Source organism: Sphaerisporangium sp. NPDC049002 (genome assembly GCF_040649355.1).
GTDB lineage: Bacteria > Actinomycetota > Actinomycetes > Streptosporangiales > Streptosporangiaceae > Sphaerisporangium.
In genome coordinates this window covers 1-51134 of the sequence record NZ_JBEZFH010000025.1, presented here as the reverse complement: position 1 = coordinate 51134, position 51134 = coordinate 1, and the positions used below count along the sequence as shown (strand labels likewise).

Sequence of the window (51134 nt, the reverse complement as noted above, 5' to 3'; positions counted from 1 at the left end):
CCTGGCTGTACGCCGTGGTGACGGTGCGGATCAGGTCTTCCTCGGTGACCATCTTGTTGATCACCTTGCGCATGCGCTCGGACCCGCCCTCGGGCCCCCTACCCTGCCGCGGCATTCGTCAGCTGGTCGTAAGCTTCCCGGTCCACAGGTTGGCGGCGTACTTGTAGATGCCGTAGGTGTCGCTGTTGAAGTACGGCGTGGTGATGTGGTCGTAGCGGCCGTTGCCGTCGGTGTCCAGGGTCAGGCTGACGACACCGTTGAGGTAACCGGTACGCGTGCTGCTCTTGTACACGATCAGGAACGGGCCGCCGGTGGCGCCCGGGGTGAAGGCGCACTTGATGGCGAGCTGCTCCTCGGCCTTGTACTTGGCGACGGCGGGAGCGGCGGCTGTCTGGCCGTAGCACCACTTCATCGTCTCGCCGGTGTAGGCCTTGTTGCCGTCGAGGTGCGCGGCGGTCGGGTAGCCGAAGCTGAACTGCTTCGCCTTCGTGCTCCGGTTCCAGGTGAAGCCCTGGCCACCGACGTTGTCGCCGAGACGGCCGGCGTCCACGAACGTCTTGATGTGGAAGACCGTCTTGTAGTACTTGACCGTGGTGGTCTTCTTCACCCAGTACTTCACGTAGTAGTGGGTGATGGTGTAGGCCGAGTCGACGATCTTCTTGTAGCCGGGGCCGGTGTACTTGTTGTACGTGACCTCGTCCACGATCTCCGTGGCGGTCTTGCCCGGCGCCTTGGCGTAGTTCACCTTGGCGTCGGCCGCGGGAGCCTTGTCGTACTCGTCCTTGGTGACCTCCTTGACGACGCGCTGGCCGCCGGCGGTGCCCCACGGGAGGACGGTCTCAGAACCAGTGGACTTCGACCAGGCGTCGGCGGTCTCGCCGCCCTTCTCGTCGACCTTCTTCTGGTACTCGTCCTTGGTGATCTCTTCGTCCTTGGCCCACTTGGGACCCTTGTACGCGTCGTACTCGTTCTTGGCGACGATCTTCTCGCCGGTCTGCTTGACGCCGTTGTACACGTTGACGAAGGCATAGTCGTAGTCGTAGTCCTCGTAGACCGTGAAGTCGTCGTGGAGGTTGACCTTCGCGCCGACGTAGATGCCCCACGGCGCCTTGCCCTGGTAGTAACCGGGGATGAAGACGAAGTTGTCGACGTAGGTGTTCTTGTCGGTGTCGTACACGCAGTGGCCCGCCGTGGCGACGAGGTTGCGGTACTTCGACTGCACCGAGGTGCCGGAGCACCAGTACGGCTTGCCGTCGACCTGGAAGAACACCTTGCCCACATTCGTGGGGAGGTTGACGTTCTTCGACATGCCGGCGGTCTTGCCTCCGGCGCCGGTCGGCGCGATCGAGCCGGCCTTGCCGTCGGCGGAGGCCTTGCTCGTGCTCTTCTTCAACTTGCCGGAGAGCGAGGAGTCCTCGAGGTAGCTCTTCGCCGCCTTGAGCTTGGTGGGCGTCCAGGACCCCGCGATGGCCTTCGCGTCGGTCCCGTTGGCCAGCGAGCCCGACTTGAGGGGAGTCGGTTTGGCCTGCGCGCTGGCGGCGGTGGTGAGGGTCGCGCCGATCATGCTGGTGGCGACGATCGCACCACCGACAGGGAGGATGAGGCGCTTTGCTCGGGTGTTCATTGAGCTCCTTCTTTGTCATGGGATGCCCGGGAAGGTCCCACGCGTACGTAAAGAGACAGCACAGACCGTACTCCGGCGATCTTGGTCACTAGGTCCCAAAGCGGACAAAAATGGAGGTCCGTTACCGGCTTGTTATGAAACCGGTGGAACCGGAGAGATACCTGGTACGTCTAACTCCGCTCTTCGATCAAGGTCGGGCGCTTGATCGGCGACTGCGTACGCGGAAGGTGGGTTACCGTTCCACGCCATGCGAAATCGGGGGATTCACATGCGACGCCTCTTCACCGTCCTGACCTGCACGGCCCTGCCTCCGGGAGCGGTCCTGCCTCCGGGAGTGCGTCTGCCACTGCGGGCGGGCCTGCCCCTGCGGGCGGGCCTGGCCTTGGGGGTGGTCGTGTCGCTGGGGGTGGCCCTGTCCGTGGGAGTGACGGCCCCATCGGCGGGCGCGGGCGTCGCTTCGATCCCGAGGCCGTTCCCCGGCGGGCCGGCCGCGCACTCGGCGGCGTGGCATCCGGTCAGGGGGATAAGCCGGGCGCTCCTGCTCACGATCGCCAAGGGCGAGTCGGCCACGCCCTCGGACCGCGTCGTGCTCCTGCAGTGCGCTGCGCCCGGCGGCACGCATCCCCGCGCGACCGAGGCCTGCCGGCTGCTCGAACCGGTCAAGGGCGACCTCGGCGACCTGAAGATCTCGTCGGACACCGCCTGCGCGAAGCGCTACGAGCCGATGACGGTCTCCGCCTCCGGCATGTGGGACGGCCACCACCTCTACTTCGAACGCACCTTCGGCAACTCCTGTGAACTCCACGCCTACACCGGCGCCGTCTTCAACTTCTGAGACCGGGGCGGTGCCGAAACCGTCCCCCCTCCCCCCCCGGAGAACCGGGACGATCGTCGGCCGGAAGCCGTCACTCTGCCCGAGGCAGGAGACGGTCGGTGGTATCGCCTCTTCCATCGCCATGTGCGGGTCTATGTCATGTACTTGGCTAGGGGGTATTCGATTTGGATGTCGGCGAGTTCGCCAAGCTTGGCGGATATTTTTCCAGCCTCGGTGAAAATTTTTCGACGAGAGAATCGCCAGCGCCTTTCTCCAACGGCTTTCGGCCCCAGGCAGATCCCCGGTAAAGTAATGCACGTCACCGAGACCTCTATGCGCGGAGCCTTCTAGATAAGAGCCCTTAAGGCCGAAGGAAAGATCTAGGGCCTCTCCATAGGATGTCAAAGCAGCCAGATGGCTCATGGGCCTGGATAGACACCACCCTTGTGGAGCATGACGGTGTGCTCAGACCGAAGGTCGCCAAGGGCGGAGTGGAATTCTCGGCTGGTGGCCAGGACCGCCCGTTCGCGTCCCTGGAACGCGAGAAGGGACAGAGCTTCTCGCTGGACTGGCCAGAGTCGCTGCCCAAACCGGTAGTCACCGGAGATGTGGCGACGTACGGTGACGCGGCAGGACCCGGCGCGGATCTCGTGGTCAGAGCCCTGCCCACCGGGTTCCGGCACGACGTGGTGTTGCGCTCAAAGCCGAGCGGCCCGACGGAGTTCCGCCTCCCGGTGCAGACCGACGGACTGAAGTTCAGCGCGAGTACCAACGGCCGCCTGCGCTTGTCAGACAGTTCAGGCAAGACCATTGCCCAGGCACCCGCGCCGCTCATGTTGGACAGCAGCCCCCAAACTGCCAGCAAGGATGGCAAGACCCCCACGCAACACCGGCTGGGGAAGATCAGTACGCGGGTGATCACCGAAGCCGGCAAGCAGATACTGGTCCTCGAGCCGGATGCCAAGTTCCTCGCAGACCCGGCGACCAAGTATCCGGTCACGGTCGACCCGACCACCACACTCACCCTGCTGAGCGACACCTACGTGCACTCCAAGCCGACCTATTCGTGGGGAGGCTACGACGAACCCAACGCGACCCTCCTGAAAGTCGGTGGGGAGTCCACCGTACGGACAAGTGGCGACAAAGCCATCGAGTACTACAGAGCTCTGCTCAAGTTCGACACCGCCCCGATCGCCGGGCGAGCCATCGGAGACGCGCGGCTGGACCTCTGGGCGACAGAGACGCTCGGATGCAACTTCTGGCTGAACGGCCTGAAAGTGTCTCGACTCACCTCAGCCTGGCAGCCGGGAGCAGTCGACTGGACTCACATGCCAGGGGTGGACGAAACCGGATCGCAGCTCCAGCTTTGCCCCTCCAACTGGAGCGACCCGAAGCCCTTCACCTGGTCGGTCACCACCATCGCCTCGTCGTGGGCGGGAGGGGCACCGAACCACGGGCTGCAGATCCGAGGCGTCAACGAGTCGATGACGTGGGGCCAAAACGGCACCGCGCTCTTCCACTCCGCCGAAACCACCGGCACAGGTGCGAAGCCGCCCAAACTCACCGTCACCTACATGTTGCCGCCCGAGATCCCCACAGTCACCGCCGAGTCGATCGACTCCATGGACGGCATGACGCGGTCGCCCGCAGCACGAACGTCAAGGTCGGCTTCAAGTCCAGCGTGGCCGAAGGGACGAAGCTTGACTACACGGTTTCGGTCAACGACTCCACCATGGCAGCCCCGCCGGCGGTGCCGACCGGCGAGGCGGCGTACTGGAAGCTCGATGAGGCGACCGGAACAATCGCGGCCGACTCCTCTGGACATAATCTGCCCGCCACCATCTACGGTCCCGCGACCCACCAAGTCGGGCAACTCGGTAACGGCCTGACCTTAGTGAACGACGCGTACGAAAACGCGAATGACGCTTACGCTGCGACAGCGAAACCCGTGCTCAACACCAACGCCAGCTTCTGGCCTGGGCATTTCACTGCCCAGGTCACCACTGCTCATTGGCAACGGAGAAGACAATGCCCCAAATCGTGCGTGTCGTTGCACTTATCGCGATGTTCGGTACGTTTCTTGCGGGTTGCAGCGAAACTACAGCAGCGCCGCGGCAGGCGAACCAATCGCACCGCAACTATCATTATGCTGATATTGAGCGGTACGGATATGTGGCAGCAAATGCGTTCAGGGTGACTAATCCCGATTACTCCGTATCCCTTGGGGATTACCCGGCCGTACGCTCTGCAGATGAGATGGCGGTCCAGGTAGACCTCGAACCAATTTGGCGATTACACTCTGGGGAGGATCAGCGGGTGAAATTAGCGATCCGGCAGGACGGCAAGTCTGGGCGGATTTACTTCTCAAGCCCTAGCGACCGGAAGTCAATTGACATGTCTAGAGCCCTCTATGGCTCCGAGTCCAAGCCGCAAGGTGCCGCAGTCTTGACTCAAGCTCTCTCCCGCATCGGTATGCCAGGGAACGATGCCCCGTCAAAGAAGAATGTAGAAGACGTGCTGAAGAGTGCTGGGCGAACCAGATCGGTGACTGCGGTCGTGGAATTGAAGAGACCAATGAAAGCCGATGAGATCCGACGGGGAGGTTACCTGCATTTTGCCAACGCGCTTTTCTCTCCTGCTAAGGGAAAGGTGCCCATATATTGGGACTCCAAAAGCCCCATGTTCTGTCATAATTGCGATAGCGACAGTTTCTCCATCACCAGAACATTCCGTTCCTGGGTCGCCTCGCTTCGCCCCGAGGACGACTTCCTGTTGCAGCAGTTCGGGCTAAGCCTGGACAGGGTCTCAAAGGTGGCAAGAGCAGGGAATATCTACGGGTACGTCGAAGTGGATGCAAATCCAATTCTGCTGGGTCGGCTTCTGAGTAAGAGCCATGTCAAAACCATGTACATAGTGAACATCAAAGAGAACTGCGAAGACTACGGCATAGGTCCATGTGAACCGTCCCTGTGGCCACGGAGCACTCAACTCAATGGGATTCCTTACGCAAAGCTGGACTAGCTGGATGGCGGTCCGGTGTATCTCGTGGGGCACCTCGCCGAAGTCCGATGGTTCATTCGCAAGCTTCTGGGTGAGCGTTACGGGCATGCGACTCGAGCCCAGCTGCTGTTCAGCGAACTCGTCGGCAACAGCATCCGCCACACCTCCAGTGGGAAGGACGGCTCGGTCGGTGTCGTCGTACTGGACGTCGGCGGAACCCTGCGGGTCGAGTTGATCGACGGCGGTGGTAGCGCGACGCCGTGCATCTCTTCCAAAGACGAGTTCGGCGAATCACCTTGCCGGTGACCGTGAAGGTCGTCTTGACCTCGATCGCCACGACTCGGAAGCCGGAGAAGACGAGGTAGCTCGCCGATAGCGGCATGATGACTGGAGATGTGAGGGTCATGATCGGGGCAACTCACGCCTAAGGCGCCAGGGCCAGTGGCCTTCCAGTTCTACCTCTAGGGAGAAGCTGAGGAAGGTTCGCACCAGGACGATGGCGGCGAGGACGCCGACGCTCTGGAAGGTGGGGGAGATGGCCACTGTGCGGATGATGTCTCCGGCGACGAGGAATTCCAGGCCCAGCAGGATCGCCCGGCCGAGGGTCTGGCGGTAGCGCCGGTAGGCGTCGTGAGGCGGTCGGCGGTGTAGTAGTTCGTGGCCGAAGACACCGCTCGCCAGCAGTGCCCCGACGACGATGATCCCCACGCCGACGAGGTCGACGGCCTTCCCCGCCGCTTCGACGACAGACACGAACTCCACGAACGTCTCCCCGCATCCGGCCGTCTGATGGCGAGGTGGGGACGCGTCGCAGCGCGGTCTCCTGCTCTCAGTCTGGAGAAGAGACCTTCCAGGGCGAGCGCCTGCGAAACTTCTCGGCTTACAAAGGACAGCGGATTTGCGCGCGGTGATCGACGTCAGAGGGCGAATGGGTGCGAAGGGCGCTGTCCAGTTTGTCCAGGGTCGTGGGGTGGAGAGCCCCGATCCGGGTGCCGAGCCGGTCGACGGCGGCTGCTCGGAGCTGTTCGGCCTGCGCCTTCGAGTCGACGCCGAGCCCGCATTCGCCGGCAGGTAGCAGAACCTGGAAGGAAAATACGCGATCGACATTAGAGGTGATGGGGACGACCGTCACCACGCCCCGGCCGCTGCGTGTTACGGCACGGTTGGCCGCGTCATTGCTCACGGTGACGCCCAGGCGGGTCTTGTTGGCTTCTGAGCCTTTCACCATGACCAAGTTGACCCAGTAGACGTCACCGCGTCGCATCGGGAATGCCGTCACCGGCTATGGAGTCCCATAGCTCGGCATCCTCGCCCGCGTCCCGTCTCTGCCCAACTGTTTGAACGTCCCCCGGGTCCCCAGCAACTCCTTGGCCAAGGTCGTCTCGCCAACCTGGCGAGGGCCACCCACGATGACGACACGGTAAGCGCCGACGGCGCGTTCGATTCGAGCCTTCAACCGCCGCCGAATCTGATCCGACATATCTTCTGACCTCGCCAGCCAGAAATCCGCGGACATCCTGCTCTGCAGTTTGCCAGAGACCTGGTAGTCATTTCGCGGGATCTCCAGTAGTGACTATGCCGAATGGTGTCGTGGTCGGCAGGGCGGAGCCGATCGTCGCTGGGGGCCGTCGTGCTGTACTCCGACGATGTCTTCATGGCCGTCGAGACCGTCAGCCCTGGGAACAAGAAGCGCGATTATGTGGTGAAGCCCGTCATACGCGGAGGCCGGCCGGGGTGCCGGTCTTCATGCGTGTCGAGCTGCACGGGGATGGCGCGATGCCTCTGGTCGAGGTGTTCGGCGAGCGTGACGGGACGTGCGAGCCGGTGGCCGAGGCTCGGCCGGGCCTGTCGCCGGCCGAGCCGTTCAGGGTGGAGTTCGATCCCGGAGAGCTGGTTGGGCTTCGGGTACTCGGTAGTCGGCTCGGGAGGCTGGGGCTCGTTGATCAGGGGTGCAGGGGTAGGCCCTTGAGGGTTTTGTCCATGGCGTTGCGGCGGCCGTAGATGGCCAGGCCGACGAGGTTCAGGGCGTCGGCGGGGACGGCCTGGACGGCGGCGCGGTTGTCCTCGTCGTGGCCGGTCTTGAACATCTCCTCGATGTAGACCGCTGTGGCGAGCCCTCGGCTGAGGGCGCGGGTGTGGACGCTGGTGAGTCCCTCGGCGTCGGCGGAGTAGATGAGCACCGGCTGGCGGAACATCGCGAGGTAGGCGTTGCCGGAGCCGTCCGTGTACGGCTCGCCTATGACGTCATCGGCCCCGCCGGCCACGGCACTCGCCAAAAACGCGGTCACGTTGAGCTTCTGCCAGACGGCCAGATCCTCCCGGACCACGATGCCGATCTTCGTGTCGAAACGCATATCCGCAGCCTCGCGGTGCACGAGGTGACCTGTCTTGTACGGCGGTGCGCCGCATGCTCCCTGGAACGCGGAGCGTCGGTCCTTGATCTGGGTGTACGGGGGCGGCAGGCTGGCCGTCGCTCAAACGTCCTAGGTAATCGGGGGATTCACATGCGACGTCTTCTCACTGGTCTCGGCTGCCTGGCCCTGGCCCTCGGTACGGCTGCCGCCGTCGGATCGTCGACCGCGAACGCAAGTTCGATCAATGAGCCGCCGCCTGCGGGTTCGAGCCTGGAGCCTCAGGAGGGGAACACCACGGGAGCGAGCTCTCAGCAGGAGGCGATCGGCACGGACCCGGCGCAGCCGGCGGCCGTGCCCGCGGCTGAGGCTCAGCCCGCAGCGGTGCCGGGGGCGAAAGCTCAGCCGGCCATTGTGCTGGCACCGGAGCTCAAGCCCGCGGAGGAGGCCAAGCCTGCGGAGGAGGCCAAGCCTGCGGAGGAGGCCAAGCCTGCGGAGGAGGCCAAGCCTGCGGAGGAGGCCAAGCCTGCGGAGGAGGCTAAGCCGGCGATCGTGCCTGCGGTGGAGGCCCAGCCGGCGGCCGTGCCTGCGGCGGAGACCAAGCCTGCGGAGGAGACCAAGCCGGCGAACGTGCCTGCGGTGGAGGCCCAGCCGGCGGCCGTGCCCGCGGCGGAGCCCGCGGAGGAGCCCGCGGCGGAGGGCAAGCCTGCGGCGGAGGTTAAGGCTGCCGCCGTGCCCGCGGAGGAGGCCAAGCCTGCGGCGGATGAGGTCAAGGCTGCGGCGGTACCCGGGGAGCAGGTGACCGCGACGGGGGCGACCCCGGCGAGCTGAACGCCTTGCCGAGGACGGTCTGCCCGCAGGTCTCCGAGCCGGTGTCGCCGGTCGTCGGCGAAATGTGGGACGCAGCCGGGGTAAGTGGGGCACACTTTCGGCAACCTGTGCCTTCTCCGCGTCGGCGCGGGACCTGTCTACTCCTTCTGAGCACGCCGGTCATCGGCCGGAGTGAAGGGGCGGCATCCGGGAAGGGGCCCGATCAGGAGATCGGGCCCCTTCGGCATGTGAGGGCTCCTTGGGTCGTGGGCGTGCTTCGGGTGGAGGGGTCGGGTCGGTCGAGGGGGTGAGAATGGGGGGATGGGAGGGGACTGGTCGCGGTACTGGCGTTCGCCTGACCGGCCGCTGGAGGCGATGCACGCGCACTTCGAGCGGCACGTCTACCACCGGCACAGCCACGAGACGTACTCCTTCGGGTTCACCGAGGAGGGGGCGCAGAGCTTCACCTGCCGGGGTTCGGCCCATACGAGTGCGGCGGGCATGGTCATGGTCTTCAATCCCGACGATCCCCATGACGGGCACGCGACCGACAAGCTGGGCTTCACGTACCGCATGGTGCACATCGGGCCTGACCTGGTGGCGAACGTGTTGAGCGAGGCGGCCGAGCGCGTGGTCGGGTTGCCCCTGTTCACCGAACCCGTGGTGCCCGACGCCGAGCTGGCCAGATCTCTCCGCGGGCTCCACGAGGCACTGCTGGGAGTCGCGACACCCCTGCGCCGCGACGAACTGCTCGACACCGTGGTGGTGGCCATGGCCAGGCGGGCGGGCGCATGGGTGCCGGATCTCGATGGGGCAGGTGGAAGGGCAGGTGTGCGCGGCGCGGGTATGAGCGGCCGGCCGAGCCTGGGCCCGAGTGCTGGTCCGGGCCTTGGGGCGAGTGACGGTCCGAGTGTCGGTTCGAGTGCCGGGGTGAGTGTCGATCCGCGTATGGGGGTGCGTACCGGGGCGGGGGGCGGGACGGCGCGGGTTGTGCGGGAGTTGTTGCATGACGGCGACGACGGGGGGATTTCCGCGAGTGACCTGGCCGCGGCCGCCGGGCGTAGCCGGTTCGCGGTGTACCGGTCGTTCCAGGCGGCGTACGGCATGGCGCCCAGCGACTACCAGCGGCAGCTCAGGTTGCGTACGGCCCGGCGGCTGCTCGTCCAGGGGCACTCGCTCGCGGAGATCGCCGCGATGACCGGGTTCACCGATCAGAGTCACCTCACCCGCTGGTTCGCCCGCTGCTTCGGGGTGACGCCGGGCGCCTACCGCCGGGCCGTCGCGACCCGGTGACCGCCGTGACGGCACGGACTACTGGGTGATGATGATCAAGGTGCCGAGGGGGATGTGGGAGACCGCGTCCAGGCCGTCCTTCGGAAGGCGGACGCAGCCGTGCGAGACGGCCTGGCCGAAGGCGCTCTTGTCGGGCCAGCCGTGCAGGCCGACCGTGCCGGGGCCGCCGTCGTAGGTCTGCAGCTTCTCCGAGTGCATGCCCAACGGAAGGATCACCGGGCTGTAGGTGACCTCGGGCGGGGAGAGCGAGGCGAGCAGGAAGGTACGGCCGAGCGGCGTGGGCGTCTCCTTGGTGCCGATCGCCACGGGCCACGACCCGGTCTCCTGTCCTCCCTTCAGCAGGGTCAGCCGCCGCGCGGTCAGGTTGATGCGCACCTGGTAGGGGCTGTATGTCTGCTTGATCTGGCCGTCGCCGGTGTGGATCCAGCCTGTGGAACCGTTGGGCCTGCTCGGGAGGAGCACGCGCATCCATTCCGGCCGCGACTCGATCACCGGTAGCCAGGTGGGGTTGTCCAGCTGGGACGCCGGAACCACCGCGATCGGCGGGCCACCCGGCTCGGCGTACACGACCTTGGAAGCCTTCGGGTGCACGATCAGCCCGTCGCTGGCGGCGAAGGGCTGCGGGTCGGGTTCCGCCTTGGCGACCTTCGTCCACGTCGTCGAGAGCGGGAGGGCGGCCAGTTGCTTGCGGCTCACCTTGACCGGGACCGCGGGTTTGGCCGGTGGAGCCGGTGGCTTCGCCAGCTCGTGGTCGACCTTCCTGTTGGTGAAGATCACGAGCATGACGAGGCCCGCGAGCGCCGCGGTGACCACCGCGACGATCGTGACGGTGGTGCGCGTGGATCGATGGCGAACGTACATGAGGCCCCCGGAAATACAGGCAATCGCTTATCGCGGTTCGAGGGATGACGGTGAGCTTCGGCCAAGCTGAGCGTCGGCCAAGGGGAGGAAGAGGATGCCGCCCGGCGGTTCGCTGGTGAGGGTCACAAGAGCGGTCCCGGATCCGGCTGCTGGAGCCAGGGACGGAGCGTCCGGCCCCGGCGGGCTGTGGCCAGAGGGATGAGCCCTTGATCCGGCGGTCGGAGCCGGGGCGCAGGGGGGCCTGGTCCTGGCGGCTGGAGCCGGGGCAAGGGTGTCCCGGACCCGAGGGCTCGCGGCACTCTCGGTGGTTGTCGCGGCTGAAGATGAGCCTGAGGGCCCGCCCAAGCGGATCGGGCGGGCCCTCTTTGACGCCGGGCCGGTGGATCAACCGGTGACGGCGAAATGCTGCACGACCGGCCTGTGCACCTTGTGGTGCTTGTGCGGCTTCCGGTAGTGCTCCTTGTGCTCCGGGATCCAGCGGTGGCGCCTGGAGTCCCAGAACTCGCGGTGGCCGCCGCCCCTGTCGTAGTGGCCCTCGACGTGACGGCGGATGCCCCTGTCGATCAGGGTCGTGAAATCGTTGTCCTGCCTGTGCCAGAACCTGTGGCAGCGACGGCGGAGGTCTTCCCGCGCCTTGCTGTGCTGGTCGGTGGTGATGCCGCCTTCGTCAGCCCCCTCTTCGTCGTCGTTCCTGAAGTGGCGGCAGCGGCGCTCCAGGTTGTCGTCGCGGTGGGTGACGATCGCAGGATCGTCATCGTCGTCGTCGTCGTTCTTGGCTTCCTTCTTCTCGATTTCCTCGACCTTCTGGATCAGCACCTGCGAGGTGCTGGGGTCGAAGGAGGCGTTGCCCTGGTAGAAGGCGGTGACGTTGTGCGAGGCCACGTCGAGGCTCGACGTGGAGAAGGTCGCCTGGGCGACTCCTTCGAGCTGGGCCGTGCCGACATCCTTCGAGCCGTCACGGAACACGACGGTGCCTGTGGGAAGGATGTTGGTGCCGGTCGCCGTCACCGTTGCGGTGAAGGTGACCGAGTTTCCCTTCTTGGCCGGGTTCTGCGACGAGGTCAGTGTCACGGTGGTCGCGATGGCCCGTCGTACGGTGACGACGAACCCTGTCTTCACGGGCGCGGCGGGAAGCAGGGATGCTGCCTTGCCGAGGTTCTGCGGCGCCTGGTTCGCGCTCGCGCTACCTGGTATCGCGACGAGTGCGCCCATCGCGAGGGCGCCCGTGAGAGCTGCGGTCAGCCATGAACGACCGACATTACGTTGTAGAGACCGAGGGTGACCGACGTCTATCATAAAGCGGTCCTTTTCTTTTTGCAGTTCAAAGTAAAGGAGCACCTCGATGCTGGCGCGCCTGCATGTCCGACCCTACGCATGGTCGACCTCAATACCGTTGTCCGACATGCGGGAGATTCGCGCTAGCAGCGAGTTAATTGCAAAAAATATAAGGTAACTACTCGGCCTTTTATCGTGATAAGTCGGGCAGGCGTCCCGGGGTTGTGCAGGCCGGAAGCCCTGTGAGGGCGGGGAAAGCGCGTCGGGGCAAAAGTCCGTCTGAGAGCTTCAGTGATTCAGCTCGGGCGCTCGCATTTATTTAGGTATCGGCGTGTCGTCGGACCGCTGTGCGGTGGTTTGACCAAAATTGCGGCTTGCTCCGGTAACCGCCGTGGGCGTGGTTCATCACGCGCTACGAATTCCAATGCGACCAAGGGGCGCTATTCGTGAATTTGCACTGATACGTGCGGTTTATCCGGCGTCCGGGATGGATGTCGCGCCCTGGAGAGGGTGGGCACACCAGGGCGGTCCGGGGCACGGGGATAGGGTTCCGCCATGTTCGCCGTAACGTGCACACGTACCGACCCTGACACCCCTCTCGCCGGGCTCACGCTCGGTGAGCACGCTGAGCCCAAGGTCCCCGAGGGCTGGACCACGGTCACCGTCAGGGCCGCGGCCCTCAACCACCACGACCTCTGGACGCTCAAGGGGGTCGGCATCCGCCAGGACCGGCTGCCCATCGTCCTCGGCTGCGACGCCGCCGGGGTCGACGAGGACGGCAACGAGGTCGTCGTCCACTCGGTGATCGGCACCCCCGTCAACGGGGACGAGACCCTGGACCCCAAGCGCTCGCTGCTGTCGGAGACCTACGACGGCACGTTCGCCGAGAGGGTCGCGGTGCCGCGCCGGAACCTCGTGCCCAAGCCCGCCGCGCTCTCTTTCGAGGAGGCGGCGTGCCTGCCGACCGCATGGCTGACCGCCTACCGGATGCTGTTCGACAAGGCGGGGCTGGAGCCGGGGTCGACCGTGCTCGTCCAGGGGGCCGGCGGCGGGGTGGCCACCGCGCTCATCGCCCTCGGCCGGGCGGGCGGCTACCGCGTATGGGCGACGAGCCGATCTGAGGAGAAGCGCGCCAGGGCCCTTGAGCTCGGCGCCGACCAGGTGTTCGCACCGGGTTCCCGGCTTCCCGAGCGGGTGGACGCCGTGATGGAGACGGTCGGGCAGGCCACCTGGGACCACTCGCTCAAGTCGCTGCGTCCCGGCGGCCGGATCGTCGTCTCGGGCGCCACGAGCGGCGCGGTGCCGCCGGCCGACCTCAACCGGGTCTTCTTCCTCCAGCTCTCGGTGGTCGGCTCGACCATGGGGACGCGCGACCAGCTCGGACGGCTCGCCACGTTCCTGGAGCAGACCGGCGTACGTCCCGTCGTGGACCGGGTCGTGCCGCTGACCCGCGCCGACGAGGGTTTCGCGGCGCTCCACCAGGGCGACGTCTTCGGGAAGATCGTCTTCACGACGACCGAAAACTGACCGAGCCGGGAAACCGGCCGAACCAGGGGACTGACCGGACGGATCAGCGGACGGACGGATCAGCGGACGGTCAGGGAAGCGACCCGCCGGTGGTGAGCGGCTGCGCGGCGGGTGGGCTTCCCAGTGCGATCATCATCGGAGCGCGGAGCGGATTCGGACGGCCGCTTCGTAGAGCGCGTCGTGAGCGGTCGCCAGAGCCTCCTCGGTCACCGAGGACGCCGCCGCCGCGCCACGGACCTCCTCGACGAACTCGGCCAGCATCCGCCCCAGCTCGGCGTCATGGTCGCGCGAGCCCCGGCCCTGCCAGGTGTCGCCCCACACGCCTCGCAGCCAGTCGTGCTTCCAGCGCTGGCCCTCGTCCTTCCAGGCTTGCTTCTGGCGCTGGAACTCCTGCTTCTGCTCCTGCCATGCCTGCTTCTGGTCGCGCCAGGCCTGACGGTAGTCGTCCTTGACGGCGCGGAGGTCGTCCTTGGCCTGGCGCTGCTCCTCCTTGGAGCCCTGGCGCACGTCACGGGCCGCCTGGGTGAGCTCGTCGCGCAGGGACCGCACGGTGTCGCGTACGTCCTCCTTGACCTCGCGGGCGATGTCGCGGATCGACTGGGAGATCTCCTGTTCCAGATCGGCCAGCTCGTCCATGCGGGCCGCCAGCTCGGCCCTGCCCTTGTCGGTGATCGTGAAGACCTTCTTGCCCTCCACGACCTCGTGGGTGACCAGGCCCTCTTCCTCCAGGCGGGCCAGCCGGGGGTAGATCGTTCCGGGCGAGGGGGAGTACACGCCGAGGAAGCGGTCCTGAAGGAGCCTGATCACCTCGTAGCCGTGTCGCGGGCTCTCCTCCAGCAGCTTCAGCAAGTACAGCCGGAGCCTTCCATGGGCGAAAACCGGGCTCACTGGTCTCTCCTCAGAAGCGTGACGTCGGCCGACACGGTGGTGGCCGACAGGGAGGCCATCCCCCCGCCGATGCGGCCGGACACGGACTTGGCCCCCGGGCGGTTGGAGTTGTCGAGGCCGGAGAACGCGCTGTGCAGCCGGCCCGACGTCGAGCGCAGGTGCACGTCGGTGTCGACCGAGTGCGGCAGCCGTACGAGGATGGCGCCGGACACGCTGTGCAGGGTGACGTGGCCGGTCGGCGGGAGCTCCAGGTCGGCGGTGATGCGGCCGGAGACCGTGTTGGCGCGCAGGCGGCGCGGGGTCCCGCCCGCGACGGTCAGCTCGCCCGCCACGCTCGTGAACGCGAGATCTCCGGCGAGCCCCCTGCTCTCGACCGCGCCGGACACCGTCTCGGCCTCGATCTCGCCGCTGACGCCGTCGAGCACGATCTCACCGGAGACGCTCTTGACGTTGGTGTGCCTCTCGAACCCGGCGACCACCGCCGAGGCGGAGATCACCCCCGCCTGGACCGGGCAGTCCTTCGGGACCGTGAGCGTCAGCGTGGTCTCGCGCCGCCCCGGCCGCAGCCAGCCGAGGATGCCGTCCCAGGTCAGGTCCTTGTACGCCACGGTGAGGCGGCCGTTCTCATCGTGCTCGACCATGAGCGGGGGTGTCCCGATGTCGCTGACTTCCAGGCTGGGTGGCCCGTCGCTCGCCAGCACGGCCAGGCGGCCCGCCACGATGCGCACGCTCAACGCGCTCACTGCGCCGAACGTGAGTTGCTCGGGCTTCTCGATGGTCCATTTGGGCATGGTCTCGCCCTTCGACGGCTCTTATCGGCTAGCTTCCAGATAACACGATATATCTCGTCTTCGGAAAGTCAAGATGTATCGCGTTTTGTGGCCGACGATACCCTGGATCAGTCGTCGTCCTGGTCGTCGAGCCGGGCGAGCCAGGTGGCGAGGCGCTCCACGGGCGTCTCGAACTCGGGGTTCAGGTCGACGAACTCGCGAAGGCGCTCGGCCAGCCACGTCATGGCGACCTCCTCCTCGCCCCGCCGCTCTACGAGCTCTTCGATTCCCTTATCAGTGAAATACATCACATCTCCATGACATAGCAGGACATATGAGGAAGTCCCCCACAGAACCACCCTGTGGGGGACTTCCTTCTTACGTGAAACCGGCTGTCAGCCGAGGCTGGCGGTGGTGATCTGCTCCAACTCGGCGTCGTGGGCGGCGTGCGAGCCGACCGCGGGCGACGAGTTGGCCGGACGTGACACCCGGCGCAGGCCACGGCCTCCCAGGACCTCGGGGTCCTCGGTGAGCTTCAGGGCGAGATAGGGCCACGGGCCCATGTTGATCGGCTCGTCCTGCGCCCAGACCAGCTCGGTGTCCAGGCTGTAGCGGGAGAGCTCGGCCCGCAGCTCCTCGGCCGGGAACGGGTAGAGCCGCTCCAGCCGCACGATCGCCACGTCCGTGCGCTCCTGCTTGTCGCGGGCCGCCGCCAGGTCGTAGTAGACCCTGCCGGAGCAGAGCACCACGCGCCTGACGTTCGACGGGTCGACGGTCGAGTCGCCGATCACCGGGCGGAACGCGCCGGAGGTGAACTCGGCGGTCGCCGAGGCCGCAGCCCTGAGCCGCAGCAGCGACTTCGGCGTGAAGACGATCAGCGGCTTGTGACGGCCCGACAGCACCTGCCAGCGGAGCAGGTGGAAGTAGTTCGCCGGGGTGGTCGGCTGCGCCACCGTCATGTTGTCCAGCGCGCACATCTGGAGGAACCGCTCGATGCGGGCGGAGGAGTGGTCGGGACCCTGGCCCTCGTAGCCGTGCGGCAGCAGCAGGACCACTGAAGAGCGCTGGCCCCACTTCTGCTCGCCCGCCGAGATGAACTCGTCGATGATCGACTGGGCGCCGTTGGCGAAGTCGCCGAACTGCGCCTCCCAGGCGACCAGGGCGTCCGGCCGTACGACGCTGTAGCCGTACTCGAAGCCCATCGCCGCGAACTCCGACAGCAGGGAGTCGTAGACGTAGAACTTCGTGGTGCCCTCGTTGAACGACTTCAGCGGCGTGTGGTCCTCACCGGTGACCCGGTCGACCAGCACGGCGTGCCGCTGGCCGAAGGTGCCACGGCGGGAGTCCTGCCCGACGAGGCGGACCGGATGGCCGTCGATCAGCAGCGAGCCGAAGGCCAGGGTCTCGCCCATGGCCCAGTCGATGGCGTCCTCGGTGACCATCTGACCGCGGCGCTGCAGCAGCGGGGACAGGCGCGGGTGGACCGTGAAGCCCTCGGGGAGGTTCAGCTGGGTCTCGACGACCCGCTTCACCGTCTCCTCGGTGATGGCCGACGCCGTGTCGTCGTGCGACCACGGCACTACCTCGTCAGGGGCCGGCTTGACGACCGCACCGGGCTCCAGAGGCCTCTTGCCGGCCTCTCGGGTCTCGGTGAAGGCCCGCTCAAGCTGCTCCTGGTAGTCGCGGAGCGCCTGCTCGGCCTCGTCGACCGTGATGTCGCCACGGCCGATCAGCGCCTCGGTGTAGAGCTTCCGGATGGACCGCTTGGCGTCGATCAGGTCGTACATCAGCGGCTGGGTGAAGCTCGGGTTGTCGGTCTCGTTGTGGCCGCGGCGGCGGTAGCAGACCAGGTCGATCACCACGTCCTTGCGGAACGTCTGGCGGTACTCGTAGGCCAGCCGGCCCACCCGCACGACGGCCTCGGGGTCGTCGCCGTTGACGTGGAAGATCGGCGCCTGGATCATGCGGGCCACGTCGGTGGCGTACACGCTGGACCGCGACGAGGCCGGCGAGGTGGTGAAGCCGACCTGGTTGTTGACCACGACGTGCACCGTGCCACCGGTGCGGTAGCCGCGAAGCTGCGAGAGGTGCAGCGTCTCGGCCACCACGCCCTGGCCCGCGAAGGCCGCGTCGCCGTGCACGAGCACGGGAAGGACGGTGAAGCCCTCCTCGCCGCGCTCCAAGAGGTCCTGCTTGGCCCGGACGACGCCTTCGGTGACCGGGTCGACGGCCTCCAGGTGCGAGGGGTTGGCCACGACCGACGTCGCGATCTTGTTGCCGCCGGGGGCGGTGAAGTCGCCTGAGGCGCCGAGGTGGTACTTCACGTCACCGGAGCCGTGGGCGCTGCGCGGGTCGAGGTTGCCCTCGAACTCGCCGAACACCTGGGCGTACGACTTGCCGACGATGTTGGCGAGGACGTTGAGGCGGCCGCGGTGGGCCATGCCGATCACGACCTCGTCGAGCTGCTCGTCGGCCGCGGAGCTGATCACCGAGTCGAGCAGCGGGATCAGCGACTCGCCGCCCTCCAGCGAGAAGCGCTTCTGCCCGACGTACTTGGTCTGCAGGAACGTCTCGAACGCCTCGGAGGTGTTGAGGCGGCGCAGGATGTGGAGCTGCTCCTCCCGGCTCGGCCGGGCGTGCGGCTTCTCGACCCGCGACTGGATCCAGGCCCGCTCCTCGGGGTTCTGGATGTGCATGTACTCGATGCCGACCGTGCGGCAGTAGGAGTCGCGCAGCACGCCCAGGATGTCGCGGAGCTTCATCAGCGGCTTGCCGCCGAAGCCGCCCGTGGCGAACTCGCGCTCAAGGTCCCACAAGGTGAGGCCGTGGGACTTGATGTCGAGGTCGGGGTGCTTGCGCTGGTTGTACTCAAGCGGGTCGGTGTCGGCCATGAGGTGGCCGCGCACGCGGTAGGCGTGGACCAGCTCGATGACGCGGGCCGACTTGGCCACGTCGTCGTCGTGGGTGGCCGAGATGTCCTTGACCCAGCGGACCGGCTCGTAGGGGATCCGCAGCGCCTGGAAGATCTCGTCGTAGAAACCCTCCTCGCCCAGCAGGAGCTGGTGGATGCGGCGGAGGAAGTCACCCGACTGGGCGCCCTGGATGATGCGGTGGTCATAGGTGCTCGTGAGCGTCATGACCTTGCTCACCGCGAGCCGGTTGAGCGTCTCGGTGGAGGCGCCCTGGTACTCGGCGGGGTACTCCATCGCGCCGACGCCGATGATCGTGCCCTGCCCCTGCATGAGGCGCGGGACCGAGTGCACGGTGCCGATCGTGCCGGGGTTGGTGAGGCTGATGGTGGTGCCGGCGAAGTCGTCGACACCGAGCTTGCCGCCGCGGGCCTTGCGGACGATGTCCTCGTAGGCCGTCCAGAACTGGCGGAAGTCCATCGACTCGGCGCCCTTGATCGACGGCACGAGGAGCTGGCGGGTGCCGTCGCTCTTCTGCACGTCGATCGCGAGGCCCAGGCCGACGTGCTCGGGCTTGACCAGCGTCGGCTTGCCGTCGACCTCGGCGTAGGAGTAGTTCATGTCCGGCATCGACGCGAGCGCCTTGACGATCGCGTAGCCGATGAGGTGGGTGAACGACACCTTGCCGCCGCGACCGCGCGACAGGTGGTTGTTGATCACGATTCGGTTGTCGATGAGCAGCTTCGCCGGTACCACCCGCACGCTGGTGGCCGTGGGGACCGCCAGGCTGAGATCCATGTTGGCCGCCGTGCGCGCGGCCGCGCCACGCAGGCGGACCTCCTCGGCGCCCGAGGGGGCCGCCGCGGGCTTGGCCTTCTCGGCCTGCGGGCTCGGTGCCGGAGTCGTCGCCTTGGCGGCCTTGGGTGCGGCCTCCACCGGGGGAGCCTGCTTGGGCGTCGGTGCCGTGGTGGTCCCAGGAGCGGCGTCTGCCGTCGCGCCGTTGGACCCCCCCGGTGCCGACGTGCGGCTCGTACCGGATTCGGGGTTGTAGTCAGCGAAGAAGTTCCACCAGGCACGGTCGACAGACTCCGGGTCCTGGAGATACTTCTGGTACAGCTCGTCGACAAGCCACTCGTTCTGACCAAAGTTGGTGAGTGGGTTTGTCCGCGACGACTCAGACGACACGGCGGAAATCGCCCTCTTCCGCAGATCGGCGTTGTTGATTAGAGAACCTGTCCAAGGCTACTCGCCCAAATAAGTGGCGTGTGCGGTCTCGGCCCGGCTCACCGCCCGATCATCCCAGGACCGTTCAAACTGGTCACGCCCGGGTAGCCCGTCCGGGGGGTGAGGCCATGCTTACCTGCGCTCTCCCGCACGGCCGGCCCACCAGTCGAGCCCCTCCCTACGCGGCCGGGCCCACCAGGCGCGCCTCGACGCGGACCTCGGGGCTGATCTCCCTGAGCAGCCCGGCCAGCTCCTCCCCGGCCGCCGAGAGCTCCTCCAGCGACATCGGCGCGAGCCGTTCGAGCAGGAAGAGCGCGTCCACGGTGCTCTCGGTGATGCGGGTGCGTACGCACTGGCGCCAGTTCCACCGGCGGCAGGTGATCCCCCGGTCGTCCCTCCAGACCACCTCGCCGATCTCCGGGTGGTCGATGACCGCCTCGCCCTTCTCGATCGCGTCGAACGGCTCGTCGCCGGCCGCGCGTACGAGCCTCGCCGTGCCCTCGTAGTGAGCGAGGTCCTCGCCGCCGATGGGCAGCGCGTGGCGGATGCTGACCGCGTTGTACGCGTCCACGACGAGGTTGATCTCGGGGGGCGGCACCCGGCGCACCAGGGCGTCCACCGACGGGCGGGTGCGCTGCGGCTTGGCGCCGAAGGCGCGGTAGGCGTCCTGCCAGGCGACGATCTTGTCGTCGTCTGGCCGTACGGCCTCCGCCGCCGCCTCGGCCAGCCAGCCCCGGGAGTGGTCGTCGGATGGCCCGTTGCGCAGGCCGTACGCGCCGATGACCAGCACCCTGAAGTCCGGCCGCAGGTCGGTGACCGCCTCGTCGATCCAGATGCCTTCGATCATGCGGCATACCCTAACCGGGGCCGGGGGCCTCAGGGCACCACAAAGGGCCGGCCCCCCGGGGCGGCCGGCCCTTGTGCCCTTCAGCGGATCAGGCGCAGGCGGCGCCGTTGAGGGTGAAAAGCTCCGGAGCCGGGTTGGCGCCGGGGGCGCTCTTGCCGTTGAAGCCGAACGTCACCGACTGCCCCGGCTTGATCTTGGCGTTCCAGTCGAGGTTCTTCGCGGTCACCGTCGCGCCGCTCTGGGTGAAGTCGGCGCTCCAGAAGCCGTCGGTCTTCTGGCCGCCGAGGAAGGCCCACTTCAGCGTCCAGCCGTCGATCGTGGCCGTGCCGGTGTTCTTGACCGTGACCTGGGTGGTGAACCCGGAGGGCCACTCCCCGTGCGTCGTGTAGGTCACCTGGCACTTCCCGGGGGCCTTCACCGTTCCGTCGCCCTGGCCGGCGACGAACGCCGAGATCCACGACAGCGGCGAGTTCCAGTTGATCGTCAGCTCGTTGGTCGCCCAGGAGTTGATGTCGTCGATGTAGCAGAACTGCGGCTTGCAGTCCTTGAGCTTCTCGGCGGCGAGCGGGTCCTGGATGCCGGAGTTGGGGCCGCCCGCGAGGGTGCCCTTGGGCGGGTTCGGCAGGGTGGCGTCGAGCTGGTGGGAGTACCACCGGCTGTGCTGGTTGTGCGAGGCCACCTCGCCGTAGCCGGTGACGTACGACTGGTTCAGGGCGTTGCGGCCGAAGATGTAGTCGATGCCCTGGAGCACCCCGTCCCGGTACTTCTGGGTGCCGGTGATGTCGTACGCCGAGGCCATCACGATCATGGTGTTCAGGATCTGGCTGTTGGAGCCCCAGTCGTAGCTCGTCGCGTCGTACGGCAGGCCGTACGGGTGCGCGGCGAGCGCGGCGACGTACTTGTCGGCCCCCTGGACCACGGACTGGCGCACCTGGTCGCGGCCGGGCAGGCCGTTGGGCACGGTGGCGAGGTCGAGACGGCCGAGCGGGGCGACGTTGCCCCAGTCGAAGCCCTTCGGGCCCCAGACGTCGGCGGTGTGCTTCGGCGAGGCCAGCACGTAGTCCTTGAACTCCTTCTCGCCCGTGGTGATGTAGAGCTCGGCGGCGGCCCAGTAGAACTCGTCGCTGACGTCGGCGTCGTCGTAGGTCCCGCCGCCGGTGCCGTCCGAGGGGGAGGCGAGCTTGGCGGGGTTCGCCTTGGCGGCCGTCCAGGCCTTGCGGGCGGCGGTCAGGTTCCTGGCCGCGAACGCCGCGTCGTACGGGGCGTACAGGCGGGCGGCCTGGGCGGCGGTGGCGGCGAGGTTGAGCGTCGCGGCCGTGGACACCGGGTGCAGCTCGCGCTTCTGGGCGTCCAGGTGGGGGAGCAGCGGCAGGCCGGTCCAGTTCTGGTCGTGGATCTTGTGGTGTGCCATGCCCGCGAACGGCTTGCCGTCGGGGACCTGCATCTTGAGCAGGAACTCCTGCTCCCAGCGGGCCTCGTCGAGGATGTCGGGGACGCCGTTGCCGCTCTCGGGGACGGCCAGCGTGCCGTCCGTCTGCGGCCTGGCCGTCGCGGCGTTCTTGGTGCGCTCGAACTCGCCCATGAGCTGGGCGACCGAGATGCCGCCGTTCACGACGTACTTCCCGTGGTCGCCCGCGTCGTACCAGCCGCCGGAGACGTCCAGGGAGTAGTCACAGACCCCCGGCTGACAGGGCACGTTGGTGTCACCCTGGTTCGGGGCGACTCCGGCGTGCCCGGCGGGCCTGGCGTATCCGGGCCGCGGGCCGTCGAGGATCTCGATGCCGCTGCGCTGCGGGTAGTAGAACTTCAGCGCGTCCGTGCCGAGCTGCTCGTAGGCGGCCCCGCCGATGTCGAACGGCCGGCTGGTCTCGCCGTCCGCCGAGAGCGTGTAGCCGGTGCCCGCCTTGGTGTACGACCCGAAGTCGATCGAGTGGACGTTCTGCCCCGAGCTGGCGTCCACGCCGCGCGGCGCGGTGCTCCCGGAGGCGACGACGTGGCCGCCGCCGTCGTTGAGGCGCCAGGGAAGGGCCGTCGTGGCGTCGGTCACCACGGTCGCGTTCTTCGGGCCCTTGCGAAGGTAGGCCACCTGGTTCACGCGGACCCTCGGGCCGGTGTCGGGCTTGTAGACCTCGCGCTCGGCCCCGCCCTTGAGGGAGACATCGTCCACGCAGAACCGCCACGGCGTGGCGCTGCCGCCGATCTGGAACGCCACCTGGGCGTTCGGGAGGTCGACCGGCGAGGTGAACGTGTAGGTGTAGGTGGCGCCGCCGGGGCCGAGCTCGGGGTTGGCGGTCAGGTACGCCGTGTACGGGTCGACGGGGAGCTGCACCAGCGCCCGGCCGACCTTCGAGGGGTCGGCGGACCCGTAGAGGCTGAACGCGTAGGTCTCGTCCTTGACCAGGGGGATGTCGTCCTGGCCGATGATGACGTCCCATGGGTTGACGGTGCCACCGGGGACGTCGGCGCACAGCCGCCCGCCGCTGGTGTCGAAGGTCAGGTTGGCGGTGTGCCACCAGGGGTCGCTGCCGCTGTCGAAGGTCCCGTTGACGATCTGCTCGGGGCCCTCCGCGAGCGCGCTCACGGCCGGGGTGGATGCGGTCGTTGTACCGGACGCGCTGGCGGCCGGGGCGGACAGAGCGGACGTAGCGGACACAGCCAGGGTGGCCGCCGCGGTGACGGCGAGCGAGGCCGCCCACCGCCGGGATGGTCTGATCACGCGATTTCCCCAGGAAGTCATGGATTGGAGCGCTGCATGGGAGCGCTCCCAGACAACGGTCCCCGCATGGTTCCAACGGGTCCGGCGGGCGTCAATGGATGATCGCGGCCCGTGCGCCCGGCCGCGCCGCCCCGGTGAGGCTTGTGCCCGTCGCCGTGCTGCGCGGGGTTTCGGGGGGCGCTCGCGCCATGAAAGTTTCACTCGCTGGTATCACAAACAACTCTTTGCAAATATGGTTTTGCAAAGTTATCTTTGACATATGAGCAAATCTCCGGACACCTACCGTGTGAGCGATCCCCAGGCGCTCAAGGCGGTGGCGCACCCGCTGCGGGTGCGGTTGCTCGGCGCCCTCCGTGTCGAAGGGCCGGCGACGGCCACCGAGCTGGCCGCGAGGTTCGGGGAGAGCTCCGGCTCCACGAGCTACCACCTGCGGCAGCTCGCCAGGTACGGCTTCGTCGAGCAGGACCCCGAGCAGCGGGACGCGCGGGAGCGCCGCTGGCGGTCCGTCCACAGCCACACGTCGTGGAGCGAGCTGGAGCTGGGCGGCAGCCCGGAGGGCCGGGAGGCGGCCGGGTTCATGCGCGACCGGCAGATCGAGGTCCTGGTCCACGACCGCGAGCGGTTCGAGAGCGAGCGGGAGTCCTGGGGGCCGGCCTGGGTCGAAGCGGCGGGCATGTCCGACGACATCGCCCGGCTCACCCCCGCGTCGGTGAAGCTCCTGTACGAGAGCTTCGCGGTCATGATCCGCGAGCTGGAGGCGCACGATTCAGGCAGTCCCGAAGTTCAACGGGTCTCGCTGCACATGGCGGCCTTCCCCACACGGGGGTACAGCGGATGAGCGCCCCCCACCACGCGGAGGGGCCGTCCGAGGGCGCCGGCACCGCTTCCCGTACGGCGGCCATCGCGGGAGCCTCCCACGTCCTCCCGCCGCGCACGGCGATGCGGAGCTATGCCCTCATCAGCTTCCTGACGTGGTTCCCCGCGGGCCTGACGATGGCATCGATGATCTTGCTCATGACCTCCCGGGGGCTGGACCTCGCGCAGGTGGGGATGGTGCTGTCCGTCCAGGCGGTCGTCATCGTGGCCCTTGAGCTCCCCACCGGCGGCCTCGCCGACGTCCTCGGGCGGCGGGTGCTGCTCGCCGTCTCCGCCCTCTTCAGCGTCGCCGGGCTGGCGTTGCTGGCCGTGGCCACCTCGGTCTGGCTGTTCGCGGTCGCCTCCGTGCTCAAGGGGATCGCCCGCGCGCTGTCCAGCGGGCCCGCCCAGGCCTGGTACGTCGACATGCTGCACGCCGCGCGGGGGCCGGAGGCCGATCTCAAGCCCGGCCTGGCCAGGGGAGAGGCCATGGGGTCGGTGTCGCTCTGCGTGGCCACGCTCACCGGCGGCTTCATGCCGCTCGTGCTGCCCGGGGGCCTCGTCACGCCGATGATCGCCGCGGCGGTCGCGGCGGCCGTGCTCTTCGTCGTCGTCCTCGTCGCCATGCCCGAGCCGCCCCATCCGCGGCCCACGATCGGGTTCGTCCTGCGTGACGTGGCCGTCACCATCGGGTCCGGGCTCCGGCTGGGGCTTCGCGACCGGGCGCTCGGCCGGCTGCTGCTGGTGTCCTTCGCGATCGGGGCGGGGCTCTACTCGATCGAGGTGCTGACCCCGGGCAGGCTCGCCTCGCTGACCGGAGGGGCGGAGTCCGCAAGCTCGGTGTACGCCCTCGTCGCCTCCGCCGGGTTCGCCGCCAGCGGCTTCGGGTCCTGGGCGGCCCCGTGGGCGGCGCGGGTGCTCAAGGGATCGGTCCCGGCGGCCGTGGCGGGCACGGTGGCCGGAGCCGGAGCGCTCGGGACCCTGGCGGCCACGACCGTGCTGACCGGAGTCTGGGGTGTCGCCGCGGCGGGCGCCGCCTACGTGGTGATGTTCGCGGCCATGGGGGTCGCCGGGCTGCTGCGCGTGGAGATGATGCACCGCAGGGTCGGCTCCTCGCAGCGGGCCACGCTGATGTCCGTCGACTCGCTGCAGTTGCAGTTCGGAGGGATGGTCTCCGCGCTGGGCCTCGGGCTGCTGGCCTCCCGGGCGGGTACGGCCGCCGCCTGGTGGGCCGCCGCCGCCGTCGTGCTCGTGTCCGCCCTGCTTTACGTACGGCTGCCGTCCGCTGGGACACCCCCCGAGTAGAACAACATTCGGTGACCGGTGCACAATCGAGGCGTCGAAGGCCGAAGGGAGCGCGGGGATGAGCGATCGAGGGGCGGGACCGGCCATGGGCGACGCGACGAAGGCGGCCGAGCCCGGCAGAAGGGTCACGCCGGCGAGCGAGGAGCAGCGGGACGCCTGGCTGAGCGGGGCCATGCCGAAGGTGGAACAGGTGCGTCCCGGGCTGTGGTCGATCCCGGTGCCCATCCCGATCAACCCGCTCAGGTACGTCCTCGTGTACGCGCTGGAGCTGCCCGACGGCGTGGCGATCATCGACGCGGGCTGGAACACCGAGGAGGCCTACTCCGCCCTGGTGGACGGGCTCGCCGTGGCCGGGTACGCGATGACCGACGTGCGCGCGGTGCTGGTCACCCACATCCACCCCGACCACTACGGCCTCGCGGGCCGGGTCCGCGAGGCGTCGGGCGCGTGGATCGGCCTGCATCCGGCGGACGCGGCGCTGGTGCGCGACCGCTACGACGAGTCGGCGATCGACTCCCTGGTCGCGCGTGAGCGGGCGCTGCTGGCCCGCTCGGGCGTGCCCCCGCTCACGCTCGACGAGCTGAGCGGGGCGTCCAAGATGATCCGCCAGTACGTGACCATGGCCGCGCCCGACCGGCTCATCGAGGACGGCGCCACGCTCGACCTGCCCGGCTGGGACCTGCGGGCCGTATGGACCCCCGGCCACTCGCCCGGGCACCTGTGCTTCGTCTCGCCCTCGCGCCGGGTGCTGTTCTCCGGGGACCACGTGCTCGCGAGGATCACCCCGATCGTGGCCGTCCACCCGCAGTCGGCGCCCGACCCGCTCGCCGACTACCTCGACGCCCTGGCGGCCGTCAGGGACTTCGAGGTGGACGAGGTGCTGCCCGCCCACGAGTACCGCTTCCTGGAGCTGGCCGACCGGGTGGACTACGTCATGGCCCACCACGCGAAGCGGCTGGCGGAGATCGAGTCGGCGGTCTCGGGCGCCGACGGGGCCGACTGCTGGGACGTCACGACCCGGCTGACCTGGTCGCGGCCCTGGGACACCATCCCGGCCTTCATGCGCAGGGCCGCCACCAACGAGACCCTCGCCCACCTGGTCTACCTGGAGGCCCGTGGCCGTCTCCGCCGCGTGGCGGGCGAGCCGGACCTCTGGTATCCGGACATTTAGTATTTCAGGGAAAACCAGTAGGGAATATTGACATTACGGTTTGGTCTACGTAGGTTTCGAGCATGAGCCAGATCCCCCTGACCAGGCGCGCGCACGTGGACTTCGGCCACGTCACCAGCGCCCAGTGTCTCCGCACGAGCTGACAGCGGCAATCTCTGAGCACTCCTCGCATCGGCGCGACGCGGCCGGTGCCGTCGCGGGAACCGGGAGAAGAGTGGTGAGCGACAGATGAGTTTCGTCACGTTGGTAGGCAATCCGCGGGAAGGGTCACGTACGCGGACGGCGGCGGAGCACGCGGCCGGGCTGGTGGCAGAGCGGCTCGAATACCCAGGAAAGCGGGATGTGGTCGACCTGGCCGCCCTGGCCCCGGTCCTGCTGGACCCGAAGCCCCCGGCCGAGGTCCAGCAGGCGCTCCAGCAGGTCGCGGGAGCGAAGGTCCTTCTGGTGGCCAGTCCGACGTACAAGGGCACCTACACCGGCCTGCTCAAGGTCTTCCTCGACCGGCTGCCGTCCCAGGCGCTGGCCGGTACGGTCGCGCTGCCCGTGCTGGTGATGGGCGACGCGCGGCACGCGCTCGCGGTCGAGACCCACCTGCGGCCGCTGCTGGTGGAGCTGGGCGCGAACGTGCCGACGCCCGGCCTGGCGTTGCTCGAATCCGAGATCGCCGCTCCTGAGGAGGTGCTGGGCCGGTGGGCGGACCGGGTGGTGCCCCAGATCGCGCTGAAAGAAGGCGCGACGGTATGACCGAGACACTTTCGGAACGGGCCGTGGACAGCGAGGGCTTCCGCCGGGCGCTGGCCGTGCACGCGGCCGGGGTGGTCGTGGTGACGGCGCAGGCCGGGGGGGTCCCGGTCGGCCTGACCGCGACCTCCTTCTCCTCCGTCAGCCTCAACCCGCCGCTGGTCTCGTTCTACGTCGACCAGTCGTCCACGACCTGGCCCTGGCTGCGGCAGGCGGAGAGCTTCGCCGTCAACGTCCTCGCCAGCGACCAGGCCGAGCTCGCGTCGAGGTTCGCGCGCAAGGGGGTCGACCGGTTCGCCGAGCCGACCCGGTGGGGCCCGGGGCCCGGCGGCGTGCCCCTGCTGAGCGGCGTGTCCGCCCATCTGGTCTGCGCGCCGCACACGACCGTCGAGATCGGCGACCACATCCTGGTGGTCGGCCTGGTGACCGGCACGGGGATAGACACGACGGGCCGTCCCCTGCTGTACCACCAGGGCCGGTTCGGCCGCTTCACCCCGCACTCCTGAACCTTTCCCAGCGGCGGGTCTGAACGCTTCAGGCGAAATCCGCGTATCCCGGAACGACGGAGCGCGGGTCTCCTCCGCGCTCCGGCCGATCCGGCGCCGGACGCCGTCGCGGGGAAGGGGAAGCCGATGCGCGGGAACCTCGGCGTCGCGGCCATGGGCCTCGTCGCGGCGCTGGCCATGCCGGGGGTCACCGGCTGCGCCTCGGCCCCCGGGCGGGCCGTCCCGGTGGCCGCCGCCTACGACATCCCGTACAACCTGACGGACGTGCTCTTCTCGCGGGAGATGATCCTGCACTACGGCCAGTCGATCACGCTGGCACGGCTCGTCCCGGAGCGCAGCCAGGACGTGTACGTCAGGGGCCTGGCGAAAAGGATCATCGACGACGAGACCGCCCAGATCGACGTGATGGCGCGCTCGCTCCGGGCGTGGGAGTTCACGGTGCCGGACACCGACGATCCTCCCCAGCACCAGATGCCGGGGATGCTGTCCCCGGCCCAGCTCCTGCTCCTCAAGGGCAAGTCGGGGCCGGCTTTCGACCGGCTCTGGCTGACGACGCTCGCCCGGCACACCGACTACGGAGTCAGGCTCGCCGAGAAGGCGCGCGACGAGGGCAAGGACCGCGGGACCGTCGCCCTCGCGCGGCAGGTCGCCGTCACCCAGAAGGCCCAGGTCGCCGACATCGTCAAGCACCTCTCCCCGCCCTGACCGCCGCCCGTACCGACGCGCCCCGCACCGGGCCGCCCGTACGGACGCGCCGCACCACGCCGCCCGTACGGACGCGCCGCACCACGCCGCCCGTACGGACGCGCCGCACCACGCCGCCCGTACGGACGCGTGCCTCACCGGCCGTACGGGCGCGCGGGCGCTCAGGCCAGGCGGGTGGCGCCTCGGCCCGTGGCGAGCGGGAGGTCGAGCAGGGTGCGGATGCCGGGCGGGGCCGCGCAGACCGAGGCGATGGAGTTGACCGCGTGCGCGGCGGCGCCCGCCAGCCCGTGGGAGACCTCGTCGATCGTGATCATCATCTGCGGCCGGCCCTCGATGTGGATGGCGAAGCCCGGCGCGGGCCATCGCCCGACCTTCGCGGCGTCGGCCTTGTAGACGCACTCCACCGTCATGAACGGCCGCCCCCCGACGAGCCCGGAGAAGATCCACCGTGAGGCGCAGACCGTGCCCGGCCGCACGACGCCGGCGGTGATCTCGAACTCCTCGGTCGCCAGCTCGTACTCGTCGGTCTCCTCGACCTCGTCGAGCCGCACGTCGAGCGCGCTCGCGACGAGCTGGACGCTCTCGGAGAACAGCGCCCGCTGGACGTTCCTGAACGGACGCACGGCGTCGGCGTAGTCCTTCGGCGCGCGGCCGAACCCGATCAGGTCCATGACGATCTGCCGCGACGGATGCCCGAGGAAGTCGGACGACTCGCGCACGTAGATGTGGTCGAGCCGCGTCGACAGCCCGGTGAGGGCCAGCGGGAGCAGGTCGCTCATGAACCCCGGGTTGATCCCGGTGCCGTACACCGAGGTGCCGCCCTCACGGCAGGCGGCCTCCAGGCGATCGACCACCGCAGGGCCGTACACCTGGGGATAGATGAAGCCGGTGGTCGTGATGACGTTCTTGCCCGAGGCCAGGAGCGCGCAGACCGTCTCAAGGTCGGCGGCGTAGTCGCCGCCGAAGTAGGCGGCCGGGAGCGGCATGTGCAGGACGCAGTCGGCCTCGGCGGCGATGACGCCGTCGAAGTCGTCGACGCAGTAGACGCCCGTGTCGGGCAGCCCCACCAGCGGCCCGGCGTCCAGCCCGACCTTGTCGGGGTCGTAGACGAGCACGCCGGCGAGCTCGAACTCGGGACGGGCGATGACGCTGCGAAGCGCATAGCTTCCGACGGCGCCCGTGGCCCACTGGATGACGCGGAGGGGCGGCTGTGCGGGCATGCGTGGCCTCCAGCCCGGGTTCCGGGCGGGGCCGTAGAGATAGGGGTCGACGCTGACCCACGCCCATGCGAGGCGGAAACTCTAGCAGGATTTGACTCTTCCGATCACTATCCGCGACGTCACACGGCGTGTCCTGAACCGGCCCTGGGTGCCGCGGGCGCCGCAGGCTATTCTGTGATCACTAGAATCTTATTCTCCTCGAAGGGTGGGCGGCATGTCTGAACTCAGGTTCGACGGGAAGGTCGCGGTCGTCACCGGTGCGGGTCAGGGGCTCGGCCGGTCGCACGCGCTCCTGCTCGCCGAGCGCGGCGCGAAGGTCGTCGTCAACGACGTCGGCGGGTCGCTCGACGGCACCGGGGCCTCCACGGGCCCCGCGGCCGAGGTCGTCGAACTGATCGTCAAGAACGGCGGCGAGGCGGTGGCCAACGCCGGCGACGTGGCGACGCCCGAGGGCGCCGAGTCGATCATCCAGGCCGCCCGCGACGCGTTCGGCCGCGTGGACATCCTCGTCAACAACGCCGGCATCCTGCGCGACAAGTCCCTGGGCAAGATGACGGTCGAGGAGTTCGACGCCGTGCTCGCCGTGCACGTGCGGGGGTCGTTCCTGGTCAGCCGGGCGGCGTTCCCGCACATGAAGGAGCAGCGCTACGGACGCATCGTCAACACCTCCTCGCCCGCCGGGCTTTTCGGCAACTTCGGCCAGGCGAACTACTCCACCGCCAAGATGGGGCTGGTGGGGCTGACCAAGACCCTCGGCATCGAGGGCGCCCGCGCGGGCATCAAGGCCAACGCCATCGCGCCGATCGCCTGGACCCGGATGACCGAGGCCCTGCTCCCCGCCGAGTTCGAGGAGAGGTTCACCCCGGGCAGGGTGAGCCCGCTGGTCGCCTTCCTCGCGCACGAGAGCTGCGAGACCTCCGGCGAGGTCTTCAGCGTCGGCGCCGGGCGCGTCGCCCGTGTGTTCGTGGCCGAGGGGCCGGGCTGGCGCTCCGACGACCTGACCATCGAGGCGATCCGCGACAACTGGGACGCGATCCTCACCGAGGAGCCGTACGTGCGGCCGACCACCCTCGGCGAGCAGGCCACCGCCTCCATGAAGGCCATGCTCTGAGCGACGCCCTCTGAATGCCGCCGCGGGCGGCACAGGAAACCATCAGGCGAAACACCCTCGTAACCGCATGATCATCGCAGCCCGGCGTGGCTCACGCGATGATCATGCGGTTCTTTTCGTTGGGGTGAGGTGCGTCACCGGCTTTCGTTTATAACGGCGAAAGTTATGAATTGTCATCGAAAAGGGCTTCCCGCAGCAGCGGAAGTGAACTAGCTTCAGCCTCACATCACTCCGATTCCGGAGGCTCTGTGAAGCGAATGCCCGTACGGCCTGACAACGTCCACCAGGCGACCCTGCTGCGCCTGCTGCGCGACGGCGGCCGGTCGCGAGCCGAGCTCGGGGACGTCGTCGAGCTCTCCCGCTCGAAGCTCAACCTGGAGCTCGACCGCCTCATCGAGATGGGCCTGGTCGAACAGGCCGGGCTCGCCGCCTCACGCGGGGGCAGGCGGTCCGGCATGGTCCGGCTGTCGCCCCACATGAGGTTCGTCGGCATCGACATCGGCGCCACCTCGGTGGACGTCGCGGTCACCAACGGCGAGCTGGAGGTCCTCGGCCACGTCAGCGAGACCTGCGACGTCCGTATCGGACCGGCCGCGGTGCTCGACCGGGCGATGGAGCTCCTCGGCAAGCTGCGCGAGCAGGGACTGTTCGCCCAGCTCCACGGCGTCGGAATCGGCGTGCCCGGCCCTGTGAGCTTCCGGGAGGGCGTCCCCGTGGCGCCGCCGATAATGCCCGGCTGGGATCGCTACCCGGTCAAGGAGGCGATCAGCCAGGAGCTCGGCTGCCCCGCCATGGTCGACAACGACGTCAACCTCATGGCGCTGGGCGAGCTCCACGCCGGCCTGGCGAAGCAGGTCGACGACTTCCTGCTCATCAAGATCGGCACCGGCATCGGCTGCGGCATCGTCGTCGACGGCAAGATCTACCGGGGGGTCTCCGGAAGCGCCGGCGACATCGGCCACATGCGGGTCGACGACCAGGGTCCGACCTGTACGTGCGGCAACACCGGGTGCCTGGAGGCCTACTTCGGCGGCGCGGCGCTCGCGAGGGAGGCGGTCAGGATCGCTCCGCGGTCGGCCTACCTCGCAGAACGCCTCGCCTCTGTGGGAAGGCTCACCGCCGAGGACGTGGCCGCCGCCGCGACCCTGGGGGACCCGGCCGCGATCCAGCTCATCCGTGACGGGGGCCGCCAGGCCGGACAGGTGCTCGCGAGCCTCGTCAGCTTCTTCAATCCGGGCCTAGTGATCATCGCGGGAGGAGTGGCCCGTCTGGGCCATGTACTACTCGCGGAGATCAGGAGTGTCGTCTACCGGAGGTCGCTGCCCCTGGCCACCGGAAACCTCCCCATCGTGCTCTCCGAGTTGGGGGACACCGCGGGGGTCATCGGGGGCGCCCGGCTCATCAGCGACCACGTCTTCTCCGCTCCCTAGACCCCTCAAACATCCGATCTTTTTCCGCGTTTCGACACGTGTTTGCATCGTTCCGTCGCCTATCTGCCTCACACCTCCGATCTATGAAACACTCATGATGGCTCCAGCCCCTCAGACTCCCCTCTCGATCCACCTTCCGGAGGCCCTGTGAGCGACCTGCTGGTCATGCGCGGGATCGTCAAGCAGTTTCCCGGCGTCCGCGCCCTGGACGGGGTGGACCTCGACGTCCGCGCCGGCGAGGTCCACTGCCTGCTCGGGCAGAACGGCGCGGGCAAGTCCACCCTCATCAAGATCCTCGCCGGAGCCCACCAGCCGGACGAGGGCACGGTGACCTTCGGCGGGGAGCCGGTCCGGTTCGCCGGGCCCATCGCCGCCATCAAGTCGGGCATCTCGACCATCTACCAGGAGCTCGACCTGGTCGACGGCCTGTCGGTCGCGGAGAACATCTTCCTCGGCCACGAGCAGGCCGCGTTCGGCTTCACCCGGCGCGGTGAGATGAACAAGGCCGCCGCCGAGCTGCTCGGCAGCCTCGGCCACGGCGAGATGCGCTCCACGATGGAGGTGGGGCGGCTCTCCGCGGCCGGCAAGCAGATCGTCAGCATGGCGCGGGCGCTGTCCCACAAGACGCGGCTGATCGTCATGGACGAGCCGTCCGCCGCCCTCGCGCACGACGAGGTGGCCAACCTGTTCCGGGTCATCAGGGACCTGACGGCGCAGGGGGTCGCGGTCGTCTACATCTCCCACCGGCTGGAGGAGATCCGCGAGATCGGCGACCGCGTCACCGTGCTCAAGGACGGCAGGACCGCCGCCGTCGGGCTTCCCGCCCGCGAGACGCCGACGTCCACGGTGGTGTCGCTGATGACCGGCAGGGACGTGGAGTACGTCTTCCCGCCGCGTCCCGCGCCCGGATCGCACGACAACCGTCCTGAGGTGCTGAAGGTCGAGGGCCTCACGCTGCCCGGCCGCTTCACCGACGTGTCGCTGACGGTCAGGGAAGGCGAGATCGTCGGACTGGCCGGGCTGGTCGGCTCGGGCCGGTCGGAGATCGTCGAGACCGTCTACGGCGCGCGCCGGGCCTCCTCCGGGCAGGTCGTGCTCGCGGGCGAGCCCGTGCCTCCCGGCAGCACCTCCAAGGCCGTACGGCTCGGCATGGGCCTCGCGCCCGAGGAGCGCAAGTCGCAGGCCCTGCTGATGAACGAGTCGGTCGCGCGCAACATCACGATCGCCGGACTCAGCAAGTACGCGCGGTTCGGCTGGGTCGACCGCAAGGAGGAGAGCTCCGAGGCCGTGCGCCTGGCCGAGACGGTCGACATCCGGCCGGCCGATCCCCGTCGCCCGGTGCGCACCCTCTCGGGCGGCAACCAGCAGAAGGCCGTGTTCGCCCGATGGCTGGTGGAGGACCGCAAGCTCCTGCTCCTCGACGAGCCCACCCGCGGCGTCGACGTCGGCGCGCGGGCCGAGCTGTACGCCGTGATCCGGCGGCTCGCCGACGAGGGCGTGGGCGTGCTGCTGGTGTCCAGCGAGGTCCCCGAGGTCCTGGGCCTCGCCGACCGGGTGCTCGTGCTCCGCGAAGGCAAGGTCATCCACGAGTCGGACGCACGAGAACTCGACGAACCACGGGTTATTGACATGATCATGGAAGGGAGCGCGCTGTGACGGACGCACGCGCCTCGGGTGGCAGCACTCCGCAGAGCACCCAGCCGCCCGCCGACGAGCATCGCCGCGTGGAGGAGCAGGCGCGGGCCGCTGAGCCCGCGGGGCCCGGCGTGCTGAGCAGGGTCGGGCAGGCGCGCCACCTCGGCCTCGTCGTGGCGCTGATCCTTTTGGCCATCGTGGGCCTGGTGACCAGCCCAGAGAACTTCGCCACCTCGTCGAACATGGTGAGCATCCTCGCGCTGGCCTCGACGATCGGCGTCATCACCGTCGGCATGACCTTCGTCATCATCGGCGGGGGCATCGACCTGTCGGTCGGCGCGGTCATGGCGCTCGCCTCGGTGTGGGCGACGACCCTCGCCACCCAGGCGTACGGGCCGGTCGTGATGGCGATCTGCGCGATCGTGGTCGGCACGGGCGCGGGGCTGGTCAGCGGTTTCCTGATCTCCTACGGGAGGATGGTGCCGTTCATCGCCACGCTCGCCATGCTGGTGGCGGCCCGCGGGCTCGCGCAGCGCATGTCCGACCGCAGGACCCAGCTCGTCGGCCCGGACAACAGCGCCATCGTCGATTTGTCGACCACGCGCGTGTTCGGCCTGCCCCTGCTGGTCTACATCTTCGCGCTCGTGGTCGCCGTCGGATGGCTCGTGCTCAACCGCACGACCTTCGGCCGGCGCACCTACGCGGTCGGCGGCAACCCGGAGGCCGCGCGGCTCGCCGGGATCAACGTACGGCGTCACACGATGATGCTGTACGCGCTGTCCGGCCTCTGCTGCGGCATCGCCGCAGTGATCATCATGGCCCGTACCACCACGGGCTCCAGTACCCACGGCGATCTTTACGAACTGGACGCGATCGCCGCGGTCATCATCGGGGGAACCCTTCTCACCGGTGGCCGGGGAACCATCATCGGCTCGATCCTCGGGCTGCTGATCTTCACGGTCATCACCAACCTGTTCATCCTCAACGGACTCAACACCAGTGACCAGCTCATAGCCAAGGGCCTGATCATCGTCATCGCCGTACTCCTGCAGCGGCGAAGCCTCGAATCCCGAACGTAGGGCTCGACGGCGCGGGACACACAAGCAGGGCTCGAAGGCACGTCCGTACGGCCGCGGGGGTTCCGCGGTCGCGTTCGCCGCGCCCGAAAGCCCCCAGATTCACGAAATTTCGGGATCTGGCCCAGCGCCGAGGCCCCGGTAATCCCCCGTACCAGAAGGAGATAGTCACCATGAACAAGAGCGTCGGCCGGCGAGGATTCCTCGTCAGCGGAGCCGTTGTCGGCGCAGGGGCCCTCGTGAGCGCCTGCACCAGCAACGAACCCGCCGCCGCCCCGAGCTCCGCCGCGCCGCAGGCCACCACGGCCGGCACGGACAACGACCAGCCGGGCACCAAGGTCGTCATCGGCTTCTCCGCCCCGGCGGCCGACCACGGCTGGATCGCGGCCATCGCCAAGAACGCCGAGTCGCAGGCCAAGCAGTACTCCGACGTGGAGTTCAAGCCGGTCGAGCCGACCAACGACATCAACCAGCAGATCTCGGCGGTCGAGTCGCTGATCGCGGCCAAGGTCAGCGCCCTGGTGATCCTCCCGAACGACGGCGAGCAGCTCAACCAGGTCGCGCGCAAGGCGATGGACGCCGGCATCCCGGTGATCAACCTCGACCGGGTCTTCCCCGACAAGCTGTCGTACCGGCTGTGGATCGGCGGCGACAACTACGGCATGGGCGTGGCCGCGGGCAGCTACGTCGGCAAGACCCTGAAGGACAAGGGTGTCGCCAACCCGGTGATCCTGGAGATCCAGGGCATCGCGACGCTGCCCCTCACCCAGGACCGCAGCAAGGGCTTCGCCGACGCCCTGAAGACCTACGGCTTCACGGTGACCGCCCAGCAGGACGCCAAGTTCACCGTCGAGTCGGGCACGCAGGTCGCCAGCAACCTGCTCCAGGCCCACAAGAAGATCGACGCCATCTGGAACCACGACGACGACCAGGGCATCGGCGTGCTCGCCGCAATCAAGGAGGCCAACCGCAACGAGTTCTTCATGGTGGGAGGCGCCGGATCGGCCAACGCCATGCGCGACATCCAGGCCGACAGCGGCGTGCTCAAGGCCACGGTGACCTACAGCCCGACCATGGCGTCCTCGGCGATCAAGCTCGCGCGGCTCATCGCCCAGGGCAAGGGCCTGAGCGACCTGGTCGAGCAGCAGGTGCCGCAGTCCATCACGCTGGCATCGGAGACCATCACCAAGGAGAACGCGCAGAAGTATCTGCCGCTCGGGTTCGAATCCTAATTCGGGGGTTATTCGTGAGTGACAACAGGCCGGCGCTCGGGGTCGGCATGGTCGGGTACGCGTTCATGGGACGTGTGCACTCCCAGGCGTGGCGCAGCGTCGGAGCGTTCTTCGACCTGCCGGTCGCGCCGGTCATGGCGGTGCTGTCCGGCAGGTCGCAGGACCGTACGGCCGCCGCCGCCGCCGACCTGGGCTGGGCGGCAGTCGAGAACGACTGGAAGGAACTCATCAAGCGGGACGACGTCGACATCGTCGACATCTGCACGCCCGGCGACTCCCACGCGGAGATCGCGATCGCCGCGCTCGACGCGGGCAAGCACGTTCTGTGCGAGAAGCCGCTGGCCAACACCGTCGCCGAGGCCGAGGCCATGGTCGCGGCGGCGGAGCGGGCCGCCGAGCGCGGCGTGCGCAGCATGGTGGCCTTCAACTACCGGAGGGTCCCGGCCGTCGCGCTCGCCCGGCAGTTCGTGGCCGAGGGGCGGCTGGGGGACCTGCGCCACGTCCGCGCGCAGTACCTCCAGGACTGGATCGTCGACCCGGAGTTCCCGCTGGTGTGGCGGCTCCAGAAGGACAAGGCGGGGTCGGGGGCGCTCGGTGACATCGGTTCCCACATCGTCGACACCGCCCAGTTCATCACCGGTCAGAGGCTGACGGGGGTCTCGGCCCTCACCGAGACCTTCATCAACGACCGCCCGCTCGCCGAGGAGTCCGCGGGGCTCGCGGCGGGCGCGGCCGAGGACGCCGACTCGACGGGCACCGTCACCGTGGACGACGCGGCGGTGTTCATCGGCAGGCTCTCCGGAGGGGCGCTCGCGTCGTTCGAGGCGACCCGCTTCGCCACCGGGCGCAAGAACGCCATGCGGATCGAGGTCAACGGCTCCCTCGGCAGCCTGTCCTTCGACTTCGAGTCGATGAACGAGCTGTGGTTCCACGACCACACCCTCCCCGCCGAGGAGGCCGGCTTCCGGCGCATCCTCGTCACCGAGGGGGGACACCCGTACGCCGGGGCCTGGTGGCCGCCGGGGCACGGGCTCGGGTACGAGCACACGTTCAGCCACGAGGTGAAGGACTTCCTGGAGGCGATCGGCTCGGGTACCAACCCGGCCCCGTCGTTCGCCGACGGGCTTCGGGTGCAGCAGGCGCTCGCGGCCGTCGAGCGCAGCGCGGCGGACGAGAGCCGTTGGACGCCGATCCCGTAGAGCCCTGGAACCGGTGCCCTGGGAAGGGTTGCCTTCCCCGGGCCCGGGTCTCCAGGATCCCTTGATAAGCGAACCCCGCAACCGCTTGTAAGCACCGAAGGAGAGCGCGGACATGACGCGACCGATCACCTTGTTCACGGGCCAGTGGGCCGACCTTCCCTTCGAGGAGGTGTGCCGCCTGGCCGGCGAGTGGGGATACGACGGCCTGGAGATCGCCTGCTGGGGTGATCACTTCGAGGTCGACAAGGCGCTGTCGGACGAGTCCTACATCCCCCGCAAGCTGGAGATCCTGGACAAGCACGGGTTGAAGGTCTGGACGATCTCCAACCACCTCGTCGGGCAGGCCGTCTGCGACAGCCCGATCGACGAGCGCCACAAGGGCATCCTCCCGGCGCGCATCTGGGGCTCGGGCGACCCCGAGCAGGTCCGCCAGGCCGCGGCGGAGGAGATGAAGGACACCGCCCGTGCGGCGGCGAAGCTCGGGGTGAGCACGGTGGTCGGTTTCACCGGCTCGTCCATCTGGCACACCGTGGCGATGTTCCCCCCGGTCCCGCCGTCGATGATCGACGCGGGCTACCAGGACTTCGCCGACCGGTGGAACCCGATCCTGGACGTGTTCGACGAGGTCGGCGTGCGGTTCGCCCACGAGGTGCACCCGAGCGAGATCGCCTACGACTACCACACCACCGTACGGACGCTTGAGGCCATCGGGCACCGGCCGGCCTTCGGCCTGAACTGGGACCCCTCGCACATGGTCTGGCAGGAGATCGACCCGGTCGGGTTCATCCTGGAGTTCGCCGACCGCGTCTACCACGTCGACTGCAAGGACGCCAAGGTCCGCTCGGGCGACGGGCGCCGGGGCCGGCTCTCCTCCCACCTGCCCTGGGCCGACCTGCGCCGGGGCTGGGACTTCGTCTCCACCGGCAGGGGAGACGTGGCCTGGGAGGACTGCTTCCGCGCGCTCAACTCCATCGGGTACGACGGCCCCATCTCGGTCGAGTGGGAGGACGCCGGCATGGACCGCCTCGCCGGCGCTCCCGAGGCCCTGACCTTCGTCAGGGGCCTCAACGCGATCACGCCCCCCACCGCGTCCTTCGACGCCGCCTTCTCCTCCGACTGACCCCGCCACGGTTCGCGCCGCCGACGGTCACGCCGGACGGCGGCGCTCATCTCGGACGCGCGGCCGACGAACCCCTGATCCGGCAATGCCCCTCCCATGTAGAACGGATCTACGTAGATGCGGTCTACATAGGAGGGCGCTTCCGGATCGGTGTCCTCCTGGTCAGTCGAAGACGACGATCTGGCGCAGGACCTCGCCGCCCTTGAGGGCCGCGACGGCGTCGTTGAGGTCACCGAGCCGGATGCGAGAGCTGATCATGCTTTCGAGGTCGAGCTTGCCGGCCTTCCACAGGTTGGCGAAGAACGGGAAGTCACGGCGCACGTCGCTGCCCCCGTACAGCGAGCTGAGGAGGTTCTTGCCCTCGAACAGCAGGCTGAAGGCCGACAGGGGCACGATGTCGTCCATGGCGCCCGCGCCGACCACGATGACGTCGCCGCCCCGGCGGGTGGCCTGCCAGGCCGACATGATCGACGCCGACTTGCCGACCACCTCGAAGCCGTAGTCGAACCCCTGGCCGCCGGTGAGGGACCCGATGACCTCCATGAGCTGGTCCGGGGTGCAGGCGTCCGTGGCGCCCACCTTCTTGGCGAGCGCGTGCTTGGACTCCAGCGGGTCCACCGCCAGGATCGTCGTGGCCCCGGAGACCCGGGCCCCCTGGATCACCGACAGCCCCACGCCGCCACAGCCGATCACGGCCACGGTCGAGCCCGGCCTGACCTTGGCCGTGTTGATCGCGGCGCCCACGCCCGTGGTGATGCCGCAGCCGATCAGGGCCGCGACCTCGTACGGGACCTCGGGGTCCACCTTGATCGCGCCCTGCCAGGGGACCACGATCTCCTCTGCCCAGGTGCCGCAGCCGGCCATGCCGAACGCGGGCGTCTCGCCGCCGAAGCGGAACCTCGCCAGGGAGAAGCTCTCCATGACGTAGGTCATGCAGAGGAACGGCTGACCGACGATGCAGTTCGGGCACGAGCCGCACGCCGGGGTCCAGTTGATGATGACGTGGTCGCCCGGCTGGACGGAGGTGACATGGTCGCCCACCTCCACGACCTCGCCCGCGCCCTCGTGGCCGGGGATCACCGGCAGGGGCATGGGCAGCACCCCCGACAGCACCGACAGGTCCGAGTGGCAGACGCCGGTCGCCTTGATCTTCACACGGACGTCCGTCGGGCCCACCGGGGCGAGGGTGAAGTCGTCGCGGATGTCGAGCTTGTCGTCGCCGACGGCGTGCAGTAGCGCGGCTCGCATAAGGGGGACCTCCTTGGGGGGCGCCTACTCTTCCTCAAGGGAAAGGGCGGCTTTGGGGCAGGATCGGACCGCGTGGCGCACGCGGTCGAGCATCTCCGGCGGGGGCTCGGGAAGCAGGACGTTCAGGTTGTCGTCGTCGTCCACTTCGAAGACCTCGGGTGCCAGGCCCATGCAGACGGCGTTGGCCTCGCAGACGTCGTAGTCGACTTTGATTTTCATCGGAGCCCTTCTCGCGTTCGTAAATGACTTAAAGGCGAGACTAGGCCGAAGCGGGGGTGGCGAGCTTACGGTGGTCCCAGGAAACCACGCGTGTCGGCTCGACGAGGTAGGCGACTCGCTTGCGGCCGGTGTGCTCGACGTACCCGCGAAGCTCGTCGGTGGCGTCACCGGCTCCCGGCATCCGCAGGGTGATGTTCATGCCGATGTCCAGGACGGCGTCCCGCGCGTCGATCAGCCGCGCGGTGCCGTACAGCAGGACGCCTCTCAGGTCGAAGTAGTCGTCCCCGGCCTCGATGAGGCAGGTCACCCGAGGATCGCGCTCGATGTTCCGGGTCTTCTGGGCCTTGCCGTACGTCCAGAACCCGATCTGGCCCTCGACGAGGCCGTAGAACATCGTCACCATGTGCGGTGTACCGTCCGGGTTGATCGTGCCCAGCTGGAGCTTGCGAGACTCCCGCAGGAACGCCGTCACCTCGTCGTCGGACATCACTATGCGAGCACGCTGGTTCACGCAGCAAAGTAGAACACGTTCCACCGGACGGGGCAAGGGCGGTACGGAATATTGTTCGGCTCCCTATGATCATGATAGGGGGGCACGGTTCCCGCGCCGCAAGCGTTGACAGATAGGGTGCACCAGCATTGCCGCATACAGGGGAAGAATCATGACTCACGTCCTATTGCCGCCCGACCTGCGCCACGCGGCCGAGCGTGCGAAGGGGTTCATGCCCCCGAACGAAGGGGCGGCCCTGTTCGACACCGCTTGCGCGTACGGCGCGCTCGGTCCCATCTGCGAGATCGGCACCTACTGCGGCAAGTCGGCGATCTACCTCGGGGCCGCGGCCCGCGAGACGGGGTCGGTCGTCTTCACTGTGGACCACCACCGGGGCTCTGAGGAGATCCAGCCCGGCTGGGCCCACCACGACCCCACGCTGATGGACCCGCGCTTCGGCAAGATGGACTCGCTCCCGTTCTTCCGCGCGGCCATCGCCTCGGCCGGGCTGGAGGACAACGTGATCGCGATCGTGGGCCGTTCCGAGACGGTGGCCCGCTACTGGAGGACGCCCCTCGCGATGCTCTTCATCGACGGGGGCCACTCCGAGGATCCCGTCACCAAGGACTACGAGGGATGGGCGCCGCATCTCATGCCGGGCGGCGCGCTGGTCTTCCACGACATCTACCCCGACCCCTCCACAGGCGGCCAGGCCCCGTACCGGGTATTCCAGCGCGCCGTCGCCTCAGGCGACTACAAGGAGGTCAGCACCGAGGGATCCCTCCGCGTGCTGGAACGGGTCGCCGCCGACGCCTAGATCCGCTGGATCCGCGATCTGACGACGGAGAGGCCCCCGGTGGCGGCCGGGGGCCTCCCGTGAAAGAGTTCAGCCGACCTCGTCAGGTGATCAAGTACGGCTGGCGGCGGGGGAGCAGCCGCAGGTGTCGGGGTCGGTCACGGGGATGGCGTACCGCCCGGCCTCGCGGAACAGGCCCGCCGCCGGGGTGGCGCCCGACAGGGCGTCGGCCGCGAGGATGACGGCGGCGGCGGTGTAGGCCGACTGCTCGTTGGGGAACGGCCGCTCGTTGACGAACTGCCAGCCCGTCCAGTACGACCCGTTCTCGTGGCGGAGATGCTGCATGTCCCGGTAGAGGGCGAGAGCGCGTTCGGTCTCGCCCATCGCGTCAAGGGCGAGGGCCAGCTCGCAGGTCTCCGCGCCCGTCACCCACGGCTGGTCGGACACGCAGCGGATGCCGAGCCCGGGTACGACGAACGTGTCCCACTCCTCGTCCAGCCGCTCGCGGGCCTGGTCGCCGCGCACCGCGCCCCCGAGGATCGGGTAGTACCAGTCCATCGAGAAGCGGCTCTTGTCGGCGAAGGCCTCCGGATGGGCGGCGAGCACGTGCCCGAGCCGATCGGCGGCAAGCTCCCAGTCGGGCTGCGGCTCGCCGAGGTGCTCGCCGAGCAGCACGCCGCAGCGAAGCCCCTGGTAGATGGAGGAGCAGCAGGTCAGCAGGGCGTACTCGGCCGGACTGCCCGACGCGGACCGCTCCCAGACGATCTCACCGCGGGCCGTCTGAAGGTCGACCACGAAGTCGAGCGCCTTCCTCACGACCGGCCACATCGCGCGCGCGAAGTCCTCGTCGCGGGTGACCAGCAGCTCGTGCCACACTCCGACCGCGATGTACGCGGCGTGGTTGCTCTCGCCGTTCTTCTCGACGGCCTCGCCGCGCACCGTCTTCATCGGCCATGAGCCGTCGTCCCGCTGGTGCCGTACGAGCCAGTCGTAGCCCCTCCTGGCCTCGGCGGTGAGCCCGGCGACCGTCATGGCCATCAGGCACTCGACGTGGTTCCAGGCGTCGACGTGCCCCTCGGGCCACGGCACCCCGCCGTCCGGCTCCTGTACGGCCGCGATGCTCCGCGCCGTCTCGACGATCTGCTCCGCTGTGACGACCCCGGGTACGGCCGGGACGGCGGCCCGGCCCGCGTCGGTGGTCAAGCGGGCTTCCGGACGTAGACGACCACGCTCTTTCCGATGAGAGGGTTGAGCACGGCCTCCGCGATGCGGGTGGCCGCCGGGCGCTTCATGATGTCCCAGACGAGCAGCTCGTGGTAGGCCTTGGCCAGCGGGTGGTCGTCGTCGTTCACGCCGACCGCGCACTTGATCCACCAGTACGGCGAGTGCAGGCCGTGGGCGTGGTGGTGCGGGCCGACCGAAAAGCCGGTCGCCTTGAGCTTGGCGCTCAGCTCGGCGAGCGTGTAGATCCGCACATGCCCGCCGGGGGCCGTGTGGTACGCCTCGGACAGCGCCCAGCAGATGCGCTCGGGCAGGAAGCTCGGCACGGTGATCGCGGCCCGGCCGCCCGGCTTGAGCACCCGGTAGAGCTCGCGCATCGCCGCCATGTCGTCGGGGATGTGCTCCAGCACCTCGGCCGCGATCACGCGGTCGAACGAGGCGTCGGGGAAGGGCATGGCCAGCGCGTCGCCGGTCACGGTCTCGGCGGTCGCCTCCGGCGGCACTTCGCCCGCCTTGTCCATGGCGGCGAACATGCTCGCGACACCTTCGAGCTCGGCCGCGTCCTGGTCGAACGCGACCACGTCGGCGCCGCGCCGCAGCACCTCGAAGGCGTGGCGGCCACCGCCGCAGCCCAGGTCGAGCACGCGGACACCGGGCCCGACCGGGAGCTTCCCGAAGTCGACGGTCAGCACTTACCGCTCCCCTTTCGCCTTCGCGCGGGCCTCGATGGCCTCGCGGTATGCCTCGACGGTCCGTTTGGCGACGACGTGCCAGGTGTACCGCTCCATGACCCGGTCGTATCCGGCCCTGCCGACGCGCTCCCGCTCGTCAGGGGAGTCGTGCAGCCGGCGCAGCACCGAGGCGAGCTCCTCGGGGTCGCCGGGCGAGACCTGGACGGCCGCGTCGCCGACGACCTCGGGCAGCGCGCCCGTACGGCTGGCGACCAGCGGGGTCCCGCAGGCCATGTGCTCGACGGCGGGAAGCGAGAAGCCCTCGTACAGCGAGGGCACGACGGAGATCTCGGAGGTCGCGATGAGCTCGCCCAGCTCGTCGTCGGAGATGCCGTGGACGAACTTCACGCGGTCACCGAGGGCGAGCTCCTGTACGAGCCTCTCGGTGGGGCCGCCCGGGGTGGGCTTGCTGACCACGGTGAGGTTCACGTCGCGCTCGGTGGCGAGCTTGGCGACGGCGCGCAGCAGCGTGGCGACCCCCTTCATGGGGGAGTCGGCGCTCGCCACGGCGACGATCGAGCCCTTGCGCTTCGGAAGGTGCGGGCGGGGATGGAAGAAGCGGGTGTCGACGCCCAGCGGGATGAGCCGCATGTTGTTCTGCGGCACGTTGAAGTCGCGGTGGATGTCGGCGAGGCTCGACTCGCTCACCGTGAGGATCGGCTTCAGCCGGGGCGCGACGTGGCTCTGCATGCGCACGAAGCCGTACCAGCGGCGCATCGAGAGCTGCTTGCGCAGCGGCGCGGCCCGCAGCTCGATGCGCCGGTCCACGCTGATGGGGTGGTGGATGGTGCCGACCACGGGGAAGAGCTTCTGGATGCCGAGGAGGCCGTACCCCAGCGTCTGGTTGTCCTGGACGACGTCGAAGTCGCCCTGGCGCTTCTTCAGCTCGCGCAGCGCCCGCAGGCTGAAGGTCAGCGGCTCGGGGAAGCCGGCCGTCCACATCGTGGCGACTTCGAGCACGTCGATCCAGTCGCGGTACTCGCCGAGCGCCGGGGTGCGGAAGGGGTCCTCGTCGCGGTAGAGGTCGAGGCTCGGGATCTTGGTGAGCACGACGCCCTCGTCCAGCTCGGGGTACGGCGGTCCCGAGAAGACCTCGACGTAGTGCCCGAGGGCGACGAGTTCGCGGCTGACGTGGCGCAGGTAGACGCCCTGGCCGCCACAGGTGGGCTTGCTCCGGTACGACAGGAGGGCGACCCGCAGCCTGCCCTCGCCGCGCGCCCCGTGCTCTCGCGCGTCGTCTGGAACCTCCACGGACACCCCTTTCGAGAGCGGTGCTCGGTAGCCGCCCACAAGGGGCATGTACCGCGAAAGCTGATCTTAGGAGCGAACCTTACCATCTGGTAGTGGACGCATCTCTAATATGGAATTGTGCCTCATATCACCCTCACGCGCCGCGAACTGCGAAGTTAGACCGACCGAGCGTGACTCGGTAGAACGTGTTCTAGGGTTGGCGGACGTAAGATCCTGGGCGTCCCATGGCGCCGTCCGGGGGGCATGACGGTACATTCGCGTCTTACAGCTCAGAGTTCGGGCGAAGCAGTACAAGCCGCTGATCCCGAAGAACAAGGAGGACCCGTTGGCCAGGCGTGCGCTGATCACTGGCATCACCGGGCAGGACGGCTCCTACCTCGCCGAGCACCTGCTCGACCAGGGATACGACGTCTGGGGTCTGGTGCGCGGGCAGGCCAACCCCCGGGTCTCGCGCGTTCGCAAGCTGCTCCAGGACGTGCAGCTCGTCCGAGGCGACCTGCTCGACCAGGGATCGCTGATCTCGGCCGTGGAACGCGTTCAGCCCGACGAGGTCTACAACCTGGGCGCCATCTCGTTCGTGCCCATGTCGTGGGAGCAGGCCGAGCTGACGGCCGAGGTGACCGGCATGGGCGTGCTGCGCATGCTGGAGGCGATCAGGGTCTGCTCCGGGATCACCTCCTCCCGGGCCTCCGCTTCCGGCCAGATCCGCTTTTATCAGGCTTCGTCCTCGGAGATGTTCGGCCAGGTGCGCGAGACGCCCCAGAACGAGCGCACGCCGTTCCACCCGCGCTCGCCGTACGGCGTCGCCAAGGCGTACGGGCACTTCCTCACCCAGAACTACCGCGAGTCCTACGGGATGTTCGCGGTCTCCGGCATCCTGTTCAACCACGAGTCGCCCCGGCGCGGCGCCGAGTTCGTCACCCGCAAGGTGACGCTGGGCGTCGCGAGGATCAAGCTGGGCCTCGCCTCCGAGCTGCGGCTGGGCAACCTCGAAGCCCGCCGCGACTGGGGCTACGCCGGCGACTACGTCCAGGCCATGCGCCTGATGCTCCAGGCCGCGACACCGGAGGACTACGTCATCGGCACCGGTCACACGCAGTCCGTGCGCGAGCTGGTCGTCGCCGCGTTCCAGGCGGCCGGGCTCGACTGGGAGCAGTACGTGGTCGGCGACCAGGCCCTGCACCGCCCCGCCGAGGTCGACCTCCTGTGCGCCGACCCCAAGAAGGCCCGCGTCCAGCTCGGCTGGGAACCGGCCGTGACCTTCGAGCAACTCGTCGCCATGATGGTCGAGTCCGACCTCCGCCTCCTGTCCGAAGGCAACGACCCCGAACAGGACACCTCCTGGTCCTGACGTCCTCAGGACGCGTGGTCAGCCGATCCAGGCGCCTGTGGTGAAGTTGCCGACGTTGATGGCCATGACGGGGATCATGATGGCCATGCTCGTGTACCAGACCCATGGTCGCCTGACGCCGGCGACGCCGATGGCCACCCACAGCGGGAACCAGGTCAGCGATCCGCGGCCGATCGACAGGTAGAACGACGACAGGGTGAGGAACGACAGCACCTGGGGGGCGATGTAGGCCAGTTCGGGCCAATTGCGGCGTATCGCCAGGCAGACGGCCAGGGCGAGCAGCACCGCGGCCGAGATGATCTCCTCGTAGTAGGAAGTGGTCAGCGTGGGGACGTCGTCCGACATGTTCCAGGTGTTGAGGAACGCCTCCCACGGCCAGACGGTGTGCCGTCCCCAGAACTGGTCCTGGACGGTGTTGTAGGCCAGCCAGTCGCCCGTGCGGGTCCATTGGTAGGTGACGTACAGCACCATCGGAACGCCGGGCAGAGCCAGCCAGGGCAGCACGCGCCAGCCTCCGGGCGCCTTACGGCCGTTCTCGGCCACCAGGAACATGACGAGGATGCCGAGCACCAGGAACAGGCCCGAGACGCGCACCGTGACGGCGCCCGTGGCGCACAAGGCGGCGTCATCCCAGCGGCCCCTGCGGGCGAGCAGCCACGCCGAGAGCGCCAGGGCCAGGAACAGCGCCTCGGAGTACCCGGAGAAGAGGAAGACCCCGAAGGGGCTGAGGAACAGGGCGGCCACGGCGAACTTGCCGCTGCCCGGCGCGTACGACTCGGCGAGCCGCGACAGCGCCACCGCGACGACCGCGCTGGCCACCAGGGAGATGAGCAGCGTCGCGATACGGCCGTCGTGCACGATCGGCCGCAGGAGCCTGATCAGCAGCGCCATGCCGGGGAAGAACGCGGGCAGCTTGGCGCTGTCCTGCATGCCCGGGGGGCCGTCGTAGCCGTAGTCGGCGATGGCGATGAAGTTCTCGGCGTCCCAGCGGGTGAGCCGGTTGACGAAGGGGTCCGTCGTACGGCCGGGGCCGGCCAGGTACGTGTAGATGAGGACCCCGATGTGCGACAGGAACCAGATGAGCAGCGCCCGCCGGTCGGCGGCGTCGGTGAGGAACCGCGGCGTCCACCACCGCCCTGTGTCGTCCCCATCCGGGGACGACACCGGTTCCGCCTGCGCCGTGCTTCCTCGGGCCTGTTCCGGCTCCTCTGGGGATAACGCCGGTTCCTCCTGGAGCGGGTCCGGTTCGGTGTCGTGGGCGAGGGCCGTGGTGGTGGCCGTGGCGGCGCCGGTCTCGCCGGTCGGGTGCCGGCCGGGCCCTTGGCCGAGGGCATCGGCCTGGGCGGGCTCGTGAGGTGGCATACGTTCCATCACGGGCAAATCCTGATATAGCCCTATATCGGTGGCAAGCGGTCGCCCACCGAGTGATGGCGCCGGCTCGGACGCGTCGCGAAACTTTCACGCCGCATGGGCCCGCCGGGGAACTTCACAGGCCACCTCGGGTCGCTCTCGCCGTCCGCGCTGGGACGGACACGGCGACTGATCGCCGGCCGGTTGAGGCGCCAGGCGCTTCGAAGGGCAGACTCGCACACCGCGTGGCAGTCCGGGACTCCTGCCGTTTCTGAGCGCACACACCAGGCACACCGCGATCCCCCCGCGCGGCTTTACTCGTCCAGGCGCCAGGTCCGGACGAAGCCGGCGTGGTCGACCGACAGGAGGGTGCGCTCGTCGGGCGAGACGAAGAAGGTGTATACGTCCGCGCCGTGGCCGGCGAAGTGGCCGAGGAGTTCGCCGCTCGTGCGGGCGACGACGACGCGCCGCGCGCCGGGGTCCCACCCGATGACGCGGTCATTCCCGATCTCCCGGTGCCAGCGGACGGAGCCGATCGGGTCGGGGAAGCGATGGATCCTCGGCGGGGCGGCCGGGTTCTCCAGGTCGATCACCGCGTAGCCGCCGTCGATCCGGTGCAGCACGCGGCGGCCGTCCCAGGGGTCCCGTTCGATACCCCAGGGCAGTTCATGAAGCAGCAGGCAGCGCTCGGGATCGATCAGGAACGCCCGTTCTGGCCGGGAGTAGGTCGTCAGTACGACGTGCGGCCCGATCGCGTAGATATTCGGCCAGTTGACCGGGGCGACGCTCAGGTCGATGGACGCACCGTCGACCGCGAATTGCCAGGGGCCCGTCGCCTGGCGGGTATTCAGGTCGATTCGCGACAGGGGGAAATCACACCGCTGGTGGTAGTGTCCGTGGATCATGTAGGCGGTGTCGCCCGCGATCTGTGGCGATCCGGGGGTCTGGATGTGCCACACGAGTCGTCCCGTTGCGACCTCCCAGGCTCGCAGCGTGCCCCCCATGTGCCAGACGAGGTCGCCGCGAAAGAACAGCGTTTCCCTCCAGTAGATGGGCCCGTGGAGGTCGGGGAAGTCTTCCAGGGCCACCCCCCGTATCCGGTCCGGCCGCTCGAAGTCGAGCTTGGCGAGTGTGCCCTCGCGGACGATCCAGTGCTCGCCGTCGCGGACGCCGTGTACGACGCCTTCGGCCCAGCGGGTGAACGTCACGCCTCGCGGAGGCGCCAGGAGGCGGGGCTCGCCCAGGCGCTCGATCGCTCCGGTCGCGGTGTCGCAGCGGTGCACGACGCCGTCGCGTCCGCCGAGGGCCACCATGGCGCCCCGTTCGGCGACCGCGAGGGCGGTCACCGCCGCGTCGCGGTCGGGCTGGCGGCGGCTGCCCGTCCGCCTGAGGACCCCGGGGCCCGCGGAGGCGAAGGCCGGGACGCGACTGAGCGAGGCCAGCACCTTGTCCTGGGAACGGTCGGCCACCGGTTCCACGTAGAAGACGGGGGCATCGGCCTCCAGGTCCCAGAGCTGAACGTCGCAGCCGGTCTGCAGCACCGCCAGATGCCCGCGGTCCGGGCTGAGCGCCAGCGGGCCCGCCCATGAGCTGGCCAGTTTCCGGCGATCTGGGCCTTTGGTCTGCCGCCCGCTCTTCGCCGAGACGCGCCGCAGCCGCCAGGCCGCGTTGTCGGCCTCCCACAGGTGATCGGGCTTGTCGGCGAAGCGCACCGACACCTGCCGGACACCGTCTTTGACGCTGCGCCCCCAGGCGTGGAGTTCAGTGCCGGTGCGGGCGTCGTGGACACGGACGCGGACGCGGTCCTTGACCACAACGAGACGCCGCCCCGAGGGGTGGACGTCGAAGTCGGTGCTCTGCCCCTCGGCGATCGGCATCCATATCGCCTCTTTCAGCTCGCGGTCGAGACGGGCGACGTGCGAGTCGCCCGCCAGCCACACCTCGCGCGCCGTCACCGTGACGAAGTGCGCGGGATGGTCGAGCACATGGTCGGCCTCGACCTCCATGGCCGCGTTCCAGGCGATGACACGCCGCGCCGACACCCCCAGGATCTGCGGGCCGTCGGCCACCAGGTCCAGCACCGGGTCATCGGAGCCGTCGCGCACCACGCGCACCGCGCTGGGGGATCCGATGTCCCAGGACTCGATCCGCCCGTCCTCGCGCGCCACGACCAGGAACCCGGCCTGCCCGAACGCCATCGCGGTAACTTCCGCAGCCATCCGCTCTTCCTCCCTCTGACGCACATGGATCTGGATCCGCTCCCGCGATGCCGCCGCGAACGCGCGGGACCACAGAGAAGCTAGAGGCCACTACTGGTTGGCGGCTTGTTGATCACTAGGACGGCACCCTGGGCTCAGCCGCCGTGGGCGCCGTGGAACGGGGTGGTGACGCCCTCGTAGGCCAGATGCAGGGCCATGCCCTGGTCGGCGTGGCTGAGGTTGTGGCAGTGGTTCATCCACATGCCGGGGTTGCTCGCGCGGAACGCCACCTCCCAGACCTCGCCGGGCCGTACGTCGAAGGTGTCCAGCAGCAGCGGGCCGCCCGTCGGCGCGTGGCCGTCACGGGAGAGCACCAGCACCGTGTGGCCGTGCAGGTGCCAGGGATGGGTCTCGCGCCCCCTGTTGACGACGGTGACACGGACCAGGTCGCCTTCCCGCACGAGCTGGGTGGGGATGGACGGGAACGCGCGCCCGTTCACCGTGTGCGCGTACGCCGGCCGCCCGCTCATGATGGCCAGCCCCTGGTCGAGCACGAGCGTGAAGCGGCGGTCGAAGCGGCTGCTCGCGCCGAAGGGAGTGGCGGCGGGTGTGCCGTACGACAGCGGGTCGAACTCGGGCCAACCGGAGGTGTCCTCGGTGGCGGACGGACCTGGCTGCGCGGAACCGCCGTCCGGAGTGAGGCGCAGGTTGTTCGCGCGGTCGTCGGCCCGCAGCACCGCTCCGCCGGCCGGCATGAGGAAGACGAGGTCGTAGCGACCCCCGGCGGGAAGGCGCAGCGTCGTCCGGCTCAGCTCGCCCGGCCCGTTCAGGTTCCTGCCGTCGATCGCCGCCAGCTTGTACGGCGTACCGCTCAGGGTGAACTGGTGCGGGGTGTTGTCGGTGTTGACCAGGCGCAGCCGTACGGGCGTGCCGGGCGCCACCCGCCGCTCGAACGGCTGGTCGTGGTCCCCGAGCGTGAGCTTTCCCGCGAACGTGTGCACGGGGAGGGTGAGGTCGGCCCCCTCCTGGGAAGGCTCGCGGGGTGTGACGACCAGCATCCCGTAGAGGCCCATCTTGACCCCACGGTCCGAGACCTCGTGCGTGTGGTACCAGTACGTCCCCACCTGGGTCGCGCGGAACCGGTACAGGAACTCCTGGCCGGGCAGGACGGCGTCCTGCGTCAGGCCGGGGACCCCGTCCTCGCCCGAGGGCACGTCGTAGCCGTGCCAGTGCAGGGTGACGCCCGAGGTGATGTCGGCGTTGCGCAGCCGTACCTCGATGAGGTCGCCCTCGGACGCGGTGACCGGCGGCCCGGGCACACGGCCGTCGAAGGTCCAGGCAGCGACCTCGCGCCCGGAGGACAGGGTGACGGTCGCGGTGCGGGCGGTCAGCGTGAACCGGCGCACCTCCCCGCCCGCCGCCGGGGTGGACGGCCCGCGCAGCGCGGTCACCGGCTGACCGCCGCCCGCGTGGCCGCTGCCGGAAGCGCTGGAAGCACCGGTTCCCATGGCGCTGTGGGCCTCGGTGGAATGAGCCTTGGCGGCGTGGGCTCGCGTGGCGTGGAGTTCCATGGCCGCCTGGGGGCCGCCGCCGGTGTCGGTGGCCTCGGCGGGTACGAACGCCAGGCCCGCGCCGGCCAGGCCCGTCGCGAGCGCCACGGCGGCGGTGACCCGGAGCCCGGGGACGGACGCCGAGACGGCCCGCCACGTCACCAGCACGGCCCCCACGACCAGCGCCACGGTCACCAGACCGGTGCTCCACGTCGCCGGGTACCCCACCAGCAGCGTGACCGCCGGCCCCGCCACCGCCGCGTACCCCGCCCCCAGCAACGGCACCACGACCGCCGCGTCCGCCGGCGACCCTCCCCGCCCGCGTACGGCCGTGACCAGGCGCGGCGCGGCGAGGACGCTCGCGGCGAGCAGGGTGGCGACCAGCAGCGGCAGCGTGAGCGTGAACTTCTCCTGGACGAACCACCATCCGGCCGCCGCGCGCCGTCAAGGAGCTGATCGCCATGGGCGACGACATCGACCCCCCCGGCTGGATCAGGAACAAGGGGCTCCGGGC

General features: G+C 68.9%; 44 protein-coding genes. 22 read left to right on the top strand and 22 right to left on the bottom strand.

The genetic code is table 11. The features are described from left to right. Positions 1-118: 118 nt before the first annotated feature. On the bottom strand, positions 119-1624 hold the full coding sequence (locus AB0B89_RS08425) for a hypothetical protein (protein ID WP_358549980.1): 1506 nt from the start codon (positions 1622-1624) through the stop codon (positions 119-121). Positions 1625-1892: 268 nt separating this feature from the next. Here AB0B89_RS08425 and AB0B89_RS08420 point away from each other — a divergent pair, with 268 nt between their 5' ends. From AB0B89_RS08420 to AB0B89_RS08405, 4 genes are all read left to right on the top strand, one after another. After that, positions 1893-2459, top strand: coding sequence for an SSI family serine proteinase inhibitor (locus AB0B89_RS08420; RefSeq protein ID WP_358549978.1), 567 nt, complete (start codon positions 1893-1895; stop codon positions 2457-2459). Positions 2460-2899: 440 nt separating this feature from the next. After that, positions 2900-4327 carry a DNRLRE domain-containing protein gene (locus AB0B89_RS08415; protein ID WP_358549976.1) on the top strand — a complete coding sequence of 476 codons (1428 nt, stop codon included), beginning with the start codon at positions 2900-2902 and terminating at the stop codon, positions 4325-4327. A gap of 139 nt (positions 4328-4466) precedes the next feature. Then, complete coding sequence (locus tag AB0B89_RS08410; RefSeq protein WP_358549974.1) at positions 4467-5459, top strand: hypothetical protein; 993 nt, start codon at positions 4467-4469, stop codon at positions 5457-5459. 24 nt (positions 5460-5483) lie between these two features. After that, on the top strand, positions 5484-5744 hold the full coding sequence (locus AB0B89_RS08405) for a hypothetical protein (RefSeq protein ID WP_358549972.1): 261 nt from the start codon (positions 5484-5486) through the stop codon (positions 5742-5744). Between the two features lie 96 nt (positions 5745-5840). Here the strand turns inward: AB0B89_RS08405 and AB0B89_RS08400 are convergent, their stop codons facing one another. The 3 genes from AB0B89_RS08400 to AB0B89_RS08390 all read right to left on the bottom strand — a co-directional run bounded on the left by AB0B89_RS08400 (position 5841) and on the right by AB0B89_RS08390 (position 7792). Continuing rightward, positions 5841-6200 carry a DUF1622 domain-containing protein gene (locus AB0B89_RS08400; protein WP_358549970.1) on the bottom strand — a complete coding sequence of 120 codons (360 nt, stop codon included), beginning with the start codon at positions 6198-6200 and terminating at the stop codon, positions 5841-5843. A 118-nt stretch (positions 6201-6318) separates the two neighbouring features. Continuing rightward, positions 6319-6717: a type II toxin-antitoxin system PemK/MazF family toxin gene (locus AB0B89_RS08395; protein ID WP_358549968.1), complete on the bottom strand. Its 399-nt coding sequence runs from the start codon at positions 6715-6717 to the stop codon at positions 6319-6321. Between the two features lie 664 nt (positions 6718-7381). After that, positions 7382-7792, bottom strand: a complete 411-nt coding sequence (locus AB0B89_RS08390; RefSeq protein WP_358549966.1) for a DUF2000 domain-containing protein — start codon at positions 7790-7792, stop codon at positions 7382-7384. Positions 7793-7942: 150 nt separating this feature from the next. Between AB0B89_RS08390 and AB0B89_RS08385 the strand changes: the two genes are divergently transcribed. Both AB0B89_RS08385 and AB0B89_RS08380 read left to right on the top strand, forming a co-directional pair. Then, complete coding sequence (locus AB0B89_RS08385) at positions 7943-8620, top strand: hypothetical protein (protein WP_358549964.1); 678 nt, start codon at positions 7943-7945, stop codon at positions 8618-8620. 300 nt (positions 8621-8920) lie between these two features. After that, entirely contained in the window at positions 8921-9892 is a 972-nt protein-coding gene (locus AB0B89_RS08380) for an AraC family transcriptional regulator (protein WP_358549962.1), read from the top strand. An 18-nt stretch (positions 9893-9910) separates the two neighbouring features. On the opposite strand, the gene AB0B89_RS08375 is transcribed toward AB0B89_RS08380, so the two are convergent. Together AB0B89_RS08375 and AB0B89_RS08370 are read right to left on the bottom strand one after the other, a co-directional pair. After that, positions 9911-10753 (bottom strand): L,D-transpeptidase, encoded by an 843-nt coding sequence (locus AB0B89_RS08375; RefSeq protein ID WP_358549960.1) that lies wholly within the window; start codon positions 10751-10753, stop codon positions 9911-9913. 384 nt (positions 10754-11137) lie between these two features. Then, positions 11138-11965: an Ig-like domain-containing protein gene (locus AB0B89_RS08370; protein ID WP_358549958.1), complete on the bottom strand. Its 828-nt coding sequence runs from the start codon at positions 11963-11965 to the stop codon at positions 11138-11140. A gap of 618 nt (positions 11966-12583) precedes the next feature. On the opposite strand from AB0B89_RS08370, the gene AB0B89_RS08365 reads away from it, so the two are divergent. Continuing rightward, positions 12584-13555, top strand: coding sequence for a zinc-binding dehydrogenase (locus tag AB0B89_RS08365; protein ID WP_358549956.1), 972 nt, complete (start codon positions 12584-12586; stop codon positions 13553-13555). Between the two features lie 132 nt (positions 13556-13687). On the opposite strand, the gene AB0B89_RS08360 is transcribed toward AB0B89_RS08365, so the two are convergent. The 6 genes from AB0B89_RS08360 to AB0B89_RS08335 form a co-directional block, all read right to left on the bottom strand. Beyond that, positions 13688-14443, bottom strand: coding sequence for a helix-turn-helix transcriptional regulator (locus tag AB0B89_RS08360; RefSeq protein WP_358549954.1), 756 nt, complete (start codon positions 14441-14443; stop codon positions 13688-13690). Next, on the bottom strand, positions 14440-15234 hold the full coding sequence (locus AB0B89_RS08355; protein WP_358549951.1) for a DUF4097 family beta strand repeat-containing protein: 795 nt from the start codon (positions 15232-15234) through the stop codon (positions 14440-14442). The genes AB0B89_RS08360 and AB0B89_RS08355 overlap by 4 nt, the downstream gene beginning before the upstream one ends. A 107-nt stretch (positions 15235-15341) precedes the next feature. After that, entirely contained in the window at positions 15342-15521 is a 180-nt protein-coding gene (locus tag AB0B89_RS08350; RefSeq protein WP_358549949.1) for a DUF6104 family protein, read from the bottom strand. Between the two features lie 87 nt (positions 15522-15608). Continuing rightward, the gene (locus AB0B89_RS08345) at positions 15609-19307 is read right to left on the bottom strand and encodes a multifunctional oxoglutarate decarboxylase/oxoglutarate dehydrogenase thiamine pyrophosphate-binding subunit/dihydrolipoyllysine-residue succinyltransferase subunit (protein ID WP_358549947.1); all 3699 of its coding nucleotides are present in this window, start codon (positions 19305-19307) and stop codon (positions 15609-15611) included. 217 nt (positions 19308-19524) lie between these two features. Then, positions 19525-20193 (bottom strand): phenylalanine--tRNA ligase beta subunit-related protein, encoded by a 669-nt coding sequence (locus AB0B89_RS08340; RefSeq protein ID WP_358549945.1) that lies wholly within the window; start codon positions 20191-20193, stop codon positions 19525-19527. A gap of 88 nt (positions 20194-20281) precedes the next feature. Continuing rightward, positions 20282-22909 carry a glycoside hydrolase family 9 protein gene (locus AB0B89_RS08335; protein WP_358549943.1) on the bottom strand — a complete coding sequence of 876 codons (2628 nt, stop codon included), beginning with the start codon at positions 22907-22909 and terminating at the stop codon, positions 20282-20284. Positions 22910-23168: 259 nt separating this feature from the next. Here AB0B89_RS08335 and AB0B89_RS08330 point away from each other — a divergent pair, with 259 nt between their 5' ends. The 6 genes from AB0B89_RS08330 to AB0B89_RS08305 all read left to right on the top strand — a co-directional run bounded on the left by AB0B89_RS08330 (position 23169) and on the right by AB0B89_RS08305 (position 28192). Then, positions 23169-23747 carry a helix-turn-helix domain-containing protein gene (locus tag AB0B89_RS08330; RefSeq protein WP_358549941.1) on the top strand — a complete coding sequence of 193 codons (579 nt, stop codon included), beginning with the start codon at positions 23169-23171 and terminating at the stop codon, positions 23745-23747. Next, a complete protein-coding gene (locus tag AB0B89_RS08325) occupies positions 23744-25069 on the top strand; it encodes an MFS transporter (RefSeq protein ID WP_358549939.1) in 1326 nt (441 codons plus the stop codon). The genes AB0B89_RS08330 and AB0B89_RS08325 overlap by 4 nt, the downstream gene beginning before the upstream one ends. A 58-nt stretch (positions 25070-25127) precedes the next feature. Further along, the gene (locus tag AB0B89_RS08320) at positions 25128-26240 is read left to right on the top strand and encodes an MBL fold metallo-hydrolase (RefSeq protein ID WP_358549937.1); all 1113 of its coding nucleotides are present in this window, start codon (positions 25128-25130) and stop codon (positions 26238-26240) included. A 228-nt stretch (positions 26241-26468) separates the two neighbouring features. Continuing rightward, entirely contained in the window at positions 26469-26984 is a 516-nt protein-coding gene (locus AB0B89_RS08315; RefSeq protein ID WP_358549935.1) for an NAD(P)H-dependent oxidoreductase, read from the top strand. Beyond that, complete coding sequence (locus AB0B89_RS08310) at positions 26981-27487, top strand: flavin reductase family protein (protein ID WP_358549933.1); 507 nt, start codon at positions 26981-26983, stop codon at positions 27485-27487. Before AB0B89_RS08315 ends, AB0B89_RS08310 begins: the two co-directional genes overlap by 4 nt. 126 nt (positions 27488-27613) lie before the next feature. Continuing rightward, positions 27614-28192, top strand: a complete 579-nt coding sequence (locus tag AB0B89_RS08305; RefSeq protein WP_358549931.1) for a DUF305 domain-containing protein — start codon at positions 27614-27616, stop codon at positions 28190-28192. Between the two features lie 161 nt (positions 28193-28353). On the opposite strand, the gene AB0B89_RS08300 is transcribed toward AB0B89_RS08305, so the two are convergent. Then, a complete protein-coding gene (locus AB0B89_RS08300) occupies positions 28354-29412 on the bottom strand; it encodes a dihydrodipicolinate reductase (RefSeq protein ID WP_358549929.1) in 1059 nt (352 codons plus the stop codon). Between the two features lie 214 nt (positions 29413-29626). Here AB0B89_RS08300 and AB0B89_RS08295 point away from each other — a divergent pair, with 214 nt between their 5' ends. From AB0B89_RS08295 to AB0B89_RS08265, 7 genes are all read left to right on the top strand, one after another. Further along, positions 29627-30523, top strand: coding sequence for an SDR family NAD(P)-dependent oxidoreductase (locus AB0B89_RS08295; protein WP_358549927.1), 897 nt, complete (start codon positions 29627-29629; stop codon positions 30521-30523). Positions 30524-30780: 257 nt separating this feature from the next. Further along, positions 30781-31953 carry an ROK family transcriptional regulator gene (locus AB0B89_RS08290; RefSeq protein WP_358549982.1) on the top strand — a complete coding sequence of 391 codons (1173 nt, stop codon included), beginning with the start codon at positions 30781-30783 and terminating at the stop codon, positions 31951-31953. 147 nt (positions 31954-32100) lie between these two features. After that, positions 32101-33609, top strand: coding sequence for a sugar ABC transporter ATP-binding protein (locus AB0B89_RS08285; RefSeq protein WP_358549925.1), 1509 nt, complete (start codon positions 32101-32103; stop codon positions 33607-33609). Next, positions 33606-34667 (top strand): ABC transporter permease, encoded by a 1062-nt coding sequence (locus AB0B89_RS08280; RefSeq protein WP_358549923.1) that lies wholly within the window; start codon positions 33606-33608, stop codon positions 34665-34667. Before AB0B89_RS08285 ends, AB0B89_RS08280 begins: the two co-directional genes overlap by 4 nt. A gap of 170 nt (positions 34668-34837) precedes the next feature. Continuing rightward, positions 34838-35896, top strand: coding sequence for an ABC transporter substrate-binding protein (locus AB0B89_RS08275; RefSeq protein ID WP_358549921.1), 1059 nt, complete (start codon positions 34838-34840; stop codon positions 35894-35896). A 14-nt stretch (positions 35897-35910) separates the two neighbouring features. Further along, the gene (locus AB0B89_RS08270; RefSeq protein ID WP_358549919.1) at positions 35911-37095 is read left to right on the top strand and encodes a Gfo/Idh/MocA family oxidoreductase; all 1185 of its coding nucleotides are present in this window, start codon (positions 35911-35913) and stop codon (positions 37093-37095) included. 112 nt (positions 37096-37207) lie between these two features. Beyond that, entirely contained in the window at positions 37208-38215 is a 1008-nt protein-coding gene (locus AB0B89_RS08265; RefSeq protein WP_358549917.1) for a sugar phosphate isomerase/epimerase family protein, read from the top strand. Between the two features lie 162 nt (positions 38216-38377). Here the strand turns inward: AB0B89_RS08265 and AB0B89_RS08260 are convergent, their stop codons facing one another. The 3 genes from AB0B89_RS08260 to AB0B89_RS08250 are packed head-to-tail and all read right to left on the bottom strand — an operon-like array spanning position 38378 to position 40193. Further along, entirely contained in the window at positions 38378-39463 is a 1086-nt protein-coding gene (locus tag AB0B89_RS08260) for a Zn-dependent alcohol dehydrogenase (protein WP_358549915.1), read from the bottom strand. A 24-nt stretch (positions 39464-39487) separates the two neighbouring features. Next, positions 39488-39682: a ferredoxin gene (locus AB0B89_RS08255; protein ID WP_358549913.1), complete on the bottom strand. Its 195-nt coding sequence runs from the start codon at positions 39680-39682 to the stop codon at positions 39488-39490. 40 nt (positions 39683-39722) lie between these two features. Continuing rightward, a complete protein-coding gene (locus tag AB0B89_RS08250; RefSeq protein WP_358549911.1) occupies positions 39723-40193 on the bottom strand; it encodes a pyridoxamine 5'-phosphate oxidase family protein in 471 nt (156 codons plus the stop codon). Positions 40194-40344: 151 nt separating this feature from the next. Between AB0B89_RS08250 and AB0B89_RS08245 the strand changes: the two genes are divergently transcribed. Further along, the gene (locus AB0B89_RS08245; RefSeq protein WP_358549909.1) at positions 40345-40989 is read left to right on the top strand and encodes a class I SAM-dependent methyltransferase; all 645 of its coding nucleotides are present in this window, start codon (positions 40345-40347) and stop codon (positions 40987-40989) included. Between the two features lie 90 nt (positions 40990-41079). Here the strand turns inward: AB0B89_RS08245 and AB0B89_RS08240 are convergent, their stop codons facing one another. From AB0B89_RS08240 to AB0B89_RS08230, 3 genes are read right to left on the bottom strand one after another with little or no spacing between them, the layout of a single operon-like run. Continuing rightward, positions 41080-42171, bottom strand: a complete 1092-nt coding sequence (locus AB0B89_RS08240; RefSeq protein ID WP_358549907.1) for a prenyltransferase — start codon at positions 42169-42171, stop codon at positions 41080-41082. After that, positions 42168-42881, bottom strand: a complete 714-nt coding sequence (locus tag AB0B89_RS08235) for a methyltransferase domain-containing protein (RefSeq protein ID WP_358549905.1) — start codon at positions 42879-42881, stop codon at positions 42168-42170. The genes AB0B89_RS08240 and AB0B89_RS08235 overlap by 4 nt, the downstream gene beginning before the upstream one ends. After that, positions 42882-44171: a glycosyltransferase family 4 protein gene (locus AB0B89_RS08230; protein WP_358549903.1), complete on the bottom strand. Its 1290-nt coding sequence runs from the start codon at positions 44169-44171 to the stop codon at positions 42882-42884. Positions 44172-44496: 325 nt separating this feature from the next. Here AB0B89_RS08230 and AB0B89_RS08225 point away from each other — a divergent pair, with 325 nt between their 5' ends. Beyond that, positions 44497-45522 (top strand): GDP-mannose 4,6-dehydratase, encoded by a 1026-nt coding sequence (locus AB0B89_RS08225; RefSeq protein WP_358549901.1) that lies wholly within the window; start codon positions 44497-44499, stop codon positions 45520-45522. 18 nt (positions 45523-45540) lie between these two features. On the opposite strand, the gene AB0B89_RS08220 is transcribed toward AB0B89_RS08225, so the two are convergent. From AB0B89_RS08220 to AB0B89_RS08210, 3 genes are all read right to left on the bottom strand, one after another. Continuing rightward, a complete protein-coding gene (locus tag AB0B89_RS08220; RefSeq protein ID WP_358549899.1) occupies positions 45541-46884 on the bottom strand; it encodes a mannosyltransferase family protein in 1344 nt (447 codons plus the stop codon). A gap of 302 nt (positions 46885-47186) precedes the next feature. Next, on the bottom strand, positions 47187-49091 hold the full coding sequence (locus AB0B89_RS08215) for a hypothetical protein (RefSeq protein WP_358549897.1): 1905 nt from the start codon (positions 49089-49091) through the stop codon (positions 47187-47189). Between the two features lie 134 nt (positions 49092-49225). Next, positions 49226-50908 carry a multicopper oxidase family protein gene (locus AB0B89_RS08210; protein WP_358549895.1) on the bottom strand — a complete coding sequence of 561 codons (1683 nt, stop codon included), beginning with the start codon at positions 50906-50908 and terminating at the stop codon, positions 49226-49228. Positions 50909-51134: the final 226 nt, after the last annotated feature.

Excerpts from the sequence above, each read along its gene's own strand:
- AB0B89_RS08425 (WP_358549980.1), bottom strand. The coding sequence starts at position 1,624 with ATGAACACCCGAGCAAAGCGCCTCATCCTCCCTGTCGGTGGTGCGATC.
- AB0B89_RS08420 (WP_358549978.1), top strand. The coding sequence starts at position 1,893 with ATGCGACGCCTCTTCACCGTCCTGACCTGCACGGCCCTGCCTCCGGGA.
- AB0B89_RS08410 (WP_358549974.1), top strand. The coding sequence starts at position 4,467 with ATGCCCCAAATCGTGCGTGTCGTTGCACTTATCGCGATGTTCGGTACG.
- AB0B89_RS08390 (WP_358549966.1), bottom strand. The coding sequence starts at position 7,792 with ATGCGTTTCGACACGAAGATCGGCATCGTGGTCCGGGAGGATCTGGCC.
- AB0B89_RS08385 (WP_358549964.1), top strand. The coding sequence starts at position 7,943 with ATGCGACGTCTTCTCACTGGTCTCGGCTGCCTGGCCCTGGCCCTCGGT.
- AB0B89_RS08380 (WP_358549962.1), top strand. The coding sequence starts at position 8,921 with ATGGGAGGGGACTGGTCGCGGTACTGGCGTTCGCCTGACCGGCCGCTG.
- AB0B89_RS08375 (WP_358549960.1), bottom strand. The coding sequence starts at position 10,753 with ATGTACGTTCGCCATCGATCCACGCGCACCACCGTCACGATCGTCGCG.
- AB0B89_RS08370 (WP_358549958.1), bottom strand. The coding sequence starts at position 11,965 with ATGGGCGCACTCGTCGCGATACCAGGTAGCGCGAGCGCGAACCAGGCG.
- AB0B89_RS08365 (WP_358549956.1), top strand. The coding sequence starts at position 12,584 with ATGTTCGCCGTAACGTGCACACGTACCGACCCTGACACCCCTCTCGCC.
- AB0B89_RS08355 (WP_358549951.1), bottom strand. The coding sequence starts at position 15,234 with ATGCCCAAATGGACCATCGAGAAGCCCGAGCAACTCACGTTCGGCGCA.
- AB0B89_RS08350 (WP_358549949.1), bottom strand. The coding sequence starts at position 15,521 with ATGTATTTCACTGATAAGGGAATCGAAGAGCTCGTAGAGCGGCGGGGC.
- AB0B89_RS08340 (WP_358549945.1), bottom strand. The coding sequence starts at position 20,193 with ATGATCGAAGGCATCTGGATCGACGAGGCGGTCACCGACCTGCGGCCG.
- AB0B89_RS08330 (WP_358549941.1), top strand. The coding sequence starts at position 23,169 with ATGAGCAAATCTCCGGACACCTACCGTGTGAGCGATCCCCAGGCGCTC.
- AB0B89_RS08325 (WP_358549939.1), top strand. The coding sequence starts at position 23,744 with ATGAGCGCCCCCCACCACGCGGAGGGGCCGTCCGAGGGCGCCGGCACC.
- AB0B89_RS08320 (WP_358549937.1), top strand. The coding sequence starts at position 25,128 with ATGAGCGATCGAGGGGCGGGACCGGCCATGGGCGACGCGACGAAGGCG.
- AB0B89_RS08315 (WP_358549935.1), top strand. The coding sequence starts at position 26,469 with ATGAGTTTCGTCACGTTGGTAGGCAATCCGCGGGAAGGGTCACGTACG.
- AB0B89_RS08310 (WP_358549933.1), top strand. The coding sequence starts at position 26,981 with ATGACCGAGACACTTTCGGAACGGGCCGTGGACAGCGAGGGCTTCCGC.
- AB0B89_RS08305 (WP_358549931.1), top strand. The coding sequence starts at position 27,614 with ATGCGCGGGAACCTCGGCGTCGCGGCCATGGGCCTCGTCGCGGCGCTG.
- AB0B89_RS08300 (WP_358549929.1), bottom strand. The coding sequence starts at position 29,412 with ATGCCCGCACAGCCGCCCCTCCGCGTCATCCAGTGGGCCACGGGCGCC.
- AB0B89_RS08295 (WP_358549927.1), top strand. The coding sequence starts at position 29,627 with ATGTCTGAACTCAGGTTCGACGGGAAGGTCGCGGTCGTCACCGGTGCG.
- AB0B89_RS08290 (WP_358549982.1), top strand. The coding sequence starts at position 30,781 with ATGCCCGTACGGCCTGACAACGTCCACCAGGCGACCCTGCTGCGCCTG.
- AB0B89_RS08275 (WP_358549921.1), top strand. The coding sequence starts at position 34,838 with ATGAACAAGAGCGTCGGCCGGCGAGGATTCCTCGTCAGCGGAGCCGTT.
- AB0B89_RS08265 (WP_358549917.1), top strand. The coding sequence starts at position 37,208 with ATGACGCGACCGATCACCTTGTTCACGGGCCAGTGGGCCGACCTTCCC.
- AB0B89_RS08260 (WP_358549915.1), bottom strand. The coding sequence starts at position 39,463 with ATGCGAGCCGCGCTACTGCACGCCGTCGGCGACGACAAGCTCGACATC.
- AB0B89_RS08255 (WP_358549913.1), bottom strand. The coding sequence starts at position 39,682 with ATGAAAATCAAAGTCGACTACGACGTCTGCGAGGCCAACGCCGTCTGC.
- AB0B89_RS08245 (WP_358549909.1), top strand. The coding sequence starts at position 40,345 with ATGACTCACGTCCTATTGCCGCCCGACCTGCGCCACGCGGCCGAGCGT.
- AB0B89_RS08220 (WP_358549899.1), bottom strand. The coding sequence starts at position 46,884 with ATGCCACCTCACGAGCCCGCCCAGGCCGATGCCCTCGGCCAAGGGCCC.
- AB0B89_RS08215 (WP_358549897.1), bottom strand. The coding sequence starts at position 49,091 with ATGGCTGCGGAAGTTACCGCGATGGCGTTCGGGCAGGCCGGGTTCCTG.